Source organism: Paenibacillus sp. P2(2022) (assembly GCF_029522175.1).
GTDB classification, from domain to species: Bacteria; Bacillota; Bacilli; order Paenibacillales; family Paenibacillaceae; genus Paenibacillus; species Paenibacillus polymyxa.
In genome coordinates this window covers 173,015-230,685 of the sequence record NZ_JAKWFI010000001.1, presented here as the reverse complement: position 1 = coordinate 230,685, position 57,671 = coordinate 173,015, and the positions used below count along the sequence as shown (strand labels likewise).

General features: G+C 43.6%; 50 protein-coding genes and 1 pseudogene (2 of these 51 running past the window's edge). 20 read left to right on the top strand and 31 right to left on the bottom strand.

Annotated features, from left to right (window positions below; all coding sequences use genetic code 11):
• The 6 genes from gdhA to MMB75_RS00950 form a co-directional block, all read right to left on the bottom strand.
• A protein-coding gene (gene gdhA / locus MMB75_RS00975) for an NADP-specific glutamate dehydrogenase (RefSeq protein WP_019688217.1) crosses the window boundary here: on the bottom strand, nt 1–405 show its 5' end (the start). The gene continues 972 nt to the left of window position 1, outside the view; 405 of the gene's 1,377 nt are visible here — the first part of the coding sequence; its start codon is at nt 403–405; the stop codon falls past the left edge of the window.
• A 418-nt stretch (nt 406–823) separates the two neighbouring features.
• Nucleotides 824–2,215, bottom strand: a complete 1,392-nt coding sequence (gene thrC, locus MMB75_RS00970; RefSeq protein ID WP_045244289.1) for a threonine synthase — start codon at nt 2,213–2,215, stop codon at nt 824–826.
• Between the two features lie 216 nt (nt 2,216–2,431).
• Nucleotides 2,432–3,775, bottom strand: coding sequence for a TldD/PmbA family protein (locus MMB75_RS00965; RefSeq protein WP_045244288.1), 1,344 nt, complete (start codon nt 3,773–3,775; stop codon nt 2,432–2,434).
• Nucleotides 3,776–3,778: 3 nt separating this feature from the next.
• A complete protein-coding gene (locus MMB75_RS00960) occupies nt 3,779–5,173 on the bottom strand; it encodes a TldD/PmbA family protein (protein WP_045244287.1) in 1,395 nt (464 codons plus the stop codon).
• A gap of 405 nt (nt 5,174–5,578) precedes the next feature.
• Entirely contained in the window at nt 5,579–5,884 is a 306-nt protein-coding gene (locus MMB75_RS00955; protein ID WP_230681864.1) for a hypothetical protein, read from the bottom strand.
• A 357-nt stretch (nt 5,885–6,241) separates the two neighbouring features.
• Nucleotides 6,242–7,114: an AraC family transcriptional regulator gene (locus MMB75_RS00950; RefSeq protein WP_045244286.1), complete on the bottom strand. Its 873-nt coding sequence runs from the start codon at nt 7,112–7,114 to the stop codon at nt 6,242–6,244.
• A 372-nt stretch (nt 7,115–7,486) separates the two neighbouring features.
• Here MMB75_RS00950 and MMB75_RS00945 point away from each other — a divergent pair, with 372 nt between their 5' ends.
• Nucleotides 7,487–8,302, top strand: a complete 816-nt coding sequence (locus MMB75_RS00945; protein WP_045244285.1) for a copper amine oxidase N-terminal domain-containing protein — start codon at nt 7,487–7,489, stop codon at nt 8,300–8,302.
• An 804-nt stretch (nt 8,303–9,106) separates the two neighbouring features.
• Here MMB75_RS00945 and MMB75_RS00940 read toward each other — a convergent pair.
• Nucleotides 9,107–11,347 carry a carbohydrate binding domain-containing protein gene (locus MMB75_RS00940; RefSeq protein WP_045244284.1) on the bottom strand — a complete coding sequence of 747 codons (2,241 nt, stop codon included), beginning with the start codon at nt 11,345–11,347 and terminating at the stop codon, nt 9,107–9,109.
• Nucleotides 11,348–11,547: 200 nt separating this feature from the next.
• On the opposite strand from MMB75_RS00940, the pseudogene MMB75_RS00935 reads away from it, so the two are divergent.
• A pseudogene (locus tag MMB75_RS00935) lies at nt 11,548–11,799 on the top strand (phenolic acid decarboxylase); the annotation flags it as partial.
• Nucleotides 11,800–11,970: 171 nt separating this feature from the next.
• On the opposite strand, the gene MMB75_RS00930 reads toward MMB75_RS00935, so the two are convergent.
• Entirely contained in the window at nt 11,971–12,138 is a 168-nt protein-coding gene (locus MMB75_RS00930) for a hypothetical protein (protein WP_017426816.1), read from the bottom strand.
• A 1-nt stretch (nt 12,139) separates the two neighbouring features.
• Nucleotides 12,140–12,277: a hypothetical protein gene (locus MMB75_RS00925; protein WP_155399769.1), complete on the bottom strand. Its 138-nt coding sequence runs from the start codon at nt 12,275–12,277 to the stop codon at nt 12,140–12,142.
• Nucleotides 12,278–12,730: 453 nt separating this feature from the next.
• On the opposite strand from MMB75_RS00925, the gene MMB75_RS00920 reads away from it, so the two are divergent.
• The 4 genes from MMB75_RS00920 (at nt 12,731) to MMB75_RS00905 (ending at nt 19,386) form a co-directional block, all read left to right on the top strand.
• Complete coding sequence (locus MMB75_RS00920; RefSeq protein WP_277506737.1) at nt 12,731–15,670, top strand: contractile injection system protein, VgrG/Pvc8 family; 2,940 nt, start codon at nt 12,731–12,733, stop codon at nt 15,668–15,670.
• A 12-nt stretch (nt 15,671–15,682) separates the two neighbouring features.
• Nucleotides 15,683–16,015 carry an Imm8 family immunity protein gene (locus tag MMB75_RS00915; RefSeq protein WP_045244282.1) on the top strand — a complete coding sequence of 111 codons (333 nt, stop codon included), beginning with the start codon at nt 15,683–15,685 and terminating at the stop codon, nt 16,013–16,015.
• A gap of 952 nt (nt 16,016–16,967) precedes the next feature.
• Nucleotides 16,968–17,327, top strand: a complete 360-nt coding sequence (locus tag MMB75_RS00910) for a putative zinc-binding protein (RefSeq protein ID WP_016821878.1) — start codon at nt 16,968–16,970, stop codon at nt 17,325–17,327.
• A gap of 631 nt (nt 17,328–17,958) precedes the next feature.
• Nucleotides 17,959–19,386, top strand: a complete 1,428-nt coding sequence (locus MMB75_RS00905; protein ID WP_045244588.1) for a pyridoxal phosphate-dependent decarboxylase family protein — start codon at nt 17,959–17,961, stop codon at nt 19,384–19,386.
• A 274-nt stretch (nt 19,387–19,660) separates the two neighbouring features.
• Here MMB75_RS00905 and MMB75_RS00900 read toward each other — a convergent pair whose 3' ends face one another.
• From MMB75_RS00900 to MMB75_RS00885, 4 genes are all read right to left on the bottom strand, one after another.
• Complete coding sequence (locus MMB75_RS00900) at nt 19,661–21,166, bottom strand: alpha/beta hydrolase family protein (RefSeq protein ID WP_045244281.1); 1,506 nt, start codon at nt 21,164–21,166, stop codon at nt 19,661–19,663.
• A 179-nt stretch (nt 21,167–21,345) separates the two neighbouring features.
• Nucleotides 21,346–21,870, bottom strand: coding sequence for a VOC family protein (locus tag MMB75_RS00895; RefSeq protein WP_016821881.1), 525 nt, complete (start codon nt 21,868–21,870; stop codon nt 21,346–21,348).
• A gap of 51 nt (nt 21,871–21,921) precedes the next feature.
• Nucleotides 21,922–22,548, bottom strand: coding sequence for a type 1 glutamine amidotransferase family protein (locus MMB75_RS00890; protein ID WP_045244280.1), 627 nt, complete (start codon nt 22,546–22,548; stop codon nt 21,922–21,924).
• A 109-nt stretch (nt 22,549–22,657) separates the two neighbouring features.
• On the bottom strand, nt 22,658–23,620 hold the full coding sequence (locus MMB75_RS00885; protein WP_019688238.1) for a helix-turn-helix transcriptional regulator: 963 nt from the start codon (nt 23,618–23,620) through the stop codon (nt 22,658–22,660).
• 248 nt (nt 23,621–23,868) lie between these two features.
• On the opposite strand from MMB75_RS00885, the gene MMB75_RS00880 reads away from it, so the two are divergent.
• From MMB75_RS00880 to MMB75_RS00840, 9 genes are all read left to right on the top strand, one after another.
• Complete coding sequence (locus MMB75_RS00880; protein ID WP_031461992.1) at nt 23,869–25,368, top strand: hypothetical protein; 1,500 nt, start codon at nt 23,869–23,871, stop codon at nt 25,366–25,368.
• A 20-nt stretch (nt 25,369–25,388) separates the two neighbouring features.
• Entirely contained in the window at nt 25,389–26,492 is a 1,104-nt protein-coding gene (locus MMB75_RS00875) for a pentapeptide repeat-containing protein (protein ID WP_045244279.1), read from the top strand.
• 12 nt (nt 26,493–26,504) lie between these two features.
• Nucleotides 26,505–27,017: an imm11 family protein gene (locus MMB75_RS00870; RefSeq protein WP_044787571.1), complete on the top strand. Its 513-nt coding sequence runs from the start codon at nt 26,505–26,507 to the stop codon at nt 27,015–27,017.
• 12 nt (nt 27,018–27,029) lie between these two features.
• On the top strand, nt 27,030–27,659 hold the full coding sequence (locus MMB75_RS00865; protein WP_044787572.1) for a hypothetical protein: 630 nt from the start codon (nt 27,030–27,032) through the stop codon (nt 27,657–27,659).
• Nucleotides 27,660–27,689: 30 nt separating this feature from the next.
• The gene (locus tag MMB75_RS00860) at nt 27,690–28,169 is read left to right on the top strand and encodes a DUF4280 domain-containing protein (protein ID WP_031461996.1); all 480 of its coding nucleotides are present in this window, start codon (nt 27,690–27,692) and stop codon (nt 28,167–28,169) included.
• Complete coding sequence (locus MMB75_RS00855; RefSeq protein ID WP_329957188.1) at nt 28,150–31,194, top strand: contractile injection system protein, VgrG/Pvc8 family; 3,045 nt, start codon at nt 28,150–28,152, stop codon at nt 31,192–31,194. Before MMB75_RS00860 ends, MMB75_RS00855 begins: the two co-directional genes overlap by 20 nt.
• A gap of 28 nt (nt 31,195–31,222) precedes the next feature.
• Nucleotides 31,223–31,720 (top strand): hypothetical protein, encoded by a 498-nt coding sequence (locus MMB75_RS00850; protein ID WP_045244278.1) that lies wholly within the window; start codon nt 31,223–31,225, stop codon nt 31,718–31,720.
• Between the two features lie 492 nt (nt 31,721–32,212).
• Nucleotides 32,213–32,452, top strand: coding sequence for a hypothetical protein (locus tag MMB75_RS00845; protein WP_230681862.1), 240 nt, complete (start codon nt 32,213–32,215; stop codon nt 32,450–32,452).
• Nucleotides 32,453–32,501: 49 nt separating this feature from the next.
• Nucleotides 32,502–33,245 (top strand): DUF4261 domain-containing protein, encoded by a 744-nt coding sequence (locus MMB75_RS00840; protein WP_045244277.1) that lies wholly within the window; start codon nt 32,502–32,504, stop codon nt 33,243–33,245.
• 233 nt (nt 33,246–33,478) lie between these two features.
• Here the strand turns inward: MMB75_RS00840 and MMB75_RS00835 are convergent, their stop codons facing one another.
• From MMB75_RS00835 to MMB75_RS00795, 9 genes are all read right to left on the bottom strand, one after another.
• Complete coding sequence (locus MMB75_RS00835) at nt 33,479–34,360, bottom strand: carbohydrate ABC transporter permease (protein WP_103042547.1); 882 nt, start codon at nt 34,358–34,360, stop codon at nt 33,479–33,481.
• A gap of 56 nt (nt 34,361–34,416) precedes the next feature.
• The gene (locus MMB75_RS00830; protein ID WP_103042548.1) at nt 34,417–35,298 is read right to left on the bottom strand and encodes a carbohydrate ABC transporter permease; all 882 of its coding nucleotides are present in this window, start codon (nt 35,296–35,298) and stop codon (nt 34,417–34,419) included.
• A 27-nt stretch (nt 35,299–35,325) separates the two neighbouring features.
• Entirely contained in the window at nt 35,326–36,669 is a 1,344-nt protein-coding gene (locus MMB75_RS00825; protein ID WP_017426799.1) for an extracellular solute-binding protein, read from the bottom strand.
• A gap of 136 nt (nt 36,670–36,805) precedes the next feature.
• On the bottom strand, nt 36,806–37,606 hold the full coding sequence (locus MMB75_RS00820; protein ID WP_090889765.1) for a response regulator: 801 nt from the start codon (nt 37,604–37,606) through the stop codon (nt 36,806–36,808).
• Between the two features lie 2 nt (nt 37,607–37,608).
• A complete protein-coding gene (locus MMB75_RS00815) occupies nt 37,609–39,369 on the bottom strand; it encodes a cache domain-containing sensor histidine kinase (RefSeq protein ID WP_090889768.1) in 1,761 nt (586 codons plus the stop codon).
• Nucleotides 39,370–39,642: 273 nt separating this feature from the next.
• Nucleotides 39,643–40,086: a HEAT repeat domain-containing protein gene (locus MMB75_RS00810; RefSeq protein WP_016821892.1), complete on the bottom strand. Its 444-nt coding sequence runs from the start codon at nt 40,084–40,086 to the stop codon at nt 39,643–39,645.
• A gap of 153 nt (nt 40,087–40,239) precedes the next feature.
• On the bottom strand, nt 40,240–40,581 hold the full coding sequence (locus MMB75_RS00805; RefSeq protein WP_016821893.1) for a cupin domain-containing protein: 342 nt from the start codon (nt 40,579–40,581) through the stop codon (nt 40,240–40,242).
• A 74-nt stretch (nt 40,582–40,655) separates the two neighbouring features.
• Nucleotides 40,656–41,906 (bottom strand): PTS ascorbate transporter subunit IIC, encoded by a 1,251-nt coding sequence (locus MMB75_RS00800; protein ID WP_090889771.1) that lies wholly within the window; start codon nt 41,904–41,906, stop codon nt 40,656–40,658.
• Between the two features lie 332 nt (nt 41,907–42,238).
• Complete coding sequence (locus MMB75_RS00795; RefSeq protein WP_016821895.1) at nt 42,239–43,255, bottom strand: substrate-binding domain-containing protein; 1,017 nt, start codon at nt 43,253–43,255, stop codon at nt 42,239–42,241.
• Nucleotides 43,256–43,592: 337 nt separating this feature from the next.
• On the opposite strand from MMB75_RS00795, the gene MMB75_RS00790 reads away from it, so the two are divergent.
• Nucleotides 43,593–44,786 carry a glycoside hydrolase family 5 protein gene (locus MMB75_RS00790; RefSeq protein WP_045244271.1) on the top strand — a complete coding sequence of 398 codons (1,194 nt, stop codon included), beginning with the start codon at nt 43,593–43,595 and terminating at the stop codon, nt 44,784–44,786.
• 391 nt (nt 44,787–45,177) lie between these two features.
• On the opposite strand, the gene MMB75_RS00785 is transcribed toward MMB75_RS00790, so the two are convergent.
• Complete coding sequence (locus tag MMB75_RS00785) at nt 45,178–46,608, bottom strand: aldehyde dehydrogenase family protein (RefSeq protein ID WP_103042549.1); 1,431 nt, start codon at nt 46,606–46,608, stop codon at nt 45,178–45,180.
• Nucleotides 46,609–46,787: 179 nt separating this feature from the next.
• Here MMB75_RS00785 and MMB75_RS00780 point away from each other — a divergent pair, with 179 nt between their 5' ends.
• Nucleotides 46,788–47,450 carry a TetR/AcrR family transcriptional regulator gene (locus MMB75_RS00780; protein WP_016821898.1) on the top strand — a complete coding sequence of 221 codons (663 nt, stop codon included), beginning with the start codon at nt 46,788–46,790 and terminating at the stop codon, nt 47,448–47,450.
• Nucleotides 47,451–47,603: 153 nt separating this feature from the next.
• On the opposite strand, the gene MMB75_RS00775 is transcribed toward MMB75_RS00780, so the two are convergent.
• The gene (locus MMB75_RS00775; RefSeq protein WP_016821899.1) at nt 47,604–48,185 is read right to left on the bottom strand and encodes an NAD(P)H-dependent oxidoreductase; all 582 of its coding nucleotides are present in this window, start codon (nt 48,183–48,185) and stop codon (nt 47,604–47,606) included.
• A gap of 74 nt (nt 48,186–48,259) precedes the next feature.
• The gene (locus MMB75_RS00770; RefSeq protein ID WP_016821900.1) at nt 48,260–48,844 is read right to left on the bottom strand and encodes a TetR/AcrR family transcriptional regulator; all 585 of its coding nucleotides are present in this window, start codon (nt 48,842–48,844) and stop codon (nt 48,260–48,262) included.
• A 245-nt stretch (nt 48,845–49,089) separates the two neighbouring features.
• Here MMB75_RS00770 and MMB75_RS00765 point away from each other — a divergent pair, with 245 nt between their 5' ends.
• The gene (locus MMB75_RS00765; RefSeq protein ID WP_080582310.1) at nt 49,090–49,761 is read left to right on the top strand and encodes an oxidoreductase; all 672 of its coding nucleotides are present in this window, start codon (nt 49,090–49,092) and stop codon (nt 49,759–49,761) included.
• A 39-nt stretch (nt 49,762–49,800) separates the two neighbouring features.
• Here the strand turns inward: MMB75_RS00765 and MMB75_RS00760 are convergent, their stop codons facing one another.
• Complete coding sequence (locus tag MMB75_RS00760; RefSeq protein ID WP_029514435.1) at nt 49,801–50,406, bottom strand: DUF4183 domain-containing protein; 606 nt, start codon at nt 50,404–50,406, stop codon at nt 49,801–49,803.
• Nucleotides 50,407–50,855: 449 nt separating this feature from the next.
• On the opposite strand from MMB75_RS00760, the gene MMB75_RS00755 reads away from it, so the two are divergent.
• The gene (locus MMB75_RS00755) at nt 50,856–51,269 is read left to right on the top strand and encodes a DUF4183 domain-containing protein (RefSeq protein WP_016821903.1); all 414 of its coding nucleotides are present in this window, start codon (nt 50,856–50,858) and stop codon (nt 51,267–51,269) included.
• Between the two features lie 123 nt (nt 51,270–51,392).
• Here MMB75_RS00755 and MMB75_RS00750 read toward each other — a convergent pair whose 3' ends face one another.
• Nucleotides 51,393–52,130, bottom strand: a complete 738-nt coding sequence (locus tag MMB75_RS00750) for a cyclase family protein (protein WP_016821904.1) — start codon at nt 52,128–52,130, stop codon at nt 51,393–51,395.
• A gap of 399 nt (nt 52,131–52,529) precedes the next feature.
• On the opposite strand from MMB75_RS00750, the gene MMB75_RS00745 reads away from it, so the two are divergent.
• The gene (locus tag MMB75_RS00745; RefSeq protein WP_016821905.1) at nt 52,530–53,813 is read left to right on the top strand and encodes a pectate lyase family protein; all 1,284 of its coding nucleotides are present in this window, start codon (nt 52,530–52,532) and stop codon (nt 53,811–53,813) included.
• 146 nt (nt 53,814–53,959) lie between these two features.
• Here MMB75_RS00745 and MMB75_RS00740 read toward each other — a convergent pair whose 3' ends face one another.
• The 4 genes from MMB75_RS00740 to MMB75_RS00725 all read right to left on the bottom strand — a co-directional run.
• Entirely contained in the window at nt 53,960–55,027 is a 1,068-nt protein-coding gene (locus tag MMB75_RS00740; protein ID WP_016821906.1) for an ABC transporter ATP-binding protein, read from the bottom strand.
• A gap of 213 nt (nt 55,028–55,240) precedes the next feature.
• Nucleotides 55,241–56,620, bottom strand: a complete 1,380-nt coding sequence (locus MMB75_RS00735) for a sensor histidine kinase (RefSeq protein ID WP_016821907.1) — start codon at nt 56,618–56,620, stop codon at nt 55,241–55,243.
• Between the two features lie 2 nt (nt 56,621–56,622).
• The gene (locus MMB75_RS00730; RefSeq protein WP_016821908.1) at nt 56,623–57,333 is read right to left on the bottom strand and encodes a response regulator transcription factor; all 711 of its coding nucleotides are present in this window, start codon (nt 57,331–57,333) and stop codon (nt 56,623–56,625) included.
• A 181-nt stretch (nt 57,334–57,514) separates the two neighbouring features.
• A protein-coding gene (locus MMB75_RS00725) for a hypothetical protein (RefSeq protein ID WP_016821909.1) crosses the window boundary here: on the bottom strand, nt 57,515–57,671 show its 3' end. It continues 341 nt past the right edge of the window; only the last 157 of its 498 coding nucleotides appear in the window; its start codon lies beyond the right edge, outside the window; the stop codon is at nt 57,515–57,517.

The window sequence follows — 57,671 nt, the reverse complement described above, 5'->3', positions numbered from 1 at the left end:
ACCGATTGGAAGACCCGTCAACGCATTTTTGAAAATTTGCTCAAAGCCCAAAAATTTGACGATACCCAGGTACACAGATGGATGGAAGCGAAGTCCACCTTTATAAGGACCAATCGCACTGTTAAACTGTACGCGGAAGCCACGGTTGACCTGTACATTGCCTGCATCGTCTACCCAAGGTACACGGAAGGTAATGACACGTTCTGGCTCCACCAGCCGTTCCAAAAGCCCCTGCTGCATATACTTAGGATGCTTAGCCAATACCGGAATTAGCGAATCCAAAATTTCTTTGACGGCCTGATGGAATTCATTCTCATGAGGATTGCGCGCGATAACCTTCTCAAAAACGGACTGCACATATTCGGCTGCTGCTTGTTGACTCTGCTCTGGACGGATCATGGTCATTATTTAATACACCCCTTTTATAATTAGCCCCTCTGTTAAATGACGGAATGACTTTTATTCTGCACCTTCGAGAGTGGAACTTTATGTATTCATAAAATTTAGTTAACTATACATGATTTTTTATATAAATACATCCAATTTCCCTATAAAAGATTTTTGTATCCTTCATTAAATAACTCTATGAACCTACCACTGCCTGTTATATTCCTAAAGCCAAATCCCTTGATTTACGGGCTTTTTTCACGATTTCTAAGGCCCTAACACCTTACTCTATGTGGCATTATAATGTGAACAAATTGAAACTAAAACATACATCATATCTGGAAAATATGGATATAAAAAAGGAGGCTAGCGCCCAGGACGCAGCCTCTTTCCCATCCGTAAGAAGGTAACAACTCACCATTACGGAAATATTCTGTTACACATAAAAGGCTTCAAGCTGACGCACAATTTCGGCCTCGTCATGCTCTACCACCTGCTGGTGTTGCGGCTTGGAGAACAATTGTTCAATTTGCGCCGGGAACTCTTGCTTAATGTCCACCAGACGGATCGCCTCATCGAATTTGGCCGGATGTGCTGTCGCAAAGGTCACACAGACTTCGTCCGCGCCATTATACGCCTCATACGCGGCAATACCGCAAGCCGTATGCGGATCAAGCAAATAATCGTATTCAGCTTTGTACTTTTTGATCAGCTCCAGACACTGCTCATTCGAAGCACCCAGCGCTTCAAAATCCTGCTGGACACGTTTCAAATCCTCTGCACCGATCACAATCCGTCCCTCTGTTTTGAGGTTATTCATGTATTCAGATACCTTGGCTGCATCCTCTCCGAGGAAGTAGTACAGGTATCTTTCGAAATTACTTGCCACCTGAATGTCCATGGAAGGACTGTATGTGCTTTTGAAATCGCCCGGCTGGTATTCGCCAGTCTTCACGAAGCGCTCCAAAATGTTATTTTCGTTCGTGGCAATGATCAGCTTGTGGATGGGCAGACCCATTTTCTTCGCAAGAAAGCCGGAAAAGATATTGCCAAAGTTGCCGGATGGCACGCTGACATTGATCTTCTTCGTACCCGCAGACTCCTGCGCCCGGAAATAAGCATAGAAGTAATAAACGGTCTGCGCCAAAATACGCACAAAGTTAATCGAATTAATCGCCCGCAGATGATGTTTGGCTTTGAAGTCCAGATCTGCAAACAGGTCCTTAATTACTTTTTGACAATCGTCAAAGTTCCCTTTTACTGATAGATTCAGCACGTTCTCATCGTCTACTGTCGTCATTTGCAGCTCTTGTACCTTGCTCACCTTTTGATGCGGATGCAAAATACAGATTTTGATGCCTTCCTTGCCACGCACGCCTTGAATGGCTGCTGCTCCCGTATCGCCCGAGGTTGCACCCAAAATATGAATGATCTCATTCTGCTTTTTGGACACGTAGGAATAAAATTCACCCATAAATTGCAGCGCCACATCCTTGAACGCGAACGTAGGCCCATGGAACAGCTCCAAAATAGACAGGGAATCGTTGATCTTCTTCACTGGCGTAACTTCCGGATGACGGAAGCTTGCATAACTGCGCTTCACCAGCTGCTCCAAATCCTCACGAGGAATCTCATCATTGATATACAGCGCAAAAACTTCCAGCAGCAGCTCTCTGTAGCTCAATGTAGCCCACTGCTCCAGCGTAGCTGCCGACACGGTCGGAATCTGCTCCGGCACCATTAGTCCTCCATCGTCAGCTAACCCCATGAGCACAGTATCAATAAATCCCTTGGCTTCTACGCGACCTCTAGTGCTTATATATCTCATATACATCCCCCAATAAAAATTCAATTCGAACCTTTTTTCGAATATATTATTGTCTATAATACCCTGTCGCGGTGCTGTAACCAAGCCTTTTTTTCATATTTTAAAGACTTTCTCCTACTTTACCATACCCCGATGCGTCAAGCATCTGTCATTGCTAGACAATCAGAACGTCAGGAACAGGCCGTAAGTGTGAAAAAAAGCAGGCTACTCCAGTCATTAGGAGCCTGAAATCGAAAGTGCAGCCAACTTGAGCGAAGGAGATGTGCAGCTTCCCGTAAAACGCAAATCGTTGCCAACTTCCTCTACCTGCTGTAGGACGTCAAAGAAGTTGCCTGATACGGTAATCTGATTGACCGCTCTGACCACCTGCCCCTGCTCAATCCAGTATCCCAGACAAGCCAGCGAAAAATTACCGGACGCCGTATTGGTACCCGCATGCAGCCCTTGCAGCTCGACGATCATCAGCCCACGATCCGTCTTGCGAATCATGTCCTCCAATGTACACGTGCCTGGAGCCACGTACAGATTATGATACGACACCCCAATTTTACCGTTATAGCTGCCTTTGGAAGCATGAGAGGTACTCTGTACCCCAGCCTTGCGGGCCGTCTTGCGGTTATGGAAATACGTCCGCAGTTCGCCATCCTTAATGATCTCGTTGCGGCGTGTCGCACTGCCTTCCGCATCAAACGTGCTGCCTGCCGGAACGTTTTTCATTAGCGGATCATCAATCAGCGTGATATGTTCGCTTGCCACCTTCTGACCCAGCTTCCCAGCCAAGCGTGAAAAGCCTTTATCCACCGATTCTGCTGAAAATACCGACGTATACGCAGCCAGCAATTGCGCTGCTGCATCATGACGAAAAATGACCGGATAGTTATCCGATTGGATCGTGTGCGCCCCCAGCTTGGAAACAGCCTCTTTCACAGCTTTATGCGCCACATCTACAATATCGATCTCTTCCACGCTCCGCAGCGAATAATCATGCCAGCCCCCGGTAACGGTTTCGCCATGGTCGGCTGCAATCACATACACATAAGCGGTCGCCAGACTTTTGCGACGATGACAGTTCAGTCCTTTAGTATTCACAATCAGGACCTCATTTTCACGAATGCTGACCGAGCAATGCCGAGCCATCACGATACGTGGATCTGCGGCAAGCGCTGTACGTTCCATTTCCAGCGCCGCTTCGATCAGAATTTCAGGAACTGTGTCAGCCAACGCTACGGCATAGGCAGGCTGCTCAGGATAGCTCTCAGAGCCTTCAAACAGCTCATCCTGCTCCTCGCTCTCCAATATGTCCGCGTTACTGCGTGCTTCTTCCAATAAAAAGTCGATCACATCCGGTTCCAGCTTCTCCGTAGAGGCATAGCCCATTTTCCCGTTAATAACACCACGGAAGGAAAGTCCGCCATTCTCAACGATGGTATATTGGTCAATCTCTCCCTTTAGCACCTTTACGGAGGTAGAACGTCCATTTACATAGTAGATTTCCATATCCGCATAGCCCATTTCCCGACCTTTGGCGAACAACGCTTCCTGAAATTGCTGAATATTCATCGCCTATTCCCCCTTTCGTCCGCCGACGGTCATTTCGGATACACGAATCGTCGGTTGTCCGCAGTTGACCGGAAGACTTCCACTGACCGAGCCGCACATCCCCTGACCATGATCCAGATTGTTGCCGACCATATCAATATTTTGCAGGGTTTCAATCCCTTTGCCGATCAACGTCGCGCCTTTGACCGGCTCGCCAATTTTACCGTTGCGAATCATGTACGCCTCTTCCACTGCAAAATTAAACTCGCTCGTCGAGGTATTCACCGAACCACCGCCCAGCGATTTGGCATAGATCCCGTACTCCGTATTGGCAATGATCTCTTCACGGGTAGACGCGCCATTCGCAATGAACGTATTGTTCATACGGGATGCAGGCGCGAATTTATAGGATTGTCTTCGTCCTGATCCCGTCGCAGGTACACCCATCTGGCGCGAGCCCATGCGGTCGATTAGATATCCTTTTAAAATACCGTTCTCGATCAGTACGTTGCGCTGTGTCGGCGCTCCTTCATCATCGATATTGAGCGAGCCCCATGCATTTGGAATCGTTCCATCATCTATAGCTGTGACGAGCGGTGAAGCCACCTGCTGCCCGATTTTATTGGCAAACACGGAAGTTCCATGCGCCACCGCCGTAGATTCCAGCCCGTGTCCACACGCCTCGTGAAAAAGGACGCCGCCGAAGCCATTCTCAATTACAACAGGCAGCCTGCCGCTAGGCGCATATCCTGCTTTGACCATCGTGGACGCAATGCGAGCGGCGTGTCTGGCATTTTCTTCGATGTTCAGGTTCTCCAGGAATTCAGTCCCAGCATACGCTCCCGGTCCACGGAACCCGGATTGTCTATGCTCCCCATCAGTCGCAATCGCGCTTATTCTCATGCGTGTATACGTACGGGTATCCTCCACCAGCAGCCCGTTGCTATTGGCGATTAAGATGTTCTGGATCGAGTTGCTGATCCCAACAGAGGTTTGCGTGATGGAAGGATTATATTGGCTTGCCGCCTCATGCGCCCGTCTCATCATGTCAATCTTGGCACGTTTCTGTGAACCATCAGGTATGATCGCAATCGGATGTTGGTTAGGGATGGCATGAGGATGGAGTGTAATCGTGTGTGCACCTGGTGCTCCACCTCCACGAATAGCCTTGGCAGCCGATTTGGCCAGTCTGATCAGGCTCTGTTCGCTCATATCACTGGTGTAGGCATACACCGAGAAATGCTCCTTCATGATCCGAATGCCAATCCCAAAATCCCGGCCCGACAGCGCCGTATCCACGACGCCCCCAGTCATGCCCAATTGTCCATTGGTGCGGTCCTCGACGAACACCTCTGCAAAATCTCCGCCCGTCTCCAGCGCGGCTTGCAGCATATCCTGAATCTGTGTTGGATGTATCATCACGTTCCTCCTCTTTTTTGCCATGTTTCATATTGTACGTTTAAGCGATCAAGAACATATGCGGGTTCATGCTTATTTCCCATAACTTTACTATACATGATGTCGGGAGTGGGTGTAACTATCTGGGCGTAGGGTGATTGCGGGGAGAGTGAAGATTTATGCGCGGGGATGAAGGGATTGAAATGAGAAAACCCGATCAGACCGTGAAGGGTCATGTCGGGTTAGCTTGAGTTGCTTGATTACTGGGTGAATTGAGCCAGTACGTGCAACTAAGGACGCTACGTGGACGGATCATTCTTCCGATCGCTGTTGCCCTCAGATTTTTTTGATTATATTTTAGCGGTTAAAATCCGGGTTCAAAGGCGAACGCTCCGCTTCTTCAGAACAATTCCGTCCCCTCCGCTGCTATGCTTGGGTTTGCTTCATTTTGTTTGCCAAAATACTTTTTTTCAAGCGAACTTTAAACAGTTCTCTTCGTAAATCTAGTTCCATGATATGAAGATGCTCTGCTGCTTCTTTGACGGTTTCCATGTGCAGTACGCTTGCCTTTTGAGAAATGATAGCTAGCGCATCCCAAATGAGCTTTGTGCAGGTTTTAAGTCTCTCTATGTGTTCATCTTCTTGCTGTACCAAGCTCTCGTATTCTTTAGCCGTATTTTCAGATGAGTTTGTATGTTCCATGCTCTTTAGTATCTTAGGTAGGGTATCCAAGTTATCATCTCCTTTTTATTCAAAGTGTAGCAAAGGATGATAACGGATGTGGTACGTAGATACGTAACAATGAGAGAATAATAGATAAGGTTATTATGACAATTTAGTGTGCAAGATAAAATAAGACTCTTTGACATTCCAAGATAAGGATTATATCAAACTTAGAAGTTTTAAAAGTACAACTAAATAAGTAGATATTATTTCTATTCAAATCATTAGTCTCGTGAAATAAATTATCCTTTCTTTCACGCCAAATGGCTGTACCTTAAAAGAAATACCTTCTTCACAAAATGAGCTCAATTGTAAAAAGAGCTGCCGAAACAGCTCAAGAAATACCTCATGATCACACGCATTATTTTACTTTTTCAAGATGGGTATCCATATTTCACTTTTGAAAGTCGGTGAGGTTATATCTTTACTCTCATTCCACAAGATTTCCGGACCTTCTATTTGTTCATAGTTTGAGGATGGGAACCATTCGGAATAAATACGCCCCCACACATCTTGTAAAGTATCAGGAAATGATCCGATTGCTTCAAATACTGCCCATGTTGAGGCTGCAACTTCAAGTTGTGTTAGGTTATCTGGACACTCCTTTGTTGTTGCAACGCCAATATAGTGATCAAGCTCCCCTTTTTCCTCCATTCTACCTTCAGAAAAGTTTGTGGATGCGCTAAGCAACCCCATAGGCTCGACATTAGAAATACTTTTAAGATTATTGATCGTTTCACTCTCTAAACTTTCCCACATCGCAGCAATCTCTGGATTGACTCCGTTGAAAATAATGGGAACTCTTTTCTTGATACCAACGATGCAAAATGCCCCTTTTTCTTCAATTCGATAGTTCATTTCACTTCCCCCTTTAATGGATAACTGGAAGGTCATTCGTGGATATGCTTTAAGTGAACGGCCATTAATTCTGGCTTCAGACGGCGTTAATCCATGTAAATTTTGAAAAGCTCTTGTAAAAGAATCTGGTGAATTGTACCCGTATTTAATCGCGATATCAATAACCTTTAGTTTGTTATCTTTAAGCTCGAATGCTGCAAGAGTGAGGCGTCTGCGGCGGATGTATTCTGATAACGTAACACCTGCAAGAAAAGAAAACATTCTTTTAAAATGAAATTCAGAGCAGTAAGCCAACCTTGCTACCTCTTTAAAATCAATTTCGTTAATCAGGTTCTCTTCAATATACCTTATCGCTTCATTCATGCTCTTAAGCAAATTCACTATATGACCTCCTTCATCAATAGAATAACAGTAGTTGAATGTATCCATCCGACAATTCCTGCGCAATTATGTAGGGTCTATTCTTATTCATAAATTTAGTGCGAATACATTATAATAGAGCGCGTTTGAGGTACTTATCAGGAATAGATGGTACAAGCTCCAGCAAGCGTTTGACTGTCATGGAATTTTAAAGTCGTATACATTCGAGATGATGGAGAGATTCTTGCAAACAAGTCCGAATTATTGGAGCAGTGGTCTAATGCAGAGCAAGTTGGAGAAAATTTATTTAAAACTAAAGAAGGACAAACTATCACTGCTCCGAAGCAAACATGCGACCTAACACAACCTATCTCAATTCACGGAGGTTGAAAAATGAAACGAAAATATTTTTATAGAACGGCCGTATTATCTCTTGTGGTTTTTGTGAGTGCTATATTTGGAACCTCTTTGCTCAAAGTGAATGATTATGACGTTTTGTACTGCACACCGATTGGTCCCTACGTTAATGAAGAAAAACGTCTCATGGTTCCGCTTCGTTCCGTTACCGATCTTCTTGGCGCAAAAGTTGATTACAACGGTAAACTTCAGGAAGCAAAAATCAGGTGGAGGTCAAACGAAATTGTGTTTCAAAAGGGAGCAAAAACATATAAACTGAACGATACCTCAGCACAGATGGACACTCAGCCCGAAGTGATTCAGGATGCCTTTGTCATTCCGCTTGGGGTATTGCTGAGAAGTATGAATATCCCGTTTGAGTATATGAACAACAAAGTGATTGTAAAAGATCCAGCTTTTGACCAAAGCAAGATTTTTCAAAGAGTAATAGAACTGGATCGAGGAAGATCCATTGTTGACAATCCTTCTGCACTGAGTATTCAAAATTTCAAACTTGTGGAAGAGAAAAACTCAGCAAGCGAAACCAGAGGGAGTATCACGGTGAGTGGGTTAAATGGGACAGGCTCTACGATTAGTGAAGGGAAAGAAGATTTGCACATCATTGGCTTCTTTAATCAAACGATGGAAATGGATGCAGATTTCGCGTCTGTAGATATCCCAGATCGAAAACGTCTAAAAGTTAATCAGGAAGGTCACGTGTCTCAAAGTCTGTCGTATCTTAAAATAAGTGACCCTTTGCAGTACATACTAGCTGCCGGAAGAACATTACAAACGAAGAATGAACGAAAATAGTAATATTCCGTTGGACTGAGCCTTTTAGTTTTGCCAGGACCAAGGAAGCTTTGTTTTAATATCTACTGGATAATCTCGTTTAACTGATAAGATTATGTCTTGCACCATGGCTTTTCTTATGCCTATATAAGAAATTATAAAACGTATCTCCATTTTTAACACTATAAATAACTATGACTTTCCATCCTCCTATCAGAGTTAACATACACACTTAAATCGCGGAAGGGTAAAATCCCACGCCAATTGGCCAGATTGGTTTCTCGAAGGATTACAGCAGTTGTACTAACGTAGCAAAATTCTACAACTAAAAGCTCTCACTTAACTCAATGTCTTAAATATTTCATGTCTACATTTGGTCTACAATAAAAGTGATTAAAAACAAAAACCCGCTCAATGAGCGGGTTTCAGTATAGAGACGTGGGGAGTTTCCCCTCTGTTCCAAACTTTTTTACCAGACATTAAATGTTCCTCAAACCCTACAACAATACTTCAAGAGCAATTGATTTATTACCCATTAAACTATCAAGCATTATTTCTTAATGTCAACATGTAATGTTATGGTCTAGCCACTCATCTCGATATAATACTACCACGCACTCTACATGCCTTGAGTGTACAAAAATGATGACCCTAAGGCCTGATCGCCCCTTGGCGGAAAATCTATTATTTTTTAGATCAGAGTCTTTATGTCTTTCTTTTTTTATTTTCTACTGAAAGTGTCCCTCCTGATCCATCTGCCCCAAGGCAGTCTTGGTTTTTCTGACTTTCTGACAATCCTGTCAAACATAAAACCAGTAAAATAATTTATTGCTCAACTACCCCAAAATCATCCACATAAACATATGCTGTACCAGGATTCTTGTAAGCATACACTGTTGCCCTGGTGGCGCCTGCTCCGGTTGTAAAAGGAATGTTTACCATTGTCCAGGATGTACTGTCAGATGTTGCGGATGCATCCATTCCTTCAAAGCCATTAACGCCAATCTGAATCCGCTCGCCTATGTCTGCCTTAACCCAGGCGGTACACATATAGCTGGTATTAGGACTTAGCCCCGTAAGTACCTGCTCGATACCATCTTCTCCGGGTCCCAATCTAACACCCTTAGAGCCGCTTCTTGGTACCGATACACTTGCAGCAGTATCTGAATATGTTGCTGCCCATGGTGAGATTATCCCTTTCTCGAAATCAGATTGCCTTACGTTATTAACATAAAGTAGGCTGACACTCTCAAAAACCGGGTCCGGAGGTGAAGAAAAATCATGCCCGGCAGTCCAGTCAGTTCCACCGAACTCATATGCTCCAATATCCGGTGCCGCACCAACATAATCATTCGTGATTCCAGATATTACAACCCCTGCATTAATAGCTGGAGAAGTAGACTGCAACCTGAAATCATATGCTGTGGGATTCACAAATAACGGATTGGTTTCTGAGGTAATATTATTTCCCTCTATATGAGTACCAGGCAGTGTAAAGGCTGTAGTAAAGATATTGTTGAAAATTCTGTCGCCGTACATATCCGACTGAAAATTACTTCCCCAATATCCTACATTTCCGTTACTGTAGGTGGTATTGTTATAAATCAGGTTAAAATTACTGGGTGTATTCAATCTTATCCCTGTATAGTTTCCCCATACAACATTATGATGCACAGTATAGCCCTTGCTACCGTTATCCAGATAGATACCAGTGCCGGAATAATTCTTTGCCAGATTATCATGGATGTAATTATGATGAATTACCGTCCCTTGCCCATCCCAGGCAAATTCATAGAGTATTCCGCAGTCTTTTGTCAGCTTTCCTGCATTGTACAGATTATTATATTGTATCTGGCTGTTTTGGGTAGGCATAAATATCAGATGACGCCCAGCGTTATATACCGTATTATGACTGATTAGATGGTTTGCCCCCAATAGATAGATTGCCGGAATATCCGCTGCCGAATAATTTGCTTCATGAATAAGATTATTAATTACCTTATTTCCTGTTCCCTCTATACTCACCAGATTACCGGAACTGTAGGTCAAAGTACTGTCTCTAAGCTCATTATTGGTACCGGACATAAATATCCCTGTACTGTATTGTCTGGTAACATCCGAATCATGACTGACATATTCCGCAATCATATTAGAAACTCTACAGTAATTAGAATTAGACATTTTAATGCTGGAGGCAAAGATATTAATTCCGGTAATATTTATGTAAGAGCGGGAACTTAAATCAAATGCATAAGTCCGCTTCTTTGCTTCTACTGTCAAAGTATTCGGATCAACTCCACCAGGTGCCCATAAATAAAGTCTGCCAGTAATGCTGTCATAATACCATTCTCCCGCACTGTCAAGATCTTCAAGATTACCAGTAATATAATAGCTGTTACCGCCTGTCGCTGCAGTATCTATTTGATCAAAGGTAATGGAGCCGTCACTTGAGCTGGTAATGGTACTTTTATAAGATTTGTAGCCTGTTCCCGGAACACTCCAAACCGTTTTGCCAACCCAGTATCCAGGTGCCTGAGTTAAGTTTCCATCCTTGATGGTTGTAGTGGAACCGGAATCAACTGTTGCATATTTTGAATTTAAGGGATCAAGTGTTGGTGAATTGGGCCATCTAGCTTCAAATTGCATTTGCTTATTAACAAATATCTGATTTTTTGTTCCAAGGGAACCCGTCATTTCCGCATAATAGATGGATCCGGAGTAATTTTTCCAGCCAGTAACCGGATCGGCACCGGATACCGTTACGTTCTCTCCTGTATAAGCCTCAAAGTTTATGGGTTTTGCAGAAGTTCCGGAAGTATGAAGTGTTACTGTTTCCCGGTATGTACCACCTCGTATGATGCAGGTATCTCCGGCTTTCATGGTATCTGCTGCCTTTTGTATGGTTTTCCATGGATTTGATAGTGTACCGGTCCCAGTGATGTCATTCCCCGTTGTAGAAACATAATATACGGAATTTGCCTTTACAGTTTCCACACCCAGATTAAAAGTAAATACATAAATCATCATAATTACAACTAAAAATCTAAAGCCTGTTCTCTTATTCATAGCTTACCTCCTGGAATGAATTCTATTTTTAGATACGGCTTCTACGCCTGGGCTTAAGTTCACTGCTAGATATGTTCTAATATAGAAATTTGTGTATATATAAGCCCTTAATTATTTAATCGACTTATACCGACTTAAAGTTTATGATTCTTTCGGCGAAGCTTCTCCGATACTGAACCCATCCAGCCATTTCATTGACCATGCATGGTATTATTTTCTTTCCGAAATGGGTGCATGAGCATCCAGAGATTAAAGTACGCTATCAAAATGATTTCATCCCTCTAATGGAAGAATCGCGTGAAAAGTATGAGACTTATCCGAAGCATGTAGTTCCTGAATTCGCATATATTACTTTCATTGAAAATGCAGGTGTGAACAACGAGAAGTTGATTGCCCAGGCACCTTACGCGGGCATGACAGATGATATTCGTGCGGGTAAGTTGCAAGCATAGTCAATCAAGGCGAATTGAACTAAAAAGCCTGAGCCTGTGTCCCATAACGTAAGACAAATTAAAACACCTACCAACCTGGTCATACCCTGTCTACTTGACAGGGGTATGACCAGGTTGGTAGGTGCCCAGCATCTTTTTTAATGTTCTCTATAACCATCTAATCTCCATTGGCTATTCTTCTTTCTCTTTTTCATCATGAAGCATCATCTCTAATACAACATATACAAACTGTGCTCCGTCCTTCATGCCCTGCCAGTACAAAGCTTCATTCTCCAATGCTTGCTTGTAATGATGCTTATCCTCCCATTCCGAGAATTCAGGTCTGTTCACAATATCCATCTCAGAAAGTCTCTTCGGTTCCTCTGGGCAGGGCATCAGGATCAATATTTACGCTAATTCCCAGTCGGTCAACAACCAGGTTCTCAATCGTACTTTTATCGCTTCCATTATTCCCCGCAAATACATACATCATTGGCATACGTTGACCTTCCCTGCATCTGTTTTATTAAAATAATTGAACCACAGCAAGTTGATTGCACGTCACAGAAGGGAATAACCTTATTTTGTTCAACTCCAAATCCTTACGTTCAAAAATGGTATCCGATCTCGGCACTTGCGTATTACCATATTCCTATATTAACTCATGTTACACTTCCCTCTCATCCTCCTACTTCCAAAAATAAACATAGTAAATCCCCCAACCAATGGGTCATTCTGTAAACTAAATCTTTCTTTTAACCGATAAATACATATGCTGGGTTGTTTATTAAATATCACCTCTCGTCCCTTTATAGCGTACAAACCTTGTTATACATATCTATATGGACTCACTGTTGTACTCATCTGCTGCTTCTTTAATCAGAAGTGAATGCAAGATGACGTGCTTTACTTGGAAATACCCATCACATATAGAAAGGAGTTATGAACTCACTTGAGCGTATTATCAGATGGGATTGGCTATGAAAGCCTACGCTTTTATGGTCCCTTTCAGCCCCTACACATCGAACAACTTCAAATAACACGTACAATTAACGATCATGCCTATTTACATATCAGTGGCATGCTCTCCGAAGAACAGGGAGCAGCTTGTATCGGTCATAATATAGAGCAAGAGCCGATTGCGATTCGTCAGTTGAATGATCAGGGACAATCGCTGAGAAGGCTGTTCCATGGGATTGTCACGCGTATGTCCGTACATTGTGTGCGAGGCGTATATACGTTTGAACTGGGGGCTGCTTCCCATTCATACCAGATGGATATTAAGCGTAAAAGGCGCTCCTATCAAGATATTCACCGCACCTATGATGGTCTGGTCACTGCGCTGGTTCGAAAATATCAGTACGGAGATGCCATTGATACGTTAAGCAACCATGCCAAATTGGAGACATTTGTTTTACAATATGAGGAGACGGATTGGGCATTTTTAAAACGTCTTGCTTCTCGCTTTGGTTCCGTCCTTGTGCCAGAGGTAACCGCAGCTTCGCCCAAGGTTTTCTTCGGAATGCCTGAGGGCAAGCAACATAAGGTGGAGCGGGACGTATTTTATCGAGTACGGAAAACATTTCATGAGCTGGATGCGGAAAAGCTGGGAGAACGTGCTGGCTCATATATCACCTATATGATCGAAAGCCTGCAATACTATGCACTAGGCGACCTTATCACGTTACCTATTGGACAAGGCAAAGAACTGGTCGTGGTTCGATCCATGACAACCTTAGCAGATGGCTTACTGCACACCCGTTATGATCTTCAAGCCGAACAAGATATCCGCTATGCCCGTTATGAAAACGATCAGGCTACTGGAATTTCGCTGACAGGAACGGTGCTCAAGGTACAGCAGGATTTTGTACAGCTTCAACTGGACATTGACCCGAAGCAAGATCCTGCCAAAGCGTGCTGGTTTCCCATCGCCACCCGTTATGTCGCGGAAGAACATAGTGGCTGGTACGATATGCCTGAGGTTGGGGAACAGGTGGAACTGTATCTGCCTACACACCGCGAACAAGATGCCTATGTCACGGATTCAGTGCGACAACAACGCTACATAAATGATCAGCCGAATGTGAAGGTATGGCAACATGTGCAAGGTAGCTCCGTCGAAATGTCTGAGCACAAGCTGACCCTATCCACCCCCGGTGAATTTTCCATTACACTGCATGAAAGTAGCGGCATTACGATTGACAGTCCCGGGAATGTGCAGATTCAGGGTGGTCACGTCAAGCTTGATGCTGGGCAGGAGCTTTCGCTCGAAGCTGGAACGGCGCTGTATCTGAAGGGCGGAGCCAGCAGTATGGTACTGGACGGTGAGACGGATACCAAGGCTCCAGTGATTTATCAGGAAGGTACGGTGAAGGCACCTGTTTTCGTAGCTGACCTCCCTCCTGTTCCAGAACCGCCATTGATGAGTATCAAAGCCTATGAAGCAGCTCAATCAGCAGCTAGGGATTCATCTAGCAACCAAGCCTCTACCCCTAAAGCAAAAGTCACCAGTCCAGCAGAGCATCAACAGGCAAATGCCTTGATGGGTACGGTGTCCAAGCTATTAGGCTCCATTCCAGTGATGGGAAAAGTGGTTGGCGTTGTTGCAGGAGCGCTAAGTGGACCTGCAGGAGGGGTGATTCTGAGAGCAACCGCAGCGATCCCTGTTCGGAGCAAAGGAACCCCTTCCGTTGGAGGTAGTAAGGGGAACGGCATTCATCCGTTGAAACACTTGGCTGGTCTAGCATTACAAGGGTTAATTACTCAGTATGAACATGAGCAAGCGAGACATGCCTACTATAGCAAATGGATTCTGGGGAAAGTGTATACAAGCGCACGTCAAATAGTACATTCCGGCAGCCGATTAGAGCTGATCCAAAACTTGCTGACAACATCGAAAACCATGGTTCATGCCTATCAACAGGTACCTAAAAGTGTTAAAGATAGAATGCTGAGGGAATATAAAGAACAAGAAAAAGCTAGGGCTGAAGCTGCTCTTAAAGCAGAAAAAGAAGCTAGAGCTAAAGCCCTTAAAGCGAAAAAAGAAGCTGCACCACCAGAGCTTACAGATGAAGAATATGAGAAAATTCAAAGAGATTATGTCTATTGGTCTTCATTAGAAAATCGCAGACCTGAAATTCCGCTAGGAAGCTACCGTGCTGAGGACGGGGTGGTTCGTACAGCGAATGGAAATCCAGATTTTAAATACTACGATGACTGGAAACAAAACTATCAAGGAGATTTTTTGATTCTATCTAATCAAGAGGGCATCACACCGGAAGAACAACGATGGATGAGCCATGCAAACATATTTGCAGAGCCAGTGCCACTTGACGGTCGAGGTGGTGAAGGTAGAGCCCTTAAAAATGAATTCTCCAAAATGAGTAAAGAAGGGGCACTTGAGAACGCTAGGCTCGCAAGAGAAAATGTGAGGAGAATCCAACAGCGAATAGATCAGAAGAGCATCACCACAAAAAATGCATCCGAACCTTTTAAGAATACACCAGAAACTGTACCTTCAAAACCTAAATGGTGGCACGCTGGATATGTGGATGACTTAACGGATTCGCAAATTATTCTTGGAGTTAAACAATCACCAAAAGGATTATCCACCCTTGGAAGTTCTACTCGTTCAGAGGCAATGAGCGCTGGTAAAGCATGGGTAGGTGAGAAGGCTGAAAGTATTATTGATAAAACAACAGGTGAAATTATAGGTTTTAAAAGTGCAGATGGAATGAGAGCTTTTAGAATTCAATTTAAGCCAGGAGAAAATATGGTAAGAGCAAACTTCCAAGAAAACACTATGATTAGGACAGAACGAAATTATAACGACTATAATAAGACATGGGCATCAAAGCAGATAAGAAATGTTCATATTGATATTCTAGAATAGGAGGATAATTAAATGCTTATAATAAAGGCCTTAACAAAGATGTATGAGGATTGGGGGGAAGATATAGACGACTTTTATATTACTTATAATGTAGATATCGGACCTGTTGAAATAAATGGAGCATCAGACATGTTTTCATTTGAACTAATAAGTCCTAAAAGGTTAGATAGGATGGCAGGTCAAAATGATATTATTATCGGGCATGGTCATTTTATAGCAAGAGACTTTAATGAAAACATACTTGAAGCAACATTAAATCGTATTATAAATAAGTGCACAGATAATGATATTAATAAGGCATACAAAAACCTATCTGCATATTTTCGTTGGGAGATGGATGAATAATTAAAACAATATTGCGTATATTTCTGTTCTAAGTAAAACCAAAATTAACAATATCACTGATTGGTTTTTCATACCATTCGGGGGGATTCTTTTTTTAATAGGGCTCGTTAATGTCGATTGGACTAAATATTTAAACTAATAACATATAACACATGACCATCCTTGTAGTTTTTTATAATTTGTTAATATATACCTCAAAAGACGCTATTCTGCTACAATGAGCCTTGTTTTTCACGTAAAACAATGACTTGCCATCCCTCCCCATCAGAATTAACATACACACACTTCAACCACGGGAGGGAAATATGCGATGTTAAACTGGCCAGATTGGTTTCTGGAAGCATTACGCCAGAGATTTTATCAATTAGAACTCGCCAGTGAACAACAAGCTTCATGTTCATCTGAGGCAACAATCTATCCACTCAAATGAATCAATTCAAAACCAACCAAAACGAGGATATCCAATGTCTGCTATCCGAATGGGAAGAAGCCATAGGCTATCAGCTAAGTCAGGACAAACAGTCCCTCTATATGGAAGGAGTTAAAGATGGGATTCGATTGATCCTTCTCATCATACAACCCACAAATATTCGTTAGCACATTGATCGTATTAGCCTATAGTTTCTCTAGCCCCTAAATTCATTTAACAATGATCTATTAATTTTCTATAATTTCATCTTGATTAGTTTAAGTGTACCTAAACATTAAACTTTCAAAAGCTTATTCCAACTTTAATCTATGAGTTGGGATAAGCTTTTTTTCTAAAGATCTAGCTGATTTATATATACATACAGTTAGCCCTATAACAGATTTCACAAAGATATTGTCGTGATCACGATCACGGTTTAGACTGTAAATTTAAGTTAAAATACAAACAATTTAAAATTTATTTTACCTAAAACCAAAGATACCGTGATGGACCACAAAGAAAAAAACAAGGAAGTGTACAAAGATGAAAAGAACGGATTTACCTCTTGTCTATTCTTGTTCTGGATGTTCCTCCGCAGCACAAACCGCTAACATGATCGCTATACAAATGGATCGAGAAAAAGTCGCTGAAATGTCCTGCATAGCTGGTGTTGGTGGTGATGTCAAACCACTTGTCAGAACAGCAAAATCGGGACGTGACATCATTGCAATTGACGGCTGCCCCTTGTCCTGTTGCAAGAGTTGCTTAGCAAGACATGAAGTTCAACCCAAACACCATTTCCTGCTGTCTGACTTTCACGTACCCAAAATAATAGGAGAAGATCCTAACCCCGATCATTATAGGAATGCTTACACACAAATCTTAGAACAAATAGGGCAATAATTCCCCATCGAAGTTAAGATGTTGTGTATATATAGTAAAAGTATAGCTGGCTCTCATTATGTAACAATATCGTAAAATAGTTTGTACTGGTGGCTCCTAACACATCTTTAGGGGCCACCAGTATTTTTTTCTCCCAGTTGAATCATTGGATATAAAAATCCTAAAGAATTTGGAGCTCTAATTGGAGTCATTATTTAAATATTCAAGTAGCTCAGTTGCAACATCTGGCAAAGCGTTTCGAGCACTTTATTTACAAGTACTATACATTTATTCTCTTTTTTTAATTATTTTCAGATAACTAAGGTTTCCCCCTCCCCCCTCCTATATTACAAGCTCCCCCGTTTCCTTAGCTGTCTTGTAAAATTACTCGTCGTTACCATCCAAGCAACACAGCACTATATAGCTGCTTACCAGCCTTGAGCTGGAGCACTATCTCATTCCCAACATCACATTTCCAGCATTTGCACTGAACGGGGATTTTGAATAGCCCTCTTTGCCTTTGAGAATTACTTTGCGTAATAGCGAAGAGCCTAAAAACAAACAAAATGATGAAATCGGTGAATATCACAATATGACAACAGATGTTATATTATACTTTGGTTGAAGTTAAACAAAGGAGATGGAGATGCTTATGATGAATCAAGAACCAAATCAGCAATTAGGTGAAATTATTGAGCAGTTCATACATTCATACATGGCAGAAAATAACAATATCCGATCTCAAAAAGTAATCAACACTGCAGATGAGGATACCATAGCTCATTTAAGGGGAATTGGTTTTCCCAAAAAAGGAAGACCGATAAAAGAAGTTGTTAATGAAATGAGGAAAAACGTCTATCCTTATCAAACGTTTATGCAACACCCTCGCTTTTTCGCATTGGTTCCTAGTCCAATGTCTCTTTACTCGTGGTTAGGAGATATCATGACCAGCGCTTATAATACCCACGCCGGAAGCTGGATGCTGAGTTCGACCGCAAGCCTTCTAGAGGGGGAAGTAATCCGGTGGATGTGTGACCAAGCAGGATATCCCGATACGGCTGGAGGCTTATTTCTGTCCGGCGGATCGTTGTCAAATTTGACCGCTTTGGCAGCTGCACGCAATGCAAAGTTATCCGAGCAGGAATATGCCATTGGAACTGCTTATGTTTCAGACCAAACTCATTCATCGGTCGCCAAAGGGCTACGCATCCTCGGATTCCGTAGTGATCAGATCAGAAAGATTCCAAGTGATAAAAATTTTCGTATGGATGTTTCAGCCTTAGAAAAAAAAGTAATAGAGGATCAGACGGCTGGCATGAAGCCTTTTGCCATCATTGCCACGGCAGGCACAACCAATACGGGAAGCATTGACCCGTTAAACGAAATTGCTGACTTATGTGAAAAACATAATATTTGGTTACACGTGGATGGAGCTTACGGTGCGTCAATTTTGGCTTCTTCGAAATATAAGTCCCTTTTGAGCGGAATATCGCGTTCAGATAGCATTACCTGGGATGCACATAAATGGTTAATGCAGACCTATTCCTGTAGCGTAGTTTTAGCCAAAGAAAATCAACAGCTCAGAGACTGCTTCAGCACACATCCAGAATATTTGAAAGATGCTGAGACTAATGAAGAACATATTAATTTTTGGGATCTGGGCCCTGAATTAACGCGGCCTGCTCGAAGTTTGAAACTATGGGTGACACTGCAAGCTTTAGGAACTAATGCTGTCAGTGAAGCCATAGAGCATGGTGTTCAACTCGCAGAATGGGCTGAAGATGAAATCAAAAAACATAATCATTGGGAAATTGTATCCCCCGCACAGTTAGCGATTGTTAATTTTCGATATGCACCAACTGGATTATCTGAGCAAGAATTAGATTCGCTCAATAAAAGGATTTCCCAAGAAATGGTGACCAATGGATACGCTTCGGTGCTTACGACACAACTTAATGGAAAAACGGTTCTCCGAATCTGTGCAATTCACCCAGATACTACGGAACATGAAATCAGGAATACAATTCAGCTTTTATCGAATATAGCACGCTCATTGAATGAGACAAAAGCCTTTTTGTGATGAAAAATTATGAAATGAAATGCTACACTTTCTGTAAATAAATAAAAATGCTCAACATCACGCAAGTAAGAGGGGCACGCCGCCCCTCTTTGGTCACTCTTTGAAGCAGGTCAAAATATATTTTTAAAATTTTATGTGTATGATGGCTAGTTTCTCAATCGTATTGTATTCGTTCTTCTTAGACAAAGGAAAACTCCCCTTCAAGTAGCGGTTTATTTATTAAACCTGTCTACTTGAAGGGGAGCATGTCAAAATCGGCAGCCTGTTCCGTAATTTATAATAGCGAGGTTACGAACTTCACCTCTGGAAAGCGGCTATCCGGTCCTTTCATTAAGATTCCGCCTTGATTTTTCAGATACATATCAAAGAAATCCAGCATGTAGGCATTGATAACGGAATTCGCTCTTTCGGGTGCAATCTGTCCTGTAATGCCCAGCATTTTAAAAATCGGAGAAATGAACTGTACGTCGGTAAAATTCAAATGCTCCGTATTTTCGATATAGAGGACTTGTCCCCCTTCGTCGACCGTTTCGCGCATCCGTTGAAGCTCCAACTTTTTATCTTCCGTTACTTGATCCTCCCACTCTCTTGTTGATCCCATACGGTTAAGCTCTGCATCCGTGTAGATCCGGTTATCCATCACCATTTTTAATTTTTCGAAATAGCTTTCCGAGTTGATAAACAAAAACGGCTTTCGCAGACCCTCTCTGTCACGCAGTCGATAAAGCCCTCCATCAAAGTCTATTCCAACCGCGATTCGCGGATCGTAAGAAGCGTCATAGGCCGTCGCTCCGCCGATGGAATGGCCGAACACCCCGACATGACCGAGATCAATCTTCCCTTTTAGATGACTTGGAACCTGCCCCGATTGGATGAGCTCGAATTGGTCCAGCGTAAACGCCACATCACCGGTTAAAACTTTTCCCAACTTGTCACGATTTCCGCTTTCTGTCCGGTAATCATGGTCGGGTGAGAACAAGTCATCGGTTGTGCTGGTCGTGATTCGACCGTCCGGAAACTCGGTTGCAAATGTATTGTAGGTGTGGTCGATCACTGCCACGATATATCCGTGACTCGCGAGATTTTCAGCTTGCGACGTGTGGAGGAACCTGGACGAGCCGTTGCCGGGATTCCCAAGGATCAGCGGGTATGAAGTCTGTGCCGAAGAGACTTCGGCTCCCGAATAAGCATGACTGGATACGTACTTCAGATGTTGAAACGTAAACCCGGGAAGGCCATAGTTGGCGGCCATATAACGTAAAATCTCGGTATCGGGAATAAAGGGAGCGTACTTGCCAATGCTAGCTTGAGTCGGATACCAGACCTGAACCATCAATTCCCTCTTGCCTGTCTCAGTTTTGCCAAATGTCTCCTCCCGGCTTGGATCGATGAAATGAAAGATTTGCGTGCCTACCTTCAACTCGCCGGTTGGCGCCGGAAAGTTGAATACGGGAAACACATAGAGGAAGCACCCTGTTGCGATTAGCCCAATCACGATAAAAAGGCGGCCCAGCACCCTACGGATTCGCGAGGCAGTCCGAACGACTTTCGGCGTTATGAAAACGTTTATAAGCGAAAGCGAAAGTATCAGGATCGTAAATCCGTATAAAAATAAAAGCTGAATCCTATATCCTTCGACAAGCAAATGTATTACTAAAAAAATGGAGCTTGCTCCGCTTGTCAGGAGCAAAGCTGATCTTCGGATACGTTGATTGGTAATGAACAGGAGTGCCAACAAACAAGCACTTGAAAAGAATAGCAGCATTTCAAAAATCCTCACGCCAACTCCCCCTTAACAAATAATCCTATCAATGGATTAGTATAGAGGAGCAGCTAGGTTGGTACCATTGATCTAGATGACAATTGCCTAACACTCTTGTAAGGTCGCGTGACGATGGCGCAAAAAGCAGCATGTAATGTGCTGATTAATACGTTTTACCAAAAAGTGATCGCATGCATTTATTCTCCACTAAAGCTTTTGGCCCATTCAGCAACCCTACGACTGCTTTCTTCTTCTGACAAATCCTCAATCCTGGTCATAATAGACCATCTTACTCCACAAGGATCCAATATACTTGCGAATCGATCCCCTGAAACAAAGTTTGTAACGGGTTCCCTTACTTTCGCTCCTCTTGCTACTGCCTTTTCAATGATCTGATCCACATTCATAACGTAAATTCCGAAAGAATAACACGCATTATCTCCATCTGGCGGCAAAACCAATTGATATGTCGGATTCGCTGCTCCCAGCTGCAAAAAACCATTTCCAAAATCTAATTCCGCATGAACAATGATTGTATTGCCATTCTCATCAGGATATTCAGTAATGTCCTTAACCCTCGCATTGAAAACTGTTTTATAAAACTCTATCGCTTCCGAAGGATTCTTCACGGTTATAAACGGGGTAATAGATGTAAAGCCGTTGGGTATACCCTTACTTGTATATTTACCTGACACTCCCACATATTCTCTGCTTTCAGTCATTTTAACTCCTCCTTTAAATGATCTTAACAGTTCAATATAATGCTCATACCTTTATTGGATTGAATCCATCAACTCATAGTAATGTTTGGATGCACGAGTCTTATTTAGACTATACCAGGCTTCTAATGTTTTAGAAGAAAACACACCCAGAGCTTTCAAAACGTGTACGGTGAATTCCAACGGAGCTGTTCCAGATGCAGTGATTAGTTTTCCATCCGTTACAGCAGACTCCATTTTGTAATACTTTTCGCCCGTGTAGGTGGGACAGGTCATTTGGAGGTATTCCAGATCATTGCTTGTATGTGAACGTGAATTCAGCAATCCTGCCTGGGCAAGTCCGATAGTAGCGCCACAAATCGCTGCAACCCATATACCTTCCTCTAAACACCTCTCAACCATTTTTAAGATCGGTTGGTGAATGGTTTCTGTCCATGTATTTCCACCGGGTAAAATCAATGCATCTGTGCTCTTAATGCTGCACTCATCCAGTTTGATGTCAGGCAGGATTGTCAATCCGCCCATGGTAGTGACAGGAGTCTTTTCCATTCCCACGGTAACTATTTTGGATGGGCCCAGCCCTTTTTTATAATATCTTCCTGAGTTCAGTTCGGCAGTTAAGTAACCGATTTCCCAGTCTGCCATGGTGTCAAATACATAAAGATATACCGTACTATTCATTCACAGGTTCTCCCTATTTTATAATTTATCAAGTGATACCAATCCTCGGTAACCCGTGATTATTCTCATTATAAAAAAGCTTCACTGACATCTGCTGTCAGTGAAGCTTCTAACGTTGATAATATTCCATTAACTCCGACGCAACCGCAACAAGTTTTTCCTTCAAGCTCTGTGGTTCGATGATCTGAATGGATTTCCCGTAGGGTAGGAGTAAATGAGGGACATATGTATGAAGTGATTTTTCCTCAAGCAAAAAGATGGCTTGGTTAGCGGTTCGCTCTTTCAGATGATGCCCCAAAAACCAATGTAGACATAAGTCATCCAATGCCTCTGACCTGCCTTCGATCATTAAAGAAATTAAACCGTCCTTGCCCACTAAATCAGGTAACAGATTTTGCATGAAAAATTCACGAGCTGAAAAAGCCTCAGGACGCTTAAATAGGCTTGGAGTGCGTTTGATCTGTAAAATCCGTTCTGCCCGAAAGCTACGGATCTCATTTCTTAGGTGACAAAATGCAACAGTATACCATTTGTTGTTCCAGTAAACCATTCCATAGGGGTCTATCACCCTATTCTTGGGTTGTTCTTCATGGCTCGTGCGATAATCCATTTCGACAGAGAATTGGTTGGCTACAGCCTGCTCCAATTCTGCCAATATCGGCTGAAGAGAAGGATCTCCTATGCGATTTATCACTTCAAATCCGGCTAAATGACGGCTAAGTATACTTTCTTGCTCTTGATTCGAATACATTTTCAATTTTGAGGTCGCACTGCTTAATGCCTCACTTAAAGGAGATCCAGCTTCTTTTGCAAAAACAGCAGCATGAAGGAGTGCCTTTTTTTCCTCCATATCAAATAGTAAGGGTGCTCTAATAAAATTATTCAGCAGGCTATACCCGCCATGATGACCCGTGTCGGATATGATAGGCACTCCACTGGCGCATAGTGCATCAATATACCGATAAACTGTCCTTATATTTATTTCTAACTTTTCGGATATTTGTTTTGCCGTCATTTTTACACCCGAATTCAGCATCCATAGAATGGCCAGCATATTATCGTTTTTTGGCATAACCTAAACCCTCCTCTCTCATTAAAAGCTGATCTTTTATAGATAACTCTTTGTACTCTTCTTACCACCTATTATATGCTTTTTTCCATCTTATACTTCCCTCTCATATCTTCTAATTCCAGATTTACACATAGCAAATACCATAATGAATGGGTCATTCTGTAAACTAACTCTCTCTTTTAACCGATAAATACATATGCTGGATTTATAATTCCTCTTTTTAAACACAACTACAGAAGGAGACACCTATGGAAAATATCGTGACATACGGTCATATCGAAATCATGCCTTATGAGTTCGTCCGCCTTCATGAACTTAAAATCTTGAAAACAGTCAATGACCATGCCCGAATGATCTGTACAGGCATCATCTCAGAGAAAAAGCGAGAGCTGTATGTACGTGCTTCTGACGAAGAAACCCAAGTCAAAGCTTTTGTTACAGACAAAAATGGCAATCGACAACCCCTTTTTCGAGGCATTGCCTTGGATGTGGAGGAAAAAGTCGTCCACGGGGTCCATTACCTGACCGTCGAAGCCATATCTCATACCTACGAGTTAGATATTAAGCGCCATCAACGCTCTTTCCAGAATCCTAACCTCACCTATACAGGACTGATTGAAAGTATTGTATCGGACTATTCCAAAGCAGAAGCGATGGATGTTGTGTCCCATAAGAAGCCCATCGGCACCTTTATCATGCAATATGATGAAACCGATTGGCAATTTCTGAAACGGATGGCTTCCCACTTTTACTCTCCGCTCATTCCTGCAGTGGGCTATGGAGTTCCCAAGTTTTATTTTGGTCTACCTATGGGACTCAGCAAGGGCGAAATACAATCTACCAATTATAAAGTCACCAAACGGGTCGCGGATTTTCAAACCGCCTCAGAGAACCATATCCCTGGCGTGCGTGATGCGGATTTTATCCAATATGAGGTCGAGACGGAGAAATTATTGGAACCTGGCTACGAAGTGACCTTTCGAGGTCATAAGTTGATTGTAGCTGAGGTGCTAACAGAGATGAAGGACGGGGTACTGACCCATAACGCCAAGCTGTCACCACGAAGCGGCTTACGTCCGATTAAAGACTACAATCGTTCCATTATCGGCGCTTCCATTCAGGGCAAGGTACTGAGCGTTCGCCGAGACAAAGTACGCGCCCAGCTCGATATGGACGATCAGCAAGATCCAAACACGGATTACTGGTTTCCCTACTCTACCATTTATGCCTCTGCGGATAACACGGGCTGGTATTGCATGCCTGAAGATGGAGACAGCATCCGCATCTATTTTCCCAGTTATAAGGAAGAAGAGGGATATGCGATCAGCTCAGTTAAAAGAGAACCACAACCTTCCGGGGGAAAATCTACTACTCCTGGACATGCCACAGCTTCTGCTTCGTCTGCTGGAACAAAGTCTTCTTCGGCACTGTCTGCGGCAGCTCCTGCGCCAGATCGAATGGCTGATCCTGCCATTAAGACGCTGCGAACCAAATACGGCAAAGAAATCATGCTCGCCCCAGATCAAATCGTTATTTCTGGCAATGGCATGTCCATTGTCATTAACGATAAAACGGGCATTGATATTGTAAGCGGAAAAAATGTGAGTATTAGCGCGGCTTCAGATATTGTAATGAGTTCCGGTAACATCCAGCTTTCCGCCGGAAAAATTGAGCTGTCTGGTAAAGGCAACACGATCACGTTGGATGACAAAACCACCTTCTCCGGCACGGAAATTAAGATGAACTAACGGAAGGTGAGAACTAGCAGATGAATAAACAAGCGGCATTACACCATTTTAAAGAGCATCATTTTACACCTTTGCTGGACATTCAGTTGGACAGGCTGGAAGCCATATTTCACCGCTACCAAGCTCAATTGATCTCCGACTTCAAAGAATCGTTCAGGGATTTGTGTATACACATTTTGAACATGCAGCAACAAGGTCAAAAAGAACCCATTGGATATATTCACTATTCGTTCTTACGCACTCAGATGCTAGAGCAATCCTACCTGTATATGGTCGAAGCTTATTCTGCTGAATGGTACGAAGATGATTCCGATTGCAAGTTAACCTATGACGCATCATGGGCTTATGGACCGATGAGTACCATGTTGGAAGCCTTGGAGCAGGAACGAAAAATATATATGGGGACGATCACTTCAGTGGACGTTGAACGATTGATGTTGGAATCCGCTCCTTTGTTTCACCAGTTTGTGAACTCCCTCCTGCGCTTAGGCATGGCAGAAGTGGTTCAAATGCCTGAGTATCTCGCTATTCATAAAGCTGATCGTGTAGTCATCCGAACGGGCGAATACATGGATATCAGCGAGAATCTATACGTCGAAGATCAGGAAGCACTTCTTGCAGATCATGTGAGAGAGCAATTGATTCACTCCAGTGAAGAAGAACCCTTTGTTTACGAAAACCTAAAGCGGCTCTCTCTTCCCCATCTTCAGCTGATGCAAAAAGATTTGCGTTATAACGATTTTAGCCTTAGTGACTTACGGGAAAGCCAGTTCCATACCTGTATATTAATCGGGAGCAGCTGGCAACGAGCAAATATAGAAGGAGCTAGCTTTCAGGGATGTTTACTGACCGACGCAGATTTTAGATATAGCAATCTAAAGGGTGTCCATTTCTGCGGTGCCAGCGGACAGCCTTATCGGGAACATGGAGTTCGGGTTCCGGGGTTATGTGGCCTTCATTTTGAACACTCCATCCTGGATGGGGCCGATTTTACGAATGTACATTCGTTTGAACATGCGTATTTTGAGGGGGCTTCGATGCAAGGAACCCTTGTCCCGCGAAGGTACCAACAGCATTGGAAACTAAGCGAAGCACAGTGTCAATCCATTATGTGGGCGGAATAAGGAGGAATATGTATGCGCCATTATTATGTGCTGGTCGATGATCATCGTGTATCCCGAAACATGGAACCGATGAATTTAGACCTTTTTAAAACGCCATTCGTTGGTATGCCTCCAGCTCAGGTTTTAGATATTCATGCGACAGAAGATGCCGAGTATACGGACTGGCTCCCGTTTTCAACCTCCCAACCACTATTTTCCGATCCTATGAAACAAATTCTAGAATTATACAATACACAAGCTCGTTTTAAGCAGGTGTATATCGTGAACCGGGAACCTAGCCGTCAGGAATTATATTGGATTTTATCCATTCCCTCTGTGGATGGCATTTCAGAGCAGACTGAATTTTATCCGCACGACCAAACCCTAAAACGACTTGTGCTGGATAGTCAAAAGGTGAATGGACACCATTTTTTCCGACTTTCCAACGTGAGAGAACCTTATTTCATCGTTAGCTTGGAAGCGGCTGAAAGCTTGCTGCGGCGGAGCTTGAGTGGTTTTCAGCTACAAAAGCTAGAACTCTTATAAGGAGGTTCAACCTTGACGGAGCATTGGGATGAATTTTTTTTAAAACTGCATCACCAACAAATATTGAAAGAGCAATTAAGTACAGCAGAAAACGATGAAAGCTGGATGATGATATCTATTGAAGAAGCGATGAAGGGAATTTCGAAAGGCTCACTAACGCTGGCAGATGGACAGGAAATTCGGTTTCAAACCCTTCCTGTCTTTGAAAATCAACTCACCATTTCTCTGCCTGACTCTCTTATTCCAGAAGTTCGAGCAGGACAGACGGTAGCTTCGTCGAAAAGCTTCGTTGTTCAGGACAAGCTGGGGGGAATCCTGTTCGGTCTGCACCAAAGCGGGCAAGCACTTGACCCTACGCAAATAGAAATCTATCAACAACAGCTGATTGAGCAAACGAGTCGCGCACAACCAAGTATGAAGCTTGTGGATGAAAAGGCTCTTTCTATTCAAGATACCATCATTGGCTGCTATGAAGCTATTTTTCTAGTTTCCCCCTCTCCCTATTATCAGATTGTCTTTGTGCGTTCCTGGCGTGGCAAAGCTGTGATCGGGAGTTGCCAATTTAAGCTGGAGGATGCTTCGCTCTGGGTCCCGTTAACCTATGCCATGCTGCACACTGCGACATGGTCGGAGCTTACTTGATTCTATACCTTTATCCAAGGAGGTACTTATATGTTTTTACCTTTACTTATTAAAGCTTTGGCCCAGGGGGCGCTCAGCGGAGAACATTCCTATGTGGTGAGAGGAGCCAAGTTACAGTGCAGTCAAGGTACAGACCCTGGTGTGCTTAATATGATGTACAGCCATGGTGTCTTCATTAAAGATAAGCCCGTTCTGAACGTGGACGATGCCATTTGTGGAGCCAATATTAGCAAAATCAATGCTTTTGGTCTGTGTAAATTGAAGCATGGTCTTCCTTGCGAACCTGAGATTGCATTTGGGTCCAAGTGGACCGGTGGGAAAGAAGATGTATTGATCGAGGGGGCACCCGCCTTACTCAACAATTCGACCTTAATGTGTAGCTGCCAAGATGTTCTGACTAATACGTTCAATTTCATGATAGACCCCAGTGATGATGGTACCCTCTCTTCTGCGATAGGACCTAGTGGTGGGGGCATCATCTCGATCATCGATGACGGGCAAGACAGTTGACTTTATCAAGCAAGGAGATTCAGGAATGAACATCGTAGCGAAAGACCGTTTTACCTATCAGCATCTACATGTTACCTGGCCCTATGGTAAGCTGCGTCTTCGTAATATCCATATGAGTCACGAGCTCGGAGAACATGCCAGGCTGAGGATCACGGGCGTCTTGGAAGGCAACCGGGCAGACACGATCATTGCCAAAGCGAGCAGCGACGACGAAGTTGAGCTATGGTATTCCGATGACAAAGATCAGAAGCATCCCTTATTCATAGGGCAACTATACTGCGTAGATGTGGAGCACACGCACCAGGAGGTCTTGGTGACCCTCGACATCATATCTCATAGTTTCAAACTGGATACGCAGCTCAAAAACCGTTCCTTTCAACATATCAATCAAAAGTATGCGGAGATTGTAGATGCAGTGCTGGCCGATTATAAAGGCTCGGATAAAATCGATGAAGCTTTTGAGAAAAAAGCGACAGGCCAGTTTATCATGCAATATCAGGAGACGGATTGGACTTTTTTAAAACGGCTGGCTTCGCATGTGGGAGCCCTGCTCGTCCCCAATATCGTTTCACACCATGCGCAAATTTGGATCGGAATCCCGCAAGCCAGGCAGCATATTCATTTGAAAGAGGTTCCTTTTTCGTTACAACGCAAGATCGCTCCCTATCTGGATCAGGAGGCGAACGGCTGGAGATCTGCAAACATCGGAGATTACACTCGGTATACCTTTGAGTGGGATCAAATGCTGCAATTGGGAGATGAAGTTGAACGCAATCACGAAACTTACGTCATCACCAAACGTGAGGGTCAATTGATTCGTGGCTTGATGACTTGGTCGTATGAATGTGCCCTGTCGGCGGGCTTGAAGGTCCCTAAAATCTATAATCGAACGATCATTGGCGCGGCTATCGAAGGAAAAATACTGGAGGTCAGCCGGAATCAGGTTCGGTTGCATCTGGATATAGACGGTCATCAAAATCCAAGGGATGCCCAGTGGTTCCCCTATTCTGCAGAAGGGAATCAGGTGTGGTATCTGATGCCGGAAAAGGGTGCACAGGTGAAGCTGTATTTTCCAAGTGCAGACGAAGACGATGCGATGGTCATACAATCGGTCCGAACGAAACCATCTAGTGTTGCTGTCTCTTCATCTCACGCAGCTCAAGGTGCGGTGATCGAATCACCTACAGAACGTCACCAGCGTAAAACAGCCGATCCTGGGGTTAAATCCTTTGCAAATCCACAAGGAAAAGAAATTTCCTTAGGGAACTCCGAGCTGTCGATGAGTGCGCAGGAAGGATCACTATACATCTCCATGAATACCCATAACGGTGTCAGCCTGAACAGCACCCAACGTGTACAAATTCAAGCCGCAGGCAGTCTTAGTCTTTCGGCAGGTAGTATTCTGCTGCAAGGAACCAACGGCTTACATTTGAATACAACAACGGATACGCTTGATTTGGAACAGGAAGTCAACAGCGTGAGTTCGGAAATCCAGCTTAAAGCTTCCCTCCATCAATACTACCCAGATCCGATCTTATCTGACTTTGAGAAACAAGTCGCTGAAAAGGGAATTCAAGGTGTAATGGGAGCTCGTGCTAAAGAAAACGTAGGTGCCACCCTCAAGGGAGAATGGGATGCGGGTTTGGAATTTATAGGCGGTGTATGGGACTCGGTTGTCGATATAGTGGATATGGGGACCATGGTAATGACCCCTCTTGTTATGCCGGGAAATTACACTGGTAAAGGTTTTCTGGAGCGCAATGAGACGCTCGAGGGCATTAAGAACGGTGCGAAGTTTGGCTGGAACTATATTGCCGATTCATTCCAAGGGAAGAAAACAAAGAAAGATGTGGTTCACGACCTTGAAACTGTATGGGATGGCATAAAAAGCATACCCGATCCGATTGAGCGAAAATTGAATAATTTCTTCCCTAATCCATTGACCGATACCAAACAGGAAAGTTACGATGCAGGATACGACAGTATCAAGGCCGTTGAACGTGTTGCAGACATTTATGCGTTTGTTAAAGGCGGCTCAAAGTTAGTTAGAAAGCTGGGAAAGTTGGGGAAAGAAGAAGCCTCCTTATCTAAGGGGCTCAAGGAAGCTGAAGAAAAGAAAGCTGGGAAAGGAGGAGCACCGGGGTTATTCGGAGATTCAGCAAAGACCGACTCTGCTCTGGCCAAAGTTGGGGATGGGAAGTTCAAAACGAATGCCATCCGTTTTCCAACCAATTTTGAATCCTTGGGGAGTTACTTGCAAAGTGTATCTAGAAAGATGAATATCCGTTTAACTAAAAGGTCACCCATCTTCGCAACTGCTGGAGGCCATTATCGGTTTCATGATCCTGGTCCTGACATCCCACATTCTAAAGGTTCTGGTGCAAAGATTTCACTTGAGAGACAAAAGCAGATTGATGCGTTAGAATCAGGAGAGTACACGGGTAAGAGCACTAAGGGAACGGGTAATGTTCCTGAATCAATACCTACCCTTAAAAAGATTGATTGGAATGAATACAAGCGTGTAGATGATTATAAACCCACATTTATGGATGAATTTCAAGAAAAAGAATATAAAGCTGCAACAAAGGATTATGATGATATTAGAAGTGTTGGTATGACTGATATTGAACAGGTTGCAAAAAATACTGGTATGACAATAGAAGAAATTAGGGCTATGAAACAACACATGTTTTTTGATACACATAAAATCCCTTTAGATAATCAAAGTTATCGAGTTGGCCACTTTACTCCTGATTTAGAAGTTGGGTTTATATGGAAAGAAGCACAAAAAGGTGAGCTGGATCCAAAACAAAAAAAGTGGTTTCAAGAGTTAGCTAAACATGAATTAACTGAAAGTGAAAAAATGAAACAAGGCTACCCATATAAAAATCCTGGTTCGTATCAAAAAGATAGTGATGATTTTGGTTCAGATCCTCCTGGTGCACATGATGTAGCTTCTGATCAACCTTCCTTTGAACTCCCTGGAGGATATGAATATTATGCGAAAAAAGTTCTTGGGCAATAAAAATAGAGAAGATGGAGCGAAATAATTGATGGAAAATTTTAATCAGGCAATTAAGCGTATTTCTGCAATAGATTGGAGTTGTATTGGAAACAAACAAGCAAGATCACATGTTCATTTGAGTAAAGAATACTTAAGAAGAGCATCAATGTTTTTCCAATATTATCCTGGTCCTTGTCGGTATCCTTTTATTATCATTTCAAATTCGATAACTAAGTCACAAGTGAGTGTTGATGAATTACAAATACTAAAGGAAATTGACAATAGTTATGTTAGAGAAATTGTTACCAGTTATATAGAGTTAAACGCACTCATTGATGAAGGAAATCAAATTGCTATTGATAATAAAGATTTGTTTGAGCCAGCAATAAAGCTATATGAAAGAGGTGGCCTTTTCTTTATAAGGGGCGGTTATTTGAATGTAGTTGGTGCTACTGATTTTCTTTCGCTTGCAAATCGAGTTAAAAGGGAACCACTTGATATAAGTGATGAAATCTTGGATGCACTTGACAATGAACGTATAGAGTAACCATTTTTACATTTTTTCGTTTAGGTGGACTCCCCAGTGCTGAGTAAGTCATCTGCTCTACCAAAGACTTATATAGCTCATGTAATACCCGTATAAAGACTTTTCTTGTTTCTTAAACACACATTGATGATTAAAAGCATAACCTTCAAAAAACTAAAGTCTTACAATAAACAGGTCGATTATGGTCAGAGGTCACCATGATTGACCTGTGTTTTATGCTTTCACTTATTTCTCGTTTGCTGAAATTTCATTAATATATTCTAAAATTTCCCCAAATAAAATTCGCTATATAAAATGCATTTTACGAAAAATGAGGGAGATAACTTAGAAATATTCGAGAATATTCTGAATGAATTATCCCTTGAAGGAACGAATGATATAATTCTCAGTCTCTGTACAGTTTTTGAAGATGAAGTCGCTTAACCGTCAGCTGATGATTATCTAATCGAAACTATATTCTATATTATAAAACGTAATAACTTAGAGGAAGGCTTGCACAAACTGGCTCTAGGCACTATCAAGATGTTACCCCATGCGGAATTTTGGGCAGAGAGAATCCACCAGACACTTTTAAATTCAAAAGATTTAGTATTTTCTTATGGTAAAGTTTTGGGCAAATTAGAAAGTCCGACTAAACAGAAGATTAAAGAAATTTTAATAATGATTAAGGATGACGATACAGATTTATATTTGGAAAGGGCTAATTTCCTCTTAGAAAAATTAGATGAATAAAGATTAATATGGTCGAGTATAAATTCTTGCGAGATAAGGTGATATTGCTATGAGTTTACCAAAGATTATTTTGGGGATACCTGGTTATTGGGAAACAAGAGATGAATTTATAGAGGCAATGGCTCGAAAGGGAAACGGTTTTATATATGCAGGTAGCCATATCGGAAACCTTAATAATCCAAAAGATTTCTTTGACGTAGAAATGAGTGAATATAATCCTTATGTTGCAGAAGCTTTCGAGGTAGCTGGAAATGGCTCATTTAAAAGGGAACACATTGATCAATTAAATGAACATAGAAGTATCGTCTATCTTTTGGGTGAGGGTGGTTCTATAGAAAAAGTTTTGGATATTATGGAGGTTGCTAGTGCAGTATTGCATGCAGGAGGAATGGCTATAAATGTTGAATCTTCTGGAAGGGCAAGTACTAAAGAGGAATGGTTAGAAATAACAAGTAGTAGAGACATTGCTCAAGTTTTTACTGCGTTTATTCAAATGTCCCGTGAAGAAAACACATTTTACACTACTGGTATGCACAGCTTTGGTTATCCTGATGTACAAACAACCTCTGAAGACATAACTGGCTCGGAAGTGTCCACATTATTCAGGATATTTTGTTTATATAACCTTGTAGAAGCTCCAAGGATCACTGATGGAGAAACATTTAGTACAGATCCAAGATCTCCAATCTATTTATTAAAGCATAAAGAATGTACAATGTTTGAGGAAGAAGATCCATTCTATAATCCATTCGGAGTATGGAATTTAATTCGAAATCACCGCTCTAACAATTAAATTTTTCATTTGATACCCAGTTATACTTAATAAATTCTTAAAGGCTTATTCCACTTAATATTATTAGGAGGAATAAGCCTTTATTTTGTTCAAGATCAGCAACTAATAACTAGCCCTCCAACCGCCACAAACTAAACTCACAAAAAAATGCCCCCTAGCATTCATCGGACAAACCAAGAGGCTTGTTCCAATGTCTACACTAGGGGGTGCTCTTCTAATCAGGGGAATTTGCTTTACCCTTTAACCGACCCGGCTGCGATTCCTTCCACAATCCGGTCACTCATAATGAGGAACACGAGCAAAATGGGCAAAATGCTGATCATCAACGTGGCTCCGATTGCTCCCCAGTCGGTCGTATATTGACCGATAAAGTTTTGAACGCCGACGGTCAGTGTTTTATTTTCGTCTGAGCTGATGAACGTATTGACGAAAATAAACTCATTCCAGTTGTAGATCATGTTAATAATAGACGTCGTTGCCATGACTGGGGTGGTCATGGGCAGCACAATTCGGAAGAACATCCGGTTTACAGAGCAGCCGTCCATAACGGCCGCTTCTTCCACTTCACGGGGCAGGGCGTAATAGAAGCCCAGCAAAATCATCATCGTGGTCGGTAGATTAAAAGCGACATACGACAGGATGATGGATACTGAAGTGTCTGTTAAGTGCAGTTTGAGAAACATACTGAATAGCGGGATCAAGGTCGAATGGACCGGAATCATGAGTCCGACCATAAAGAGCCCGAGGACCAGTTGGCTTCCTTTCCAACGCATCCGTGTAATGGCAAACGTTACAAAACTGGCGAGCAGCACGGTCAGCGCCACGGATATAACCGTAATCCATACACTATTGAAGAAATACCGCCCGATATTGCCACTGGTCCACACATTCATATAGTTTTCCCAATGCGGCTGAGACGGGAACGCGAACGGTGGAAGGTTAAACACTTCCTGATTATTTTTAAGCGAGAAAAGCATCAGCCATACCAATGGTAAAAGCTGCGTCACCGCCAAGATGATCAAAAGTATATACAAAGCGGCATAACCGACCCGAGTTAACAGTTTGCCGCGGGTAGCGACTCCAAGCGGATAGTTGGCGGCTGCCTGGGTTTTCATATCCGTTCCTCCCTCTTCCTGTCCTTTGTTACCCCTGATCTAATTACATGAATGTCCTATGAATACTGGATGGTGTCACTAGTAGCGGTCACCTTACGAATCACCCACGTAGCAATCAGGCAGATGAGCAGCAAAGCAAAGGCTGTAGCGCTGCCATATCCGAAATCGAAGCTGCGGAACGCCTGGTGGTACATGTACGAAGCCATCACTTCACTGGCTCCGTTCGGCCCACCGTCCGTCATGACGTAGATCAGGTCAAAATATTTGAGCGAGCCGACAATGGACAATATGATCGTCACGTTAATTACCTCGCGCAGCAGAGGCAATTTGATACGAGTCGCAATCTGCCAGGCACTGGCTCCGTCGATCCGTGCAGCTTCCATCAGCGTTTCGGGAATGTTTTTCAGTCCGGCATAATAGATCAGGATATAAAAGCCTGCATATTGCCAAATAATCGGAATGAACAAGGCAAGCAGCACCAGAGACGGATTAGCTAACCACTCGGGTGGGTTGTGAACTCCGACTGACGCCAGCAAAGAATTCAGCACTCCGTTGGTCGGATGATACATTTTGAGCCACAGTTGAGCGATCGCTACAGAAGACAGCAGCATGGGAATCAGATAAATTTTCCGCAGCAGGTTCGCTCCCTTGATTTTTCCTGACAAAATCATCGCAACAACCAGATAACCGATCAGACTGATACCTGAAAACAAGGCCAACAGCAGCGAATGCCAGGCACTTTGCCAAAACGCCGTGTCTGTAAACAGATGTTGATAGTTGTCCAGCCCTACGAAAGTCATAGGGCCGATTCCATTCCACTGATTCAGACCGTAATAGCCGGTCAGTACGATGGGCACATAAATCACGGCGAATAACAACAGCAGTGAAGGCAACACATAGAGAGCAATGACGAGCTTATTGGACATGACCTTTTCCACGGTCAGACCTCCTTAGGTGGTCAATTTTCAATTTCCTTTCTCAATGGCAGCCTTATGCTGATCGGCAAATTGCTGCGGTGTCACCGCTTTACCAAACAACGCCTGAATCATATTCAAATGCACTTGTGCCGCATTCGGCTTCATCTGAACATCAGCGAATAATGTAATGTTGCTGGCTTCGTTCAGCCCATTCAGCAGATCGACATACAGCTTGGGCAATTTTTCTTTGGAGGTATCCACTTTTGTCGCTGGAATAACGCCTGCCTGTGTGACCGATTGCTCTCCCCATTTTTCTACGAAGTATTCAACGAATGCTTTGGCTTCTTCTTTCACTTTGGAATTTTCCGAAACGAACAAGCCTACTCCCGGACCTCCTACCCAACTGTTCTCGTCGCCCTTGCCGCCTGCAACCATCGGGAATTTAAAGAAGCCAATTTGATCTTTAAACGCTTGCGGGATTTCGGGATTAGTCGTAAAATTCGGCAACTCCCAGGTAGCCATCAAATACATCGCCGCTTTGTCGTTCATAAACTCGGATTTTCCTTCATCATTGGACAAGCCGTTAAATCCTTTGTTAAAGGCATTCATATCCACCAGCGTCTGAATTTCGGAGGCCGCCTGAATTAAACCAGGGTCATCGAACGATCCTGAGCCGTCAATTGCTTTTTTCAGCGTTTCGCTACCTGCTATACGGTCTGCCAGATACATGTACCAAAGCGAACCCGTCCAGCGATCTTTATTGCCCAATGCAATCGGTGCAACTCCATGATCTACGAGTGTTTTCACCACCTGCTTAAATTCATCAAATGTCGCAGGTACCTTCAAGTTGTATTTTTGGAATATGGCTTTGTTGTAATAAATGGGTGTTATGTTCAATTCGATCGGAAGCGCATACGTTTTGCCATCCAGCGCATAGGCATCGGTCGTTCCCGGTACGAATTTGTCCTTCAGCTTGGAACCTTGCAGCAGGTCATCCATCGGCGTAAATAATCCGCCTTTAACGTAAGGCTCCATGAAGCCCGCTGCCCAGGTGATACCGATATCTGGCAATTCATTGGAAGCTGATAGCACTTTGAGTTTGTTTTTGTATTGTTCATTTTCCAGCACTTCCTGCTGAATGACGACATTCGGATGATCCTTTTGGTATTGATCTATAATCTGAGTTACAAGCTTGCTTTGCTGTGCCGAGCTTCCCTCTGGCCACAGGTGCATCATTTTGAGCGTAACCTTGCCCCCTGCTCCACTGGAACCGCCTTGACCATCCTTACCAACACCACAACCGGACAGCACTAGCATGAATGACAGCAGCAGGGTCAACCCAGCAACCCATTTTCGATGTGAGCGCTTACGAACTGAATACTTGTTGGACATCGTTAGACCTCCGTTATTGTAATTATATTTTTTGTAACCGTTATCATTTGTAAGTTTAGCACTGTATTTCTGCTTCCAACAGGGTACGCTCATTGGGTATAATTCCACTTTTATTGGGTTGTGAGCAGCTTATATGTCAGTCGATATTCTCCGGTCCTTTACGCATCTGCTGCCTATAGCGGCTGGGACTTACCCCCTCGGTCGCTTTGAATACTTTAATAAAATATTTATCTGTCCGGTAGCCTGAGCGCTCGCCGATCTGGGCAATCGTCAACTGGGTATGCAGCAGCAACTCCTTGGCCCGTTGAATCCGCAACCGGTGCAGATATTCGCTGAAGGACAAACCACTTTGCTCCTTAAATAAAACACTAAAATAGCTCGCATTCAGGTGTGAATGCGCCGCAGTCTGTGCCATCGTAATGGGCTCGTGTAGATGCTCCGCCATATAGGCGAAGGCTCGCCGTACCGGATCGCTAAGCGTAGTCGCTTGGAGGTCAAGCTCCAGCAGAACAGGGTCAGCCAGCTTGTCCAGCTTCTTGTATCGCTGCCGTTCCTCTTCCAGCTGAAGCGCCTCATTTACCGCATTCAGTAGCTCCTGCTTATCAATCGGCTTGAGCAAGTAATTAACGGCTCCGAGACGAAGCGCCTGCTGGACATAATCAAATTCCGCATATCCCGAGATCACAATAATCGCCGGACGATATGACTCCCGTTCCAAAGAACGAATTAAATCCAGCCCGCTGAATTCCGGCAAACGGACATCTGTAATCAGCAGATGAACCCTCTCCGCTTGCAGCATATGTAATGCCTCCAGGCCATTCCCCGATGTCATAATTCGGTATTTCCCGGAGGCCCACTGCTCCAGTGTCTGATGTATCCCCTGACGTGTTCTTTGTTCATCGTCCACAATAACAATGGTCTTGGATGAAAAACGCATTCCTACCGCCCCCCGTATTCATCAGGAATTTCAAAAGCGACCACAGTTCCTTCCTGCACAGCACTGTGGATCAGCACGCCGTCCGTTCGATAAGATGCGCTATCATAATAGAGAGCAAGCCTGCGCTGCACATTAACCAGTCCCATACCAGTTCCCTTGCTCTGACAAGCAGATCCCTCCATCAACGCTGTACGCACAGCTGCAAATTCCTCCTGTGTCATTCCAGGTCCGTTATCTACTACCTCGATCTTAGTCCAGCCCAACCTCGCCGAAGGAGTGATTCGAATTTCAACACGGCCATTGCCGATGCGATTTTCGACACCATGTAAGATTGCATTTTCTAAAATGGGCTGGATCAGCAGCTTAGGAAGCGGAATTCTTGCTGCCTCTGGTGGCATATGAATTTGCCAGCTCAGGCGTTCGCCCAGGCGCATCTCCATCAGTTCCAGATAACGACGGACTTGTGCTATTTCTTCTCCAAGTGTCACCCAAGAGTCATGGTGAGCCGGTTCGATCACATAACGAAACAGCCGCGACATGGACACCATCAGCCCGGCAAGTTCTTCCTCTCCCTTCTCCTGTAGCGACCAGTTAAAAGCATCCAGCGTGTTAAAAAGAAAATGCGGGTTGATCTGCGCTTGCAGTGCTTTAAGCTCGGTCTGGCTTTGTAAAGCCTCCTTCTCGCAAATGACATGGATCAATTCATTGATATCGACAATCATCGTGTTGTACTCTGCATTTAATTCCCGTAGTTCAACCGCTGCTGCCGGTTCTGGATTCAGGGCCAATGCCCCTTCCCGTGAACGACGCATGGCCTGAATCAAGTGACCTATCGGTCTGGTAATCAATGTTGACAACATAAAAGACATGAACAGGAACAATACGGCACCAAGAGACGCCGAAATAATAAGTGTCGTCCGTAAAACCGTAATTCCGTCTGTGACGACGCTAACTGGAATGAGGATCAGCAGCGACCAGCCGGTCCGTTCCGATTGCTGAACTGCCTTCACATACTCGCGCTCTCCAATATGAACCGTCTGTGTCTTGCTGTGCAATACATCTAATAAATTAGTCTGATTCATAGGCTCACCCGATAGCAACTCGCCTCCACGATCTACAAGCAGCATGGTCTCATTTGCTTCTTCATTGGTCGCTGACGTACCATTTAGCCCAAAATAACTTCGGTCCATGCGGGTAATCAGATATCCTCCGCGTGAAAACCAGCGATCTACCAGGCTCACCTGCCGAATCGCCAGCAGCGACTGGGGATTTTCAGGATCTATGCCGATCCAGACCAGCCTGCCTTTCATCTCATTTGCTTCCCGAATGTCCGCCTGTCCGATACGGTCCTCCAGACTGCCTTCTCTAATTGGAAACAACATCTTCCCTTCGGCAGTATACAGCTCCAGCGAGCCAACGCTCGGCATATAGGCCTGATAGCTATGCATCACTTGCAGTAGCGATTGACGCTGTCCGAAAGTCACCTTGCCCCCATTGCGCTCCTCCAGCAAAATATGCTGAACAGATGGATGATTCGCCACTTGTTCCGTCAGGCTGTCCATCTGGCCGATTAATGCATCCAGTCTGCCACTTGCTTGTACTGCGGTCTGACCAATATGCCGCTCGGCGCTGTCTTTTAACAGGTCAGAGACATTGAGGTAAATGAACGCCCCCGCCACACTCATCATAATGAGCATCACCAATATAAAGCCGATAAAAATCTGATTACGCAATGTGTTTAATGGTTGGAACCTTGAACGCATAAGCCTTCTCCCCCTGAATCATTGCAGAAAAGTTGATAATGATAGCGCTTTCTATTTTCTATTCTAGCGCATCGTTCCCCTTTGTTGGCATCTTTTTAGCGAGATTAATGAAAACGGCCAGCACTCTTTGGATTCATTACGTTTGATAATAACACGTAATAACGATGTATATTAAAAAAGCCTTAACAAAGATAACACCTTATCCTTGTTAAGACTTCGTTTGCATTACCAATAATAATCCTCAGCATTACATTCAATGACAGGGTTCAGACATTATCTTGTGGATAACGAAGCCCATTTTTGCTCCAGCCACTGATCAAATTCAGCACCCTTGTCACCTTCATATGCGTCATAAATATCAACTCTCATCTTATGCAGCTTCTCGCGAAAATCGTTATAGGTATGGTCGGCTGGCAGGCTTTTTTTAATCCGCACCAGAATCTTCGTCAGCCCCTTAACAAGCTCACCCTCTTTGCGCACAGGCGGCTGTACGTTTTCTCCCCATTCCTGAAGCTTGTGGTAAGCGGCTTCCTGAACAGCATATACCATATCATTATTCATTCGGTGCGTCAGCAAGTCAATTGTCTGCTGGTTCTTCCATGCACCCAGATCATTCACTGCAGCTAGACGCGCTTTCCAATCGGAGGTTCGGTTTGCAGCCACCTTAAGCTGCTCATATACTTCTGCAAATTCCTGCTGAGTTTCGTTGTTTTCCAAAATAATCTCATCCTTTTCTAAAAATCACTACACTGCTGTTTATCACGATTGCCGTTTGTTAAATATAACATACTTGCAGGTCTTCTTCTAAAAAAGATCAGAATGAAATGTAGCGGATTCCAATTTAATAAGAGCCGTGCTTAGTAAGGAGATTTATAAGAAGTCCGCACGTGCTGGTGTAAATGCATCTAGCAGAATTCCGTCATCCTCCAGCGGGATGCAGCCATGAAGAGTGTCAGATGGAAAATGAATGCTGTCTCCTTCTTTAACAATCTGCACATCCTTGGTTTCGCCATGATCGATCATGAACTTAAAGCTTCCCTTCAATACATAAGTGACCTGTTCATGGACATGCTTATGCAACAGGATCTCCCCAGTTTGAGCTTTAGCAAACATCACTTTGACATACATCAACTGGTCACTGTGGGCCAACACTTTCCGGGTCGTATTACTGTCTACTGTGTCCATTTGAATATCTTGATCGTAATAAAACATGAATCATTCCTCCTCATTTAGAACCCAATCTATTTAAGATGAGTTATTTTTAAAGATTCATAAATCGGTTTAGTTTAAAACCAGCGGAAAATAAGCCAAAGTACTCCGGAAAGGGTAGTAAAGTCGGGATCGGCGAATGTCACTCCTTCGGCACCCAAAAAAGAAAAGAGCGGTAAGGTGAGAGCCGGCAGCAGACAGAGCAAAAATCCATTAAGACAACTGGAAATGACTGCTCCTCTAAAACCACCGCTAGAATTGCCAAATATCGCAGCTGCACCGCCAGCGAGAAAACAGGCCATGATCCCCGGTACAATAACAGGCAGTCCGATAAGCGGGAAAAGAAAGACGCAGGCAACACCTGTGAAAAAGCTGACCAAGAAGCCTACCAACGCGGAATTGGGTGATTTGTCGAACAGTACCAGAACATCTACCCCAGGGATTGCTCCAGGTGCGAACACTTGGGAGAAGCCTTTGAAAGCAGGTACAATTTCAGTCGTGAACAGCTTAACACCTGCTTTTGCGATATACAAGCCGGCAGCAAAAGTAGCTGATTGTTCGAGGATAAAGACGAGGTATTCTTTGCCATCAGATAATTTGCTGACATAATCAGAACCAGCAACCAGTCCAGATACCAACAAAAGCACCAGCATCGTCAAGGTCGTTGCCACATTGGGATCACGCAAAAAACTGATGCGGTCATTTATTTTTACATTTTCGGTGTCATGTTCACGATTGCCCAAAACTTTTCCTAGATAGGTACCGAGAATGTAAGAAGTCATGGAAGCATGAGCAATTGTATATTCATCCGATTTAATAATATTTTTGCTGGCATTCCGGAGCAGGTAAGGAAACACCGCCATGTAGCTCCCAATGACCAAAGAACCAACGATGATTGTAGTCAGCGAACTGAGACCCAGACCTTTCATAACGGCTGTAGCGGCAAAGCTCATGAACAGAATCAAGTGAAGAGACAAATAAATGTACTTGAACTTGGTCAGGCGCGCAAGCACGATGTTAAGGATCATGGAAAAGAGTAAAATGAGTGCAGCATCCGCCCCGATCTGATCAATGGTCAGTGCCATGATAGCTTCATTACTTGGTACGACACCTTTAAGGTTGAACGCAAAAGAAAATATTTGGCTGAAGTTTGTGAGCACGCCTCCTAAAATTCCGCCGCCGACCTTGATCATGGTGAAGCCCATGAAAGAAAGGGTGGTTCCCGTTATGATCTCGGATACTTTCTTCCTCTGGAATACGAGACCGAGTAATGTCACAATCGCAATAATGATGGATGGCTCCCTGATAATGCTCATAAACATTTCCATAGTGATCTCCGACCTTCTTTTATATATTTTTCATTCTTACTAAATCGATTTAGTAATGCTTGAAAAAAATTTCCCTTCCGGGAATGTAAAAAGAAGTAGAACTGCCTTTTGTGAATTTTAGTACAAGTTAAATCATAAATTTCCGTTTAGGGTTCACTCCTCCCCTCTTTTAAGTTACAGTCATCACTACAGTCATCACTACACTCAGCAACATACATACATGAAAGGGTATTCATGACTCGAATCATAAGATCATTATAGCTCTTTATTTTCTTTTTACAATAGAATCCATAAAAACGTTTTCAAAAAGAAGAAATACTTATTCCAACTATTCAGTTTAACTTTTGGACAGATTCTCTGTGGTTAATGACCGGATTCAAACGGATGATTTCTGAGGGCTGCTCCTGCTCTTTTTGATCGATTTTATCGAGCAGTAGCCTCGCACTTCTTTTCCCCATTTCAAAACTCGGCTGGGAAACGGTAGTGATCGGCGGATTATAAAAAGATGCAAAGGATACATCATCTATCCCAATCAAGGAAAAATCGTTAGGTATGGTCAGATGATTATTTTTGGCATAGATCAGCACCTGCTCCAAAATCATGTCATTCGTAGCAAGGATTGCGGTAGGCGGGTTCTCCATATGAAATAGTTGTCTAATAAGATCAGGCATTTCATCCAGCCTGCCGCTTTTAATATAGTTTTCATGCACGGATATATCATGTTTGCCGAGTGTATTCCTATAGCCGGATAGCCGCTCACTTCGTGTAGTAATCGCTTTTTTGCCTAGAGGAAACGTGATGATGCCAATGTTTTTGTGACCATGCTCAATCAGTGCTTCAATCGCAAGCTCGCTAGCTTTTTCATTATTCAACAGCACCGTGTCTACGCTGATTTCATCAATTTTTCGGTCCACAAACACGAACGGATAGCCACTTTTGACAAGGGAAACATATAATTTTTTGTTCTCTTCTGTCGGAAAAATAATAAGTCCATCCACTTGCCGAGCAATCATCGACTGGACGTACTTTTTCTCTTTGAGGGAATCATCATCAGTATTGCAGACAATGACCTGGACATTTTCCAGTTGGCATTCATCTTCAATCGCGCGCACAATCTCTGTTGTAAATCTCGACAAAATAGTTGAAGAAATAACCCCCACAATAAAAGTCTTCTTTTGCTTGAGACTGCGCGCCACCTCATTGGGAATATAACTGAGCTCCTCAATCGCTTGCTCAATCTTCTTCTTGGTGCTTTCACTCATATAGTTGTATCTTTTATTCAGAAACTGCGAAACTGTGCTCTTCGACACCCCTGCACGTTCTGCGACTTCTTTCATCGTTGTTACCATGATTCCCCCCCTTTCTATATTTGCGTATTAGGCATGTGCTCATTTTCACTATATCTGTACTCTGCAACCTGTATGTAATGTGAATTTCCTTTATTATATACCTTCTTTTACAGGAGGAAAATATAATAAATATGAGTTGAAACGTGCCTTCACCCCATACCCCTACCCCATAAATGCTGGACTCCTAACCTAAATATACCTTGTTGCAAATCTAATAATTTCGAACAAAATCTTAAAAATATACGAATTTTATGAACTTGTTTGATGGAAGATTTGAACATAAAATGAAAATGTAATCGGTTACAATATCATTTATATAAAGGAGGAAGCAAGAATCATGAAGAAAAAAGGGTTCAAAAAAACATTTTTCGTCATTGCCTCCCTCGTCATGGGCCTTACACTGTATGGGTACACTCCACCTTCGGCAGATGCAGCCAGCGTGAAAGGATATTATCACACCCAAGGAAACAAGATTGTAGATGAATCCGGGAAAGAGGCCACATTTAACGGTCTGAACTGGTTCGGCCTGGAAACCCCTAATTACACCTTGCATGGACTGTGGAGCCGCTCAATGGACGACATGCTGGATCAGGTGAAAAAGGAAGGCTATAATCTCATCCGTCTGCCTTACAGCAATCAGTTATTTGATTCCAGCTCCCGTGCTGACAGTATTGATTACTACAAAAATCCTGATCTGGTCGGATTGACTCCGATTCAAATTATGGACAAGCTGATCGAAAAAGCTGGACAACGCGGTATTCAGATTATCCTTGACCGTCACCGCCCAGGCTCAGGTGGACAATCCGAGCTATGGTATACCTCTCAGTACCCTGAGTCCCGCTGGATCAGCGACTGGAAGATGTTAGCTGAACGTTATAAAAACAATCCTACCGTCATCGGTGCAGATTTACACAACGAGCCACACGGTCAGGCAAGCTGGGGAACAGGCGATGTCTCCACAGACTGGCGTCTCGCGGCGCAGCGTGCAGGGAATGCCATTCTGTCCGTGAATCCAAATTGGCTGATTCTCGTAGAAGGTGTGGACCATAATGTACAAGGCAACAACAGCCAATATTGGTGGGGCGGCAACCTGACAGGTGTGGCTAATTATCCTGTCGTACTGGACGTGCCGAACCGTGTCGTATATTCACCACATGACTATGGTCCTGGTGTGTCTTCGCAGCCATGGTTCAACGACTCGACCTTCCCGTCCAACCTGCCAGCAATCTGGGATCAAACATGGGGCTACATCAGTAAGCAAAACATAGCTCCAGTGCTGGTTGGTGAATTCGGCGGTCGCAATGTCGATTCGTCTTCCCCTGAGGGTAAATGGCAAAATGCACTCGTAGACTATATTGGTGCCAACAACCTGTATTTTACGTATTGGTCCCTGAATCCGAATAGCGGCGACACAGGCGGTCTGCTGCTGGATGACTGGGTTACCTGGAATCGTCCAAAGCAGGATATGCTGAGCCGGATTATGAAGCCTGTCGTTTTCGTAGTGGAGCAAGCTAAAGCAGCAGCCGAATAGTCACAGGACTTCAATCCGATTATTAAAAAAGCTAATTTCCCTCCTTCAGTCCAGTTTGTGCTGGAATTACGAAAAGGTGGAGAAACGGATGAAAACAGGGCAACGTTATCGAATAGAAACCCAGCACAGTTTGTTTTTTATCCCTATGCATTATTGGGATCCTGCTGGTCTAGTGATCGGATTTATTTTAATCGTTGCCTCTATATTTATATAGCGTGGATTGGAAAACACGAGCGATTCCAAACACCGCGATGCGAGCCAGTCACTCCCATTGCGGTGTTTTTTCTTTTTGAAGGTCAATCTAACCTTTTCGTTGCACTCGTCATTTGAGGATCAGCGAAGCGAGCTGATGCCGAGTTGTTAAGGGGAGAGGATCTAGCACTGTGTTTGATTATTTAGCCGAGTCATAGCCTGTTATGGTTTTCGTCTCCAAACATTCCTCCAGCCCATGTAATCCGTATTCTCTGCCGAGACCCGATTGCTTGAATCCCCCAAACGGTGCCTTCATTTCAAAACCTGTCCCGTTAATGAGTACAACACCAGCAGCAATTTGGGTTGCCATTTCATTGGCTTTCTCAATGTCCGAGGAACTCACGTAGGCACCGAGACCATAATCTGTATTGTTAGCCATTTCGATGGCTTCCTCTTCCGTCTCGTAAGTTAAAATTGATAAGACGGGACCGAAGATTTCTTCCTTGGCGATCGTCATGTCTTCTGTCACCTGAGCGAAAACCGTTGGTTTAACAAAATATCCTTGTTCCATCCCCTCTGGATGCCCCAGACCTCCGATGACCAGTTCAGCACCCTCATCAATACCAGACTGAATATATCGCTGAACTTGATTGTATTGCTTCTCTGTTATGATTGGGCCAAGTTCTGTGCCTTCTTCCCAGGGATTACCGACTTTGATGCGTTTCACAGTTTCTTTAGCTATCTGTTTCACTTCTTCCAGCCGTTGCTTGGGAACCAAAAGGCGGGTCCCTGCAACGCAAGCTTGCCCATTATTGTTATAACACTGTCTTACAGCGGTCGGAATTGCCGTGGAAAAATCGGCGTCATCTAAGATGATATTCGGCGATTTGCCGCCTAGTTCCAGCGTGACCCGCTTCATCGAATCTACAGCACCTCTCCGAATTTCTTTCCCTGTTCGAGTGGAACCAGTGAAGGTGATCATTGCAATATCCGGATTGCGGGTCAGTTCGAATCCAACCGTTTGGCCAAGACCATGAACTACATTAATAACACCAGTTGGAATATCAGCCTCATGGAAACATTCAGTGATCAGATGTGCCTGAATCGCGCTAAGTTCACTTGGCTTGATTACCACTGGACAGCCGGCAGCTATGGCAGAAGCAAGCTTTGCAGTAATCTGAGAGTAGGTTGCATTCCAGGGAGTAATAATTCCAATAACTCCAATTGGCTCTGCTACTACTTTCGCTTTCCCGATATACTTAACGAAATTGAATTCCTCAAGTGCTTCTTTCGTGTCAAAAAAATTCATAGCTGCCAGTTTAACTCGGCCAATGGCAGCGGGCTTCGGAGCACCATATTCATTGATATTAGCCTCCATCAGTACTTCTAATTTTCTCATAACTGCGTCATGTAGTCTTTGCAGTATTTGACTGCGCTCTTCCACTGAAGTTCGTGAGAAAGTCTTAAAGGCTTTCTTTGCTGCCGCGATTGCTCGTTTGGCATCCTCTTCGTTCCCTAAAGTGACACGTCCGATGATTTCCCTAGTTGAAGGATTAATAAGTTCTTGTACCTCTGTGCCATAAGGCTTTACAAATTCCCCGTTGATATAAACTCGATTAATTGTTCTCATTTAAATAACTCCTTTGAATTCATTTAGGAGATGCCCCCTTCGTGCTCTTGCTAAAAAGAATGATAACACACAACAAAAACATAGTAAACAAAATACATATAAATTGTCTATATTGTATAAACCGTTTATATCCTATTGGAAACGTGTATAATAGAAGGAACAGATAAGGGGGAGCGTAAATGTCAATGGAGAATCAGCAAGATAAAGCAAAAAACAAGCTGCTGAAAAAACTGATTCCGTCCCTCATGAAGGACGGGTTTCAACAAATGAGGATGGACGATATTGCTAAATTCATGGATGTTAGCAGAGCAACGATGTACAAGAATTTTTCTTCAAAAGAAGAAGTCATCGAAGGCGTCGTTCGCATTTTTGTTGACTATATAGAACAGCTAGAGGATCGTACCAATGAGGATGACGATCGATCATTCGGGGTTTGGTTTCAGCAATTGTTTGAACAATCGGTATCGTTAGTTGGCAAAATATCTGATGTGTTTCTGAAGGATTTACAAATGGTATTTCCAGAATTGTACGAAGTTTTGAAGACTGCATTGGATAAAAGGGAACAGCAGACCCTTAAATTTTATCAAGATGGGAAGGACAAAGGGGTTTTTAATCCGATTAATGAGAAGTTCATTTTACTTCAAGACGATATTTTGCTCCGGGAAATCATGAATGTGAAGTATTTGCTTTATAACCAAATAACCATTCAACAAGTCCTCAATGATTATTATTATTTTAAAAAAATTCAATTGTTCAAACCGGAAAAGATGTCCTTAGTGGACGACTCACGAATTCATCCCGTCATTGAACATTTTGTCGAGAAATTCAATCGTGCTTTATAAGTCAAGGGGCTGTCCCTAACTACTATGGCTTAACGGCCGCCACCATGAATGAAAATGAACTGGGCCTGTGAATCTGTATGTTCCATACTGGAACTGTAGGTCACAGGCCGTTACTTTTGGTTAGGACAAACACGCTGGTCCCAAACCGGCAACCTAGCTCATGCTTCGACCTAGTTGCTCGACCTTGCTCAGCCATTCGTTATGCTGTTGATCTGTCCTCTTATTCATAAGATCAATGGTCGTAGAACGCACTGGCTTGACACCGCATAAATGTAGTGTGGAATCCTTCATCATCCGATGCCCAGGCTGTCCCTGGAAAAATCGATAGTACCAGTACGGACCGTCCATCGTTGTAATGAGGCGGGCTGTTCTTCCTTTTAGAAGCTTGTCAGGCAGGGGTTTTCCTTTTTGATACTTAAACGCAAACCCCGGCATAAAGGTACGGTCAATGAATCCTTTCATTAATGCAGGCAAGCTGCCCCACCAGATTGGAAAGACAAAAACGAGATGTTCTGCCCATTTAATCAACTCCTGTGCTTGGATCAAATCAGGTTCCAACGGCAATTTATTACGATATCCACCTAATAGATTTGGATTAAAGTCCAACGCGGATAGCTGCAACAAACGAACCTCTGCTCCTGCAGCCTTCGCTCCTTTTACATAGGATTGAGCCAGCGCTTCACCATAACTGCCAGCGACCGGATTCCCTTGAATCACCAATATTTTTTTAGACATATAAGCCACTTCCTACCTTCATATTATGACTTTAGTTAGAAAACACTAACTTTATATTTAAAAAGAAAAGGTCACTACAGACCTTTTCTTAATAAAGCAGTTAAACGTTGTTTGACCTCTGCTGCCAATGGAGCCAGTTGCTGTGGAAGTTCCCCTTCCAGGCTGGACACGGACAAGCGTGTAATGGCTCCAATGATGAGCACACCGGATAGCTGAACATCCTGCTTCGGCAGTTCACCTTGTTGAATCCCCTGTTCGATGAATTCAGTCAACGCCTCCAACGGCTGACGCACATTCTGGCTCTGGCTTGCTTCAACATACAGCTCATGATGCTGTGATAGTAGAAGCAATCCATACTGGTCCTCATCATGCATATTCAGCACTTCATCCACCAGTTGATGGAAACGGCTGACGAAGCTCCCACTCTGCTTGCGATAGAAGTCAATTAAGGTGGTGTAGCTATTACAATATTGCCCGAATACCTCCAAGGCCATTGCATCTTTACTCTTAAAATGCTTATAAATCGCGGCATCCGTCACACCGGCAGCCTCTCCAATTTCTTTGACTGAAATCCCGTCAATCCCTTTGGTTGCAAATAAGCACATCGCTGCCTGCAGAATATCTTTCTTTTTGCTGTCTACATGTGTTTTCTTGTTCATAAAATTATAGTAAGTTAATACTAACTAAAATGCAAGTCATGTTTATGCATGCTCATCCTGTCTATGCGCTTAATTTAAAATCCATCGTAATAAACCTAAAATACCATGTTTTTATAAGTGAATGTTCATGAATACGTTAAATGATACGTGTATTGCCTCATTTTATTCCTATAAAATACATATGTAACCGAAATAAGGCGGGCGTTAGAACCGTTAATAAAAAGGAGTGAACCCAATAGAGCTTACTGTTTCAACCACTTCAAATACGCGATGTAGAGCTAAAAAATCGGATTATGATGTCTCCCATGGGTACCGTCTCAGCGGCAGAAGACGGAAAAGCAACCGGTTGGCATACGCTGCATTACGGCGCTCGGGCGCTAGGACAAGTGGGTCTAATCATGCTTGAAGTGCATGCAGTCACCCAGCAGGGAAAAGATTCAGGCAGCCTTGGTATATGGAGCGACGAGCACATTTCCCCACTGCAAAAAGTGGTGCAGACCATCCATGACCAAGGCTCCAAAGCCGGTCTGCAGCTTTGGCATGTCGGACGCAAGGGCTCGTTGCCTCAAGAAACAGCTGTATCCGCCTCTGGTTTGCTTCACCGCGAACGGGCGACCTCCGCACTGTCTTTAGAAGAAATCCATAATCTTGTGCTTGCCTTCAGAGATGCAGCTGTACGGGTCTCGCAAGCTGGAATAGATGTCATTGAATTTCGTCAGACTGCTGGTATAGCTACCGCAGCCGTAGGCTTGATTACTCACGGTATTCAAGCCAAGGAAATTTTGCGTAATGGTCGGGCGGATCTGGTTGCGGTAGGCCGGGCACTGCTGCGTAATCCATTCTGGCCCAGACAGGCAGCCGAACAACTCGGTGTTCGTATTGAAGGACCTGCACCCTATAACCATTTTTGGTTTTAAAATAATGCCCATCACTTGAAGTATTTATCGCGAGCGATGTCATGCACTGTATCGCACACTAAATTGAACAATTTCCACAATAATAGGTGTGCCGGAGGAAATTGTCTCCCCTTCGCGGAGGTGAATCGTCAGCGATGAAGGTGTCAAGCTGAACAACGTTCTTTCTTGTAACATCCCGTTAATATACAGATTAGCATAACTATTGCTTCCGACATGAAACCTCTGAGAAGCTCCCTGCACACCATCTACAGAAAATTGATCCGCCATAATCGTGACTGAAGATTCAATCGGATCAGGAGTAAAATAAAAATACCGCTCAGCCGTAGGGACAATTTCAATATTGGAGATGTCAGGTGCCGGACCGGTTGGACCCGTTATACCTTGGGCTCCAGTAGGACCAGTTACGCCCTGTGCTCCGGTAGGACCGGGTGCACCTGTTGCGCCTGCACTACCTTGAGCTCCAGTTGGACCGGGCACTCCCGGTGCTCCCTGTGTTCCTACAGGGCCCTGTATTCCTGGTACTCCTGGCACTCCCGGCACTCCTGGCGCTCCTGTCACTCCTGGCACTCCTGGCGCTCCTGGCACCCCGGCTTCACCTGGAAGACCTGCTGAACAGGGCATACCTTGCTTTCTTGTATGCTCCATCCTCTTCCGTTTAGCAGGAGTATTTCTGAAGCGCCGTTGTACAATAATTAGCTTTGGATGCTTTTGGGCATGCAATCCCGTTTTTGTTTTACCTTTGAATGGATACCTGGGCTTACACTTTTTTCGTTTGTTGATCTTGCAATGTACTGTTCTCTTTCCTTGCCTTCTTAGTGATGCATCACGTCTCCTCATACCAGCCGTACACACCTCCTCCTCTCATGCTTATGTATTGTATGCACATCTCCCATTAGGGTCTTAGGCATTTGTAATATGCAGATTCCAAGTATTCGCTTTCATTTTTTGTGCAGTAAAATAGGGCCTTCTCCATTTACCCTATTATTAATAGAAAGGTTCATATGCCGTTTCCGAATAGGTTGAAAAATCATTTATTGATTAAGAGCCAGCGAATGGCTCATACCACATACCAGTAAAGAAAGGAGATGAGAACTATGCCAATCATAAAACCTGTATTTACAGCAGTAGCCACGGCTCCAGTGTCAACGGGGGGTGCTATAACCACGACCATAACCCCAGCAACTACCCGTTTTTTTGCAACCATTACAGCCGGGATGATCGGAGCAACAGAAACAACTGTTCCTGCTGCCAGCTTCGTAGATGACGCCGATGCTCCCGTGGTTGCTTTACCGGCATTAACAGCCACAGATTCTTCTAATTATTATATTAACGGAGTCATTCAGCAGAGCTCCTTATTCACCCTCACCACAGCAAGTCTGGTCATTGCCTCCGTAGATATTACACCAGGTGTCCCGGTTGTTATAGAAATAGCAGATTTTAGCGGTACAACCTCTACTATCACCACTCAGCCTACCATCTCGGCCCCTACTGTAACGATTATCACATAAGGCGTTTCAATGATTTTGAACCAAGCCGGACTGAATGGTCATTCACGCTGTACACTACCCCGTATACGCTAGAAAAAGACCGATTCAGATGTCGATATCTGAATCGGTCTTTTAAACTCAAGATTAAGGCAAAATAGCAAAGGAGCGCACCGGAAAACCGGGTGAATCCTGAATGCTCGGAACGATATTATAAATGATTGCGCCCGTCGGAGGCAGCTTGTCCAAATTTGTCAGCACCTCAACTTGATATCGATCCTGCTCCAATATGTAATATTCCCCTACCAGTTTGCCCGCTTTTCGATAAGCTACAGAGGAGTCCGTATCCAGTGTTTCATGCCCGATAGCAGCAACATTCCGTTCTTCTACCAAAAAGCGCAGCGCATCCAGCGACCAGCCTGGGCAGTGTGCATCTCCGGCATTGTCCTTGTTCGAGAAGGCATCTGGATTAGGCCAGCGCTTGCTCCAATCACTGCGAAAGGCTACAAAGGACTGTTCGGCAATACGTCCGTGCTCTTTTTCAAAATCCAGAATATCCGCGACCGTAAGCTCATAGTCGGAATTGGCTGCAACGGCTGCTGAACGGTCAATGACAACCAACGGTAAAACCAGCTCCTTCAACGAAAGCTCATGTAAATAACGTTTCCCCTTCACAAAATGAACGGGAGCGTCAATATGAGTTCCATACTGCCCTGGAAAGCAGTATTGTTTTACAAAAAAGCCATCGTCGTGGGTAAACAGGGTATCCACCTGAACGTTATCGAAGACCGGAAAATGGGGAATTTCAGGATAAAAGGCATGGGACAAGTCCACCCACTCTTTTTGCTTCAACAACTTCAATACATTTGCTAAATCCTCTGCCATGATGCCGATTCCTCCTCAGCTTTATTACAAGCATTGTACCTGAGGATACTACAAAAATCCATAATTCTCCTGTCATTTTTCATCACTTTTTGACTTGGAATCGTTAACATTATCAGAAAAACTATTTTTTCTTTATTCGCTGAAATAACTCCATATAATCATATATACAATTCCCATTTCCTATGATTGTTAACGTTTTCATTTATATATATGCATTTTGATTGGAAAAAGAAGGTCTCTATTGAATTATTTAAAAATTCGACAAAAATTTTAGTATGTAACTTTTATTATATTAACAAATACTGGTACACAAAGTATGATAGAACATGTAGAAACTACAGGAGCACCCGGGACTCCCTCGTTCGTCTACTCCATTTATCCAATATACGGAGGTATTTTATGAAAAAGAGATGTTCACTCGGAATCGCAGCCGTGTTATTGTTCGCTACTCTGGCTCCTATGGGTGCACCTGCTCATGCAGCAAGCGATATTGGCAAGGAGACACTTGGCAGCAAAAACGGTTGGGCCGCCTTTTCTACAGGTACGACAGGTGGAGCTACTGCTACTTCCTCCAATACTTTCACCGTAACGAACCGCAAACAACTTGTCGATGCGTTAGGCAAAAGCAGCAACACTACACCTAAAATTATTTATGTCAAAGGTACAATCAATGCCAATGTCGATGACAATAATAAAGCGCTAGGATTGAACGATTACAAAGACCCTAAGTATGATTTCAATGCGTATCTCAAGGCGTATGATCCGTCGACATGGGGTAAAAAGGTTCCTTCTGGTACATTGGAAGACGCACGTAAGGCATCACAGAAGAATCAAGCTAGTCGTATCGTTATTGAAATCCCATCCAATACAACGATTGTCGGTCTGGGCAACAATGCTATCATTAATGGTGCAAACTTCCAACTGAAAAAGGGTACAGACAACGTCATTATCCGTAATATTGAGTTTCAGGATGCCTACGATTATTTCCCGCAGTGGGACCCAACTGACGGCAGTACAGGCAACTGGAATTCAGAATATGACAGCATTACCATTAACGGAGCTACGCATGTATGGGTGGATCACAATACGTTCAATGACGGGGCCCACCCCGATAGCGGAAACGGCACCTTCTACGGTCAAGAATACCAACATCATGATGGACTGCTCGATGTGATTAACCAGGGTGATCTGGTTACCGTTTCATACAATCACTTTTACGATCATGACAAAACATCCATTATCGGCAACAGCGACAGCAAAACAGCAGATGAAGGGGCTTTACGTGTAACCCTGCATCACAATTATTATGAGAATACAGTACAACGCACACCACGCGTACGTTATGGACAAGTCCATCTCTATAACAATTACTATACAGGTGATGTAAAACGCTCTGAATACCCTACGCTGTATATATGGGGCGCAGGCAAATCCTCCAAAATCTTTGCTGAAAACAATGTCATTGACGTTGCGGGACTGTCCGCAGCCAAAATTGTGACTGTTTTTGGTGGGACTGCCTTGTCAGATACTGGCACACTTCTGAATGGACAGGCCGTAAACGCAGGCTCCAGCGCGGGTCTTAGCTCCTCTGTAGGCTGGAAGCCATCCTTGAACGATAAAATTTCCCCATCCGCCAGCGTGAAGGCAGAGGTCACTTCCCAAGCCGGTTCCGGCAAGCTGTAAGCGCTACCGTATAATACAAATCACCACAGACTCATGCAACCTGTGGTGTTACACCAAAAAGGCTGTTTCCTCCGTAATATTATTCCATACGGAGGAAACAGCCTTTTTTTATTTATCATCTGTTTATTTATAAATTATATATTGCTTTAACTGCCGTATTGTTCAACTAAAACCGGCTTTTCAAATGCGTTATCCAGCTTGCGAAGTTTAGCCTTCACCGCTTCTGGTGGCTCAACTGCAGGTGCATCTGGATGAAGCAACCATGATTTCACAAAGTGTGTGTCAGACAATTGATAGAGCGGAGGCTCTTTCTCAAAGTCAATTTTCATGGCATAAGAACTGCGGGCTGCAAACGCATCCCCTACAGGTGGGTGAAGCAGATCCGGTGGTGTTCCCGGGATCGCAGCCAGCTTCTGACCATGGCTGTCCAAACTAGGCATGGAAGCGAGAAGTCCCCATGTATATGGATGTTTTGGGTTATAGAAAATTTCATTAACCGTACCTGTTTCCACGATTTGCCCTGCATACATAACAGCAACGCGATCCGCCATCTTCGCCACAACACCGAGGTCATGAGTAATAAAGATGATAGAAGTATCAATCTTTTTCTGAAGATCCTTCATCAGTTCCAAAATTTGAGCTTGAATGGTTACGTCCAGCGCAGTCGTCGGCTCATCGGCAATCAGAAGTTTCGGATTAGCAGCCAATGCCATCGCAATGACGACACGTTGACGCATACCGCCACTAAATTCATGCGGATATTGGTTAAAACGCTGTTCAGGATGCGGAATACCTACCAGATTCAGCAACTCAATACCCCGCTTGCGAGCAGCGTCCTTGGATATCTTTTCATGCTTGAAAAGCACTTCCGTGATCTGCTTACCGACTTTCATCGTCGGGTTAAGTGAAGTCATTGGGTCCTGAGAAATCAGGCCAATTTCCTTACCACGAATTTTTTGCATTTGCTTTTCCGTTTTATTAATCAGCTCTTGTCCGTCAAACATAATTTGACCCTTTTGATAAATGCCTGGAGGGGTCGGGATCAGCTTCATAACAGCTTGTGAGGTTACGCTTTTGCCTGAGCCGGATTCACCGACAATCGCCAGCGTCTCTCCTTTATTGACATGAAAGTTTACGCCACGAATGGCCTGCACTAGTCCCTGACGGGTCTTGAAAGATATCGTTAAGTCCTTCACTTCCAAAAGGCGGTTCATCTCATCACTCTTTCATTTATTATTCATCACTATTATTGACCACTATCTAAAAAAACGACGTTCATGAGTCAAGGTATATACGAATAATTTTACTCATTTTAGTACCTGCCAGTCAAGCAATATCTAAAATATCACCAAAAACCTTTCATGATATGTCATGTTAGTGGTATATATAAGCGAAAAAGTGATCATTTTTAACCATTTTTGCCTCATTTATAACATGTGTTGAATGTAACTGAAGCGTGCACCACCTAATGGCGATCGTGTACAAAGTAGTTCTCCATTCAGTCGGGAGGCTATTTGACGGCAGATGGCCAATCCTAGTCCCGTGACGCCATTTGATCCTGTATAGAATCTTCCAAACACCTCGGCTGCTTCAGACTCGGTTAGTCCTCTCCCATCATCATCTACATGCATAACCCACACAACCTCTGCCGTTGTCCCCGTCTCCAAATGAATGACAACCTCCGTAGAGGTGTGTCGAACTGCATTTTGCAGCAAATTCAATATCATGCGAAATAATTGCTCAGCCGGAACGGCCACATGCAGACCCTCTCCCTCCACTCGAAGCGAGATAGAGCGTTCACTGGCCATCGGCATCAATAGATGAACAGCGTCCTCCGCCATACTTCTCAGATCAATCAGAGAGACAGGCCATTCCTCATTCAACGCCTCCAGCCTCGATAGCTGAAGCAACTTTTCCACCATATCAATTAATCGCTGGGATTGCACTTTAATGATGCTCAGTCCCTCGTCCTGGGATACTACTTGATCCTGAATGGCATATACATAACCTTGGATGGACATTAACGGTGTCCTTAGCTCGTGTGATACATTTTGCAGAAATTCAATTTGGCTGTGGTGGTGCTGCTGAATGCGGGCGGACATGGAATGAAAGGTGCCTATTAGTTCGCCAATTTCGCTTTTGTCCGCCTGCGGAAACTCACTATCTTGTGGCTGATTCGGCTCATAGTTGCCTACCGCCTCTTTCAATCGTTTGAGTGGACGCACCAGACGTGAAACAATCATCAGACCAATAACGAGAATCACCAGAAAACTCGCTACGATCGATAGTAACGTAGTTCTCATTAACGGTACATATAGGGCTCTCAAAGAAGATAAGGGTGAGTATACAAAGATGCGGAAAGGTTGTCCGGGCAATTCTTCATTCGTAAACAACACCTTTTTACCTTGAAGCACCGCAACGCCTTCATGTGTAGTAACCAGATCGTGGGCAGACGGATGAACCGATGCAAAAAATCCTTGGCGGGTCAAAAGCAAATGCTCGATCTTTTTGCCTTCCATCCCAGAGACGCTGGAGTCGATGATGCGGTTATCCGTGCTTAAAATAAAGTAATCGGCAGATAAAAGCACACCCTTGATAACATAGTTAAATTCGGCATTATCCAGTCGATCAAAGCCTCCGTCACTCATAATGTGGACGGCTTTGCGTGCCTGCTCATGAAGCTTGGATTTGGCCTGATTCACCAGAATGTCATCGATGAGCCTAATAAATAAGACCACCGTAATACAGACAGTAATCAGCATGGCAATGGACAGGGACAGCAGAATTTTGGCTCTCATCGTACGCATGGCTACATCTCCTGAACCGTTGCTTTATATCCAAATCCCCATACCGTGTTAATGACAAGCGTAGAGTGGTATTCTGCCAACTTTTTGCGAATACGTTTGACCAGATCATCTACGACTCTCACATCACCTATAAAGTCATAGCTCCACACCTGCTGAATCAAATGCTCTCTGCCAAAAGGCCGTTCCAGATGATTCGCAAGAAACAGCAACAGGTCGAATTCACGTGAGGTCAAATTTAACGTTTGTCCGTCTACTGTAACTTTACGAAAGTCAGCAAAAATGCACAGATTGCCTGCATGGCAAAGATTTGTGCTCTCTGCTGCTTGCTTGTCATCGGATGCAGACGTGCCCGCCTTGCTCAGTCTCAGCATCGCTTTAACCCTTCCCACCAGCTCTCTTGGATTAAAGGGCTTGGTCAAAAAATCACTGCATCCCAATTCCAGCCCGTGGATACGGTCACTTTCCTCTCCGCGCGCGGAGATCATAATGATCGGCATTTCTGTAAACTCACGAAGCTGAGTCAATAGAGAAAGCCCGTCAATGCCCGGCATCATAATATCAAGCACGAGGCAATCTGGACGGTTTGTTCGGATATGCTCTACCAATGTTTTCCCACTGGAAAAGGAAGTTACCTCGTAGGACTCTTTTTTCAAATATTCAGATATTAATTGCAAAATGAACACATCGTCATCCACTACTACTATTTTTGTCATAGCCTTAACCCCTTGCCGTTGTTCTGGATGCTAGCATCCTTTCTTTAAGCTTAACAGAAGCCCAGCAGAATAGACAAAAGACGGGTATACCGTTCCCGGTCCCGTCTTTTCTTATCATGAATCGCTGCTGTATATGCCAGGTGAACTGAAAGCTAACTACACTTCTACCTTATTTTCTACCTTATTTCTTAGTTGTTACTACTTTAGTCGCTGCCTTTGGAGCTGTTTTTGCTGGGACTGCTTTTTTTACTGGAACTTTATGGGTTACTTTTTTAGCTACGACATGTTGTGCACGAGTTTTATGTGTTGCTACCTTGTGTTGAATAGCGTTATGTTTT

Excerpts from the sequence above, each read along its gene's own strand:
- MMB75_RS00730 (WP_016821908.1), bottom strand. The coding sequence starts at position 57,333 with ATGACAAAAATAGTAGTAGTGGATGACGATGTGTTCATTTTGCAATTA.
- MMB75_RS00850 (WP_045244278.1), top strand. The coding sequence starts at position 31,223 with ATGGAAAATTTTAATCAGGCAATTAAGCGTATTTCTGCAATAGATTGG.
- MMB75_RS00855 (WP_329957188.1), top strand. The coding sequence starts at position 28,150 with ATGACGGGCAAGACAGTTGACTTTATCAAGCAAGGAGATTCAGGAATG.
- MMB75_RS00875 (WP_045244279.1), top strand. The coding sequence starts at position 25,389 with ATGAATAAACAAGCGGCATTACACCATTTTAAAGAGCATCATTTTACA.
- MMB75_RS00930 (WP_017426816.1), bottom strand. The coding sequence starts at position 12,138 with ATGGATATTGTGAACAGACCTGAATTCTCGGAATGGGAGGATAAGCAT.
- MMB75_RS00770 (WP_016821900.1), bottom strand. The coding sequence starts at position 48,844 with ATGAACAAGAAAACACATGTAGACAGCAAAAAGAAAGATATTCTGCAG.
- MMB75_RS00800 (WP_090889771.1), bottom strand. The coding sequence starts at position 41,906 with ATGGAAATGTTTATGAGCATTATCAGGGAGCCATCCATCATTATTGCG.
- MMB75_RS00750 (WP_016821904.1), bottom strand. The coding sequence starts at position 52,130 with ATGGCAGAGGATTTAGCAAATGTATTGAAGTTGTTGAAGCAAAAAGAG.
- MMB75_RS00890 (WP_045244280.1), bottom strand. The coding sequence starts at position 22,548 with ATGAATAGTACGGTATATCTTTATGTATTTGACACCATGGCAGACTGG.
- MMB75_RS00915 (WP_045244282.1), top strand. The coding sequence starts at position 15,683 with ATGCTTATAATAAAGGCCTTAACAAAGATGTATGAGGATTGGGGGGAA.
- MMB75_RS00735 (WP_016821907.1), bottom strand. The coding sequence starts at position 56,620 with ATGCGTACGATGAGAGCCAAAATTCTGCTGTCCCTGTCCATTGCCATG.
- MMB75_RS00835 (WP_103042547.1), bottom strand. The coding sequence starts at position 34,360 with ATGAAAACCCAGGCAGCCGCCAACTATCCGCTTGGAGTCGCTACCCGC.
- MMB75_RS00940 (WP_045244284.1), bottom strand. The coding sequence starts at position 11,347 with ATGAATAAGAGAACAGGCTTTAGATTTTTAGTTGTAATTATGATGATT.
- MMB75_RS00965 (WP_045244288.1), bottom strand. The coding sequence starts at position 3,775 with ATGAATATTCAGCAATTTCAGGAAGCGTTGTTCGCCAAAGGTCGGGAA.
- MMB75_RS00740 (WP_016821906.1), bottom strand. The coding sequence starts at position 55,027 with ATGAACCGCCTTTTGGAAGTGAAGGACTTAACGATATCTTTCAAGACC.
- MMB75_RS00805 (WP_016821893.1), bottom strand. The coding sequence starts at position 40,581 with ATGTTTTATTACGATCAAGATATTCAAATGGACACAGTAGACAGTAAT.
- MMB75_RS00780 (WP_016821898.1), top strand. The coding sequence starts at position 46,788 with ATGTCAATGGAGAATCAGCAAGATAAAGCAAAAAACAAGCTGCTGAAA.
- MMB75_RS00895 (WP_016821881.1), bottom strand. The coding sequence starts at position 21,870 with ATGACTGAAAGCAGAGAATATGTGGGAGTGTCAGGTAAATATACAAGT.
- MMB75_RS00815 (WP_090889768.1), bottom strand. The coding sequence starts at position 39,369 with ATGCGTTCAAGGTTCCAACCATTAAACACATTGCGTAATCAGATTTTT.
- MMB75_RS00790 (WP_045244271.1), top strand. The coding sequence starts at position 43,593 with ATGAAGAAAAAAGGGTTCAAAAAAACATTTTTCGTCATTGCCTCCCTC.
- MMB75_RS00925 (WP_155399769.1), bottom strand. The coding sequence starts at position 12,277 with ATGCCAATGATGTATGTATTTGCGGGGAATAATGGAAGCGATAAAAGT.
- MMB75_RS00745 (WP_016821905.1), top strand. The coding sequence starts at position 52,530 with ATGAAAAAGAGATGTTCACTCGGAATCGCAGCCGTGTTATTGTTCGCT.
- MMB75_RS00870 (WP_044787571.1), top strand. The coding sequence starts at position 26,505 with ATGCGCCATTATTATGTGCTGGTCGATGATCATCGTGTATCCCGAAAC.
- MMB75_RS00760 (WP_029514435.1), bottom strand. The coding sequence starts at position 50,406 with ATGGAGCATACAAGAAAGCAAGGTATGCCCTGTTCAGCAGGTCTTCCA.
- MMB75_RS00885 (WP_019688238.1), bottom strand. The coding sequence starts at position 23,620 with ATGCCAAAAAACGATAATATGCTGGCCATTCTATGGATGCTGAATTCG.
- MMB75_RS00945 (WP_045244285.1), top strand. The coding sequence starts at position 7,487 with ATGAAACGAAAATATTTTTATAGAACGGCCGTATTATCTCTTGTGGTT.
- MMB75_RS00905 (WP_045244588.1), top strand. The coding sequence starts at position 17,959 with ATGATGAATCAAGAACCAAATCAGCAATTAGGTGAAATTATTGAGCAG.
- MMB75_RS00795 (WP_016821895.1), bottom strand. The coding sequence starts at position 43,255 with ATGGTAACAACGATGAAAGAAGTCGCAGAACGTGCAGGGGTGTCGAAG.
- MMB75_RS00840 (WP_045244277.1), top strand. The coding sequence starts at position 32,502 with ATGAGTTTACCAAAGATTATTTTGGGGATACCTGGTTATTGGGAAACA.
- MMB75_RS00910 (WP_016821878.1), top strand. The coding sequence starts at position 16,968 with ATGAAAAGAACGGATTTACCTCTTGTCTATTCTTGTTCTGGATGTTCC.
- thrC (WP_045244289.1), bottom strand. The coding sequence starts at position 2,215 with ATGAGATATATAAGCACTAGAGGTCGCGTAGAAGCCAAGGGATTTATT.
- MMB75_RS00785 (WP_103042549.1), bottom strand. The coding sequence starts at position 46,608 with ATGAGAACAATTAATCGAGTTTATATCAACGGGGAATTTGTAAAGCCT.
- MMB75_RS00960 (WP_045244287.1), bottom strand. The coding sequence starts at position 5,173 with ATGATACATCCAACACAGATTCAGGATATGCTGCAAGCCGCGCTGGAG.
- MMB75_RS00820 (WP_090889765.1), bottom strand. The coding sequence starts at position 37,606 with ATGCGTTTTTCATCCAAGACCATTGTTATTGTGGACGATGAACAAAGA.
- MMB75_RS00860 (WP_031461996.1), top strand. The coding sequence starts at position 27,690 with ATGTTTTTACCTTTACTTATTAAAGCTTTGGCCCAGGGGGCGCTCAGC.
- MMB75_RS00880 (WP_031461992.1), top strand. The coding sequence starts at position 23,869 with ATGGAAAATATCGTGACATACGGTCATATCGAAATCATGCCTTATGAG.
- MMB75_RS00775 (WP_016821899.1), bottom strand. The coding sequence starts at position 48,185 with ATGTCTAAAAAAATATTGGTGATTCAAGGGAATCCGGTCGCTGGCAGT.
- MMB75_RS00825 (WP_017426799.1), bottom strand. The coding sequence starts at position 36,669 with ATGTCCAACAAGTATTCAGTTCGTAAGCGCTCACATCGAAAATGGGTT.
- MMB75_RS00755 (WP_016821903.1), top strand. The coding sequence starts at position 50,856 with ATGCCAATCATAAAACCTGTATTTACAGCAGTAGCCACGGCTCCAGTG.